This is a genomic window from Acinetobacter sp. SWAC5 (assembly GCF_003419885.1).
Lineage (GTDB): Bacteria > Pseudomonadota > Gammaproteobacteria > Pseudomonadales > Moraxellaceae > Acinetobacter > Acinetobacter cumulans.
In genome coordinates this window covers 1-57,671 of record NZ_QUWR01000008.1, presented here as the reverse complement: position 1 = coordinate 57,671, position 57,671 = coordinate 1, and the positions used below count along the sequence as shown (strand labels likewise).

Here is a 57,671-nt window from a genome sequence, read left to right as displayed (position 1 = left end):
ACCCAATATTTAGTTAATAAATACCCATATTTTGAACTGGTGATTCATAAAAAATATGATGCGATAAAGCAGTTATTCATTTTTATTTTTAATGGTATGAATCTTTTTTATACAAAATAATGCTGTTTTTAAGTTTTATTAAGCTAATTTAAATCTCAACTTATTGCTTATTGATCTAAATGACAAAAAAACATTCGTTTGATATTTATATTTTTAGTTATGAAAGCCTTTAAATGCCATACATAGCAACCTATTTTAAATATCCCAAAAACAACAGTTGACCTTGCTGACAAATTTTAGGATTTTTAAACTCAAATAAATTAAGCTGTTTTTGAAAGACTTGTACAATTATCACCCCACATAAATTCTTTGATTAAATTGGCGTGATCGACAGCATTTCCCCTTAAATTATGCCATTTATGGCATTCGCCTTAAGTCTATAGATCGCATTTTTTGCTAAAAAAATAATTTCTGCGACATTTTGCACCATGATGAACACCTCACAATTTGGCGAATTTGGCTCTTTTATGCACAATATTGGTGCGTTATGAAAAAATTGATGTATTTCAAGGCCAAACAATCATTTTTTACCGCCATCGTATTAAATTTGATATTTCACACAATTCGTCAACTCAGAATTCCTGTGCTGAGCTATGCCCATTCCAAATGAAGCATTCCATTTGGGTATCGTGCCCATTCATTTTTTTGCATTTAATCTTTGTCTGTAATTTTCTTATAATCATCTTATATTCTTTTCTCTCCCAGCCATTGCATCGCCATGCCTACGCTCAGTCTATCCCCACGTCAAATGGGCGCACTTTGTGCTATTTGTGCCGCTTTTTTATTTAGCACTAAAGCTATATTTATTAAGCAAGCTTATGCGTTATCCCCTTTGGTGGATGCCACCGTATTAATGGCACTCCGCATGGGCAGTGCTTTGCCCTTTTTCTTGATCATGTGTTGGTTTAGCCGTCGCTCTTACCAAGATCTAACAGCTCGTGATTGGGGCATGCTTATCCTTGCAGGTTTACTTGGCTACTATCTTGCGAGTTGGTTAGACTTCATGGGTCTGATGTACATTAGTGCTTCGCTGGAACGAATTATTTTGTTTTTATATCCTACCCTAACAGTTCTAGCATCTAGTGTTATTTATAAGCAAAAACTCAGCATCAAAACTTACCTTGCGATTCTATTAAGTTACGGTGGTACCGTACTCGTCATGCTACAAGAGCAAAGTAATGCGCCACAGGATGGTAATTTTTGGATTGGCGCGAGCTTTGTTTTTGCCAGTGCCGTGGCCTTTGCCTCTTATTTACTGCTTACCCCTAAAATGATAACCAAATTTGGCTCATGGCATTTTAATGCCTTAGCGTTAAGCATTGCCTGCCTAGGCACGCTCATTCATTATGTTTTATCGGTACCAGCACCAATACAACTCATTCAAAATCTGCCACCCGCAGTCTGGGGCTATGGGATTGCCATTGGGCTATTTGTGACTGTACTCCCAACGGTACTGATGATGCAAAGCATTGTTCGATTAGGTCCTGGCCACTCCGCCATGATTGCATCCATAGGTCCAATCTTAACGATTTTATTGGCCGTGGCCTTTTTAGATGAACACCTAAATTCTATACAGTGGCTGGGCTGTTTGCTCAATATCGTGGGTGTGCTGATGATTAGTCTATCCAAAAAATAACATCAATCATTCGCCTCATGACGGTGCACGTACGCTCTGCATATTAGGCTGTTGAATCATGATCAATCCCAGATTCAGTAAAGCGTTCTAAATGCATCAAGATGTGCTGAAAATGTGCGCCAGCCGATTGCTGGGATAATTGGTCATCTGGGTTACGTAATGGACATTGTTGTAAAGACAGGCAACCACAACCGATGCAAGAATCCAACTGCTGGCGTAACTGTAATAAATACATAATTTGCGCATCTAATTGCTGTTGCCAACGCTGTGACATCTGTTGCCAATCTGCTTTAGATGCCACTTGATGCTTTGGCAAAACCTCAAAAGCTTCATAAACCTGTTGTAGGCTAATTCCAACTTGCTGAGCAATTTTAATAATTGCAATACGGCGTAACATTGCACGTTGATAACGACGTTGATTTCCTGTGGTTCTTGTACTCCAAATAAGTTGTTTTTCTTCATAAAAGCGAACAGTAGGTACGCTGACACCACTACGCTCAGCAAGCTGACCAATACTCAGCCATTGCTGTTTAGATTCTTGCATATTTATTCTTGACCTCAAGTTAACTTGAGCTTTGATACTAGCAAGACTTTAAGCGCTAAGGAAATTGCGATGCAACAAAACCTGCACTCAGTCATCCACCTCATGAACCCAGATACTCTGTATAATCCCACTCCGTTTGCTTATAGCCACATTGCGCAAGTCAACATTCATGAGTTGAATCGTATTGTGCATATTGCAGGTCAAGGAGGCGAACAGCGCGACCAAACTTTGGCAACAGACTTTACAATACAGTTGGCGCAAGCCATGCATAATGTGCAATTGGCTTTAGAGGCTGCAAAGGCCACGCTATATGATATTGCGATGTTAAGAATTTGGGTCTGCCAATATGATCAACTCAAACATCAGCTGATTATTCAGCACCTAAAAGCACTATGGCAAGCACATGCATTGCCAGCCTGCACACTGATTCCCGTACCATGTTTGGCACTTCCTGACATGCAAATCGAAATTGAAGCCACCGCCTACTGCGCTTAACCACAAGTAAGGAAATCTATGAACCCCAACGTTGATATTAGCCAAAATAAAACCCTACTTTGGCTTATGGCAATTGCATGTGGTCTATGTGCGGGTGCCAATTATTATTGCCAACCGTTAATCGCCTCGATTCAACAAAGCTTTCAAGTAGCGCAATCACAAGTGGCGCTTACGGTCACTTTTGCCCAAGTGTCTTATGCCTTAGGGTTACTGTTTATTGTGCCTTTGGGGGATATTGTCAATAAAAGCAAATTTATTCCCTTGCTTATGTTTGGCGCAGCAGTAGGTCTAAGTATTTGTGCACTTTCGAATAGCTTAACGATGCTATGGATTGGCACCATTATTACTGGTTTATTTTCTGTGGCGGCACAAGTTCTTATTCCACTGGTCACCCTTGCGGTACGCCCTGAAAAAACAGGTGAAACTGTTGGCTTTCTAATGAGTGGCTTATTGGTGGGGATTTTACTATCGACCAGTTTGGCTGGGCTTTTATCTAATTTATGGCATTGGAATATTATCTATGTTGTAAGCGCTGTGCTCATGCTGGTACTTGCAGTGCTACTTAATCGTCAATTGCCTATGGTCAATACCAGTACACTTAGATATGCACAAATTTTTGCATCTATGGCACAGCTACTGCGCCAAGAGCGTCGCTTGGTCTACCGCTCCCTCATTGGTGGCTGTGCTTTTGCCTCAATGAGTATTTTATTTTCCACGATTGCCATGCTACTCACTGCACCGCCTTTTTCACTGCCTGATGTGTGGGTGGGAATCTTAACGCTGGTGGGCGTATTTGGCGCGCTCTCGACTCAGTGGATTGGAAAATGGGCCGACCGTGGACATAATTTAGTCCTCACTTGGATGGGCTGTGGCATATTGGCAATCAGTTGGGGACTGCTGTATTTAGGTGGCCAATCTCTAATGAGTTACGCTTTAGGCTATGCAGTCATTAACCTTGGCTTAGCTATGGTACACAGCTGTAACCAAAATGTGATTTTTAAACTTAACCCGAATGCACGCTCACGCATTAACTCTATTTATATGACACTGTACTTTATTGGTGGTGCGGGAGGATCGGCTTTAGGGGTATATGCATGGCACCATGGTGGCTGGCCAGCGGCTTGCCTAACAGGGTTTGGATTAGTATGTGGTGCATCGCTTATGGCCTTAATGGATCAACTTGGGCAAAAGCAACCAGCGACAACACACTAAGTTTTCACTGAAACCAAAGCATGGGCATAGCCTCTCGCTTTGGTTATATGCTCTCACCAGTCTAGGTCTGTCTTAGCTGACTTGCACCACTGGATAAAACGGTTTTCCCAAATCTAAACTTTGTGCATTTTCCAAAAGTACTAAAATAAATACAGGCAGTAATACCTCTAAAATACGGCAAGCATCCTTTAATTGTGAACGATTCACCGAACTGTTATAAGTTGCCCCGCCATGGACAATTTGATTACGCAAAGTATATAAGCGGTTAAACAGCACCATTAAAATATCGACCGAATCTTTATGCCCCAAAGCATTCAATACTTTTTGCTTTTCCGCAGCCAAGCCAGTTTTACAGGCCTCTAGGCTAATCTTTTCATTTTGATAGTCCCAAAAACCTTGGTAAATATATTGGTTATCAAGTAGCACTCGAATGGGCTGGCTATATTTCTCCCATAAAATATTATAGATCTTATCTTCTTGGTCTTTTTGGCAAATTAAATGTAAAAACTGTCTTAAGCTTTGCTTGTCCTGACTTATCAGCAAATCTTGTGCATAAATGGCATTGAACGAGACCCATAGCGCAATAAATTGTAAGTCCAACTCTTGGTCTAATTGCTGTGCTTTTTTTAGCCAACTGAGTCCACGATGTATCCGCAAATTAAATTGGTCACTATTTTCGGCTTTTTTGTCCTTAAAAATTTCTTCTAACATCATTGTCTAATCTCCCCCAAAAAATTGTTTATTATTATTCTTTTGCAAATTAAACAATTTATCCACAGAACTCAATCAACATGACTGAGTATTTCACATCTATTGTGTCCTGATTGTGTCAGCTTTCAGTGCCCTTCAATACTTCTCTAAATAGCCCTAATCCAATCCCCCTTACTTAGGCTTCACTTTTAAGAGATGGCTCAATTTTACAATTCAATTTAGCCCGACCCCATTCGCCAAAATTATTTAACAGATCTTCACAAATATAAGAAATCCCAGTCTTTTCGACAAAGCCTATACCTCCTATTAATTCACGCTAAATTTCGTCAACCTTTCAATTTATTAATCAAAATATATTTAACTTATTGATTTTCCATTCATCTTAAAAATTATTTTTTGCTTTAATTTTAATTCATAGTTTAGCTAGCATTAACAATAATCATAAAAATAAAAGCTTCATATCAATAATGAAAACTCGATTTAAACCTGTTGCACTGACCTTCCACGGCAGTAGTTTTAAAGTGACACATCCAAAGCAATTTGGTCTTTTAAATATTCCTTTACCTACTTCAGCTTTAGAGCAAGTTTTAGAATTTAGTTGGAAAATGACCTTTGGCAAACAAGGTCAACATCGTGCTTATCGCACAGGCGGTTCAGAAATTCGTACGGACTTAATGGTTTTTCGTGATGTCTATCGGGGCAAATTAGGCGAAGTTGCTTTTTACTATTACTGTCAGCAGCGCCCTCGTGTACAACAGCTGTCACATATTGATTTTAGCTGTAGTGGCAAGGGTATTTGGGACTGTGCAGATTTTATTGTGAATGATGAACATCATATTTCAATTAAGACCACCAAAGACTTTGGAAATCTGTTGTATTTAGAAGCCAAAGACTGGGAAATAGACCTACTTCAGCACAAAGCGATTTATAAGCCGAACCAACATGATCAGAGCAAGAATCGTGGAATCTATGATTATTTTTTTCTGTGCCGAGTAAAATCCAATATTGATGCGATCATTCATCAAATTAGCCAAGAGCCACAGCCTGCGACCCTAGATGATTTAAAACTCAAATTGTTTCGCATTTTAAAACTGCAAAAACCTAAATTAGACATTGCAGGCTACATCAGCAATAGTGATTTATATCAGGTCTTACAACAAGAGACTTTCTTGCTACAAGCAGGCACCTTTGTTGGCAAAAGTGCTAAGCCACAAGATGCCGAAAATTATTATGTCCAAAGTGGCTGTATGCGCCCACTTATGCCGTGGGGCTCTCGACCTATACAACGTAGTGCTTAGCAGTTTCTTGCTTAAATTTCACACGCCACAAAGTCTATTTAAAATTGTGCTAATATAGCGCCCAATTTTGAAACGTTGTTTCAATGGTGCATCACATGACTCAATGTGTGCAATCTAATTTCTCTCCTAATTTCCATCTTTGTTTGCCAAGGCCTGATGTTTGATGACCGTAATCAATTCTACTGAAAATAAACTCGCACCTCGAATCAGCGTGGCGCCAATGATGGATTGGACACCATAAAATAAATAAATATTAAAATACAAAAACTTAAATTTAATTAAAAATAATAAGGTGTAAAAATGGTGTAAAAAATCGCTTATTATAAGAAAGTTAGTAGAGTACAAATAAAAGAAAACTAGGTTGGGAAATAATAGCGAAAGTCCTACAAGCCACAACTTCTTTAGCTAATTGATCTTTAAAAATAGGTTAAATCTTCAATATCTACACATTTCAAAATGTGTAGCAAAGACAGGGAATTGATAACTTAAAATTGTCGCAACTGAAGCAGATTTAGGTGTCTTGTCTTATCTAAATTAATTTTGTAAGTTCTATGCAATAATTTTCTTAAATCAAGCTTTCTCCACATGTACAACAAATAGCATACTCAACGCTTATGACATTTCCTAGGCAACCAGGTTGAGTACAATCGCATCTTTCAACCAGATGAGTATCTCTACATACAAAGCAGAAAATCGTTTCTGAATCAGGCTCATTAGGCTCCAACACTGCATATTTAGGTTCTAAGGATTCATACTTATCACCTTCATATTTACATGCAGGACAGAAATACAAACGTCGTCTAGAATCGATATTAAAAAATTTCTTTATTTGCGTAGGTTGAAGGAAATTGAAAACTGTTAAAAATTCTTTTACTACTAAACCATCGACATGATCGTTATCAAAATAAAGGTGGGTTGCAGGAGCATTATGTAAGAAATCTCTTCTTGTCTGAATCCAATCCTCATCTGCATAAAGATGCTTATGTACTTCTAAAAGAATTACTACCACTTCTTCCGCAGTTACATTTAACTTACTACTAACAGTGTGCATTGCTATATTTCTTAATCTTCTAACTCTTTCGAACAAGTTAGCAAATTCAATACTTAAACTTTGATCGTAAACTGTATTATAAACTTTAATAAGATCTTGAGCATCAATCGCTCTAAAATCAGAGAAACTAACACCTGTTTCATCTGCAGCTCTAGGCCATTCTGATGGATTACCAGCAATCAATAGAAAAGGACTGATTGCCACAAGCTTAGCTTTCAATGCAAGCTCTATGCCCTGTTGAGCAATAATAAGAGAAGTTAATATTCTTTGACGTGCAGATTCCCAAAAAGCTTGTTCATCTTCCTTCTCAACAACGACGTAGCCTCGAACATCTTCAATAGTAAGTAAAAAAGAAATAGCAATGTCCCATGCAAAATCTAACTGGGCTTTTGCAGCAGAATCAAACTCATCACTATTTGGAATATCTTTAATCACGTTTTTACCTTGTGTTATAAATTTATAAACAAAGATTATGTTATGAGAATTTTCACAAAAAAAACTATCTCAATGGTTTAATTAATTTTTCGTCCCAAGATATTAGCTTAAAATTCAAACCACTAGTTACTTGATTAAAGTTACCCTCATCATTATCAAATGAGGCAGCAACAATACTCTGTAAATTTTGAGTTTCTGCAAGCTTCTTAAATAACATTCTTTGGCTATTAAGAGCCATTGAATGTTGGCCAGGTTCATCAAGTAATAAAATATTTAATATATTGGAATCATATTGTAAGCCTGTCTGCTGTAATCCCAACAAGAAACTCCAAATTAATCTTACAAAATCACTTGCGCTTGAATCTATCTTCGTACTGCTTTTTCGAATTTCCCTTAATTCCAAATGATTCAGCGTTGGTATTAGGTTATCAAAATTGATATGAATATCTGAGATTGATGCACTTTTGTATCCAAAATCATCTGCATTCTCTTTAAATTTCTTTTCAAAACACTTGATCTTTTCTTTATCTTTCACACTATAAACGTCTTTAGGCAAAGCATTTAAGCTTGACTGGTTCTTTATAAAATCGATTAACAAACCATTAAGATTAGTCTTAACCTTTTCTTCAACATCTTTTAAGCTTTGAAGTTCCCTAACCTCATTTTCAATATAAATTTGCTGACGCACATAAAGTTTAGAAATCTCACTTCCAGAAGTAATAGATTTTTTAATACTTCGTATCACTTCATTTTTTCTTTGAATTTCTTTTTTTACATTACTTAAACTAAGCTCTATTACCTCATTATTAGCACTTAAACCTATAATCTGATTTTGAAGCATTTTTTTCTGACTATTTAAATATTCAATCTGCCCCTTTAAATCCATTTGTGGACCTTTAATTGTCTCAGCAAATAAATTATCAACCACATTTTGAAAACACGTAGGGCACTTATCATTAGCTATCTGAATATCATATTCAGCACCCAACTGCCTTAATTTAAAAGCTGATTTATTTTTAATTAAATCATTTTCAATTTGTTCTAAAATCTCATTATAATCATTAATTGTAATTTTATTTCTATTTAATGAATTATTAATATGATCGAATTTAATAATTAGTAAATTCAACTCATCTTCAATATTTTCGATTTGATCAACTAACTCCACAGAGCTCACATTATTTTCAGAGTCTTCATTCCTTTTAGCTTCAAGATATTCCTTATCCAGAATAGATATACGTTGACTTATAGTTAGCTCATCTTGCAATAAAATTTCAATTTCATCCACATGAAATAAATTACTTGGCTTAGTTGGCAACCCTTTTACAAATCCATTTCTTTCCTTAACTTTTCCTGAAAGTTCTTTAACCTCAGCATCCCACTGACTTATTATCTTATTGCTTTCAGAAATATAAAAATTTTTAAGCTCATTAATATCAAATACCTCCAACCCCAATAAATACTCAATCACCCTAGTCTTAACATCACGAATTCCAAAAAATGGAATGTTTGCAATATAGTCAGTCCATCCTCTTTTCTGCTCAACCGCATGTGCCGCAAAAATTGTTTGGATGTATAGCTTAGTTAAACTTCCTGATGTATTTGGCACTTGAGGTAAATTCAAATCCAAGAAATTTTCTAAAAAACTATGAAATCCACTCTCATTTATTGCTGCTCCTGCATCGTGTAAATATGTAGGTACAGCTACACCTAATCGTTCTTTTTCAGTAATATACTTAGAGTTATAAATTTCAACCAACTTTGAGTTTTTAATATTATCTTTGATTGCTCGTCTAAAAGTTTTAACTTCACCATATTTATTTTCGACCTCTAAGAACACTTCAGAAGATAGTACTTTTATAGTTTTCTGTTTATATTCAAAATTTGAAGTCAGGCAATATGATAAGAATCCCTCGCCCTTTCCGCCCAATATTTCCTCACAACCCAAAGCATATAAAATAGTATTAAATAATGTGCTTTTGCCACTAGAATTTTGCGCTCTGACTATTGTTAGATGACGACTAAAATTCTCTTCAAAACCAAATACTCCGTACTCAGTTACTATATTTATTTTTAATCCAGCAATATACATTATTACTTCCACCCTTTTGTGGCTGAATCAACAATTTTCTCAGTAATTGATTTTTTTACAACTTGTAAAAAAGTTTTTTCTTCCTCAAATAGAGTTTCATCCTCTAAGATTCTCACACAATACTCGACACCTTTATTAGTTAATTTAAAGGAATCAACATTTTCATCGATTAGTTTTTCTGCTATTGCATATCTTAATGCAATAGTTAAAGCTGGATCAAAACCCCACGCATAAACATCTAGTTTATTATTTTTTATACTTAAAATTACTTTATCCTTTCGAACACGCTCTTTAATCAACCAATTAAATAGTTGTAGTCGTGTAAGGCTAGATTTAAACCCTCTAGATGATAAATATAAAATTAGGAGAATTTGCCCTATTTTGTATATTGGCCTATGCTCGACAAATACAGGAGCTGGTCTTTGTATAAACTTCATTTTCTTATCATTCATAGTCAAACTCACAAATTGCAATCCATCTTGCAATCATTCGTCTAGCTACTTCTTCTGCAGAAGTTGAATCAAAATTTGGACTCAAATCTTTCTCTATTCGTTCCACTAACATATTTTTTAATTTATCTAGTAGCTCTTCTGCAGTACCAGTCCAAGTTATGTTTTTCTCAATTACAATATATTCAAATTCTCTAATCAATCTTACAAGTCTGTAGTGTAATGTTGGTGCGCTATTTTCTATTTCTCTTAGATAAGCGTCGCATGATAAAAAGCTTTGTGTTGTTATAGCATTTAATTTTATAACCTTTCTATTGATTATTTCTTGATCTTTAAATGATTCTAACCGCACTCTATTTTTTCTATCAATATTTTTTTCATATTGTTCATCTGGCTCTAAAGTAGCTATAGGCTCAAAGTCAGTAAAGACTAAGGCCTCACCAACAGCCTGTTGGTGTTCCCTGATGTCGCGTGCATAATTATCGGCATCATAAAGTACTATTTTAAAATCAGAACCTATTATTGATAAGCCCCAGCTCTTTACTTCTTCTTCTTTTTTTCGAGCATGCTTAATTAATTCATTTTTATCGAATTCAGGCGTAACAAATATCCATACAGATAATTTAGTTTCACCAAGTCTTGCCTTCAGCTCCTCTTCATAGGTCTTCAATTTATTTAAATCAGTTGTAATCTTATCCCTTTGCTTTTCATAAAGTTCATGCTTATCATAATGCGTACTTGGACAATAACACTGGAACCCTTTTCCAGTTCTATTTGTAAATCCTTCTAAACCAAAATCACCAGGTGAAGCAGGAATTTTTTGATACAACTCATCTTCATATCTTCTTTTAAATATAATTTGACATAGCTCCTCCCAACTAGTGCCATCGAATGCCCCGTACTTAGTCTTAAACATTAATTATCCTTTGCGGTATTCGTAAATTACTCATCTTTTTGACTTCATCTAATTTACACAAATAAAGTAACGTATTTATTTACGAAGACATCTTCTTAATCAATTACTATCTACTTCTATTTAGTCCAAGCATTCGACAAAGTCTCCGCCTGCTTCATCACCAACTCAATAGCTTCAGCTGCTTTATCAGGTGGATACTTCCAACGCTGCAAAGTACGACGTACTAATATTTTCAGCTGAGCACGCACACTATCCCGAACCTGCCAATCGACCGTCGTTGATTTCCGTAGCTTCTCTGTAATCTCTCGTGCGATCTGTTTCAGCGTATCGTCTCCAAGCTCTCTGACCGCACTTTCATTGTTTGCCAAAGCATCATAGAAAGCGATTTCATCTGGATTTAACCCAAGTGAAGCTTCACGCTGCATCTCTGCCTGAAATTCTTTTGCCATTTGAATGAGTTCTTCAATGACCTGAGAAGTTTCAATCGCTCGGTTATTGTATTTCCTCAAGGTTTCCTGCAAACGGTCAGAGAAGCGTTTTTCCTGTACCACATTGTTTCGTGTCTTTGCCTTAATGCCATCATTGAGTAACTTTTCCAACAGTTCAACTGCCAAGTTACGGTATGGCATCTGCCTTACATCTTCTAAGAACTCATCTGAAAGCAAGCCAATGTTGGGTTTATCCAAACCACAAATTGCAAAGACATCTGTTACGCCATCAGCAATGACAGCATTATCCAGAATCTGTTTTAGCGTACTGTCCTTTTCAGCTTGCGACAGTTTACGATCCACAGAGGTATGCTTGCTAATGACCGCTTTAATGGCTGAGTAAAAGGCAATTTCTTTGTGCAGGTTCTTCACTTCATCCAAGGTGCTGCATAAAGAGAAGGCTTTATTGATTGCTAAGACTAAATCAAGAAAACGCTTTTTACCATCCTTTAAGCTCAGCACATAGTTGGCTGCGGTGATAATCAGTCGGTGTGCCTGAGTTTCATAAGCACTTAAATCCATGCCTACCTGTTCATTGGTTTTGGCAAACATTCCCCGTATCGCATCCATCTTTTCAGCAAGAACCGCATAGGCTTCTTCTGCACGTAAAGTCGGCTCACCTTTACCTTTGGCATCGGTATAGGTTTTTAAGGCTTGCTTCAATTCATTAGCAATGCCGATATAGTCAACAACTAGTCCACCCTGCTTATCTTTAAAGACACGGTTCACACGTGCAATGGCCTGCATGAGGTTGTGCCCCTTCATCGGTTTGTCGATATACATGGTATGCGTGCATGGTGCATCAAAACCTGTAAGCCACATATCGCGCACGATCACTAACTGCAAAGGATCATTCACATCTTTAAAGCGTTTCTCAAGACGTTTTTTGACTTGCTTGTTATAAATGTGTGGCTGTAACAATGGTTTATCTGAAGCTGAACCTGTCATCACAATTTTGATTTTGCCTTTTTCAGGATCAGGGTCATGCCAATCTGGACGTAAGGCAATAATCTCATTGTAAAGGTGGACACAGATTTCGCGGCTCATGGTCACAATCATGCCTTTACCCGCCGTGGCTTCGGTACGGGCTTCAAAGTGTGCGACTAAATCCGCAGCAATCTGTTTCAGCCGTGGTGTGGCACCCACCAGCTTTTCTAGTCGGCTCCATTCGCTCTTAGTCTTTTCTCGGTTACCAACATCTTCTTCATCTTCCACCACCTCATCGACTTGATCAGATAACTCTTCAATCTCAGTCTGATTAATATCTAGCTTTGCCAAGCGTGATTCGTAGTAGATTGGGACGGTTGCACCATCATCGACGGCATCCTGAATATCATAGATGGAAACATAATCACCAAAGACAGCTCGGGTGTCTTTATCCTCACTCGAAATAGGGGTTCCAGTAAAGCCAATAAAAGCAGCATTCTTTAAAGCATCTCGCATGTGCTTGGCATAGCCAAACTTGTACGTGCCATCATTACCTAGTTTTGCTTTCAAACCATATTGGCTACGATGTGCTTCATCTGACATCACCACAATATTGTGGCGTCCATTCAGTAATGGATGCTCACTCTCACCTTCCAGTAATGCAAACTTTTGCACTGTGGTAAAGATGATGCCACCTGACTCACGTTCAGCTAAAAACTTTCTCAGCTCATCACGGTTATTGGCTTGAACTGGCGTTTGTTTTAATAAATCTTGAGCATTGCTAAAGGTTTCAAACAACTGTCCATCTAAGTCATTACGGTCAGTGACGATTAACAAGGTTGGATTGTGCATGGCAGGCTGCTGTAATAGCTTGCCTGCATAGCAACACATAGAGATACTTTTACCTGAGCCTTGGGTATGCCAAACAACGCCTGCTTTCTTATCCCCATTCGGATTGGCTGCCGCAATGGTCGCTTGTACGGCTTCTCTAACCGCATGGAATTGATGGTAGCCTGCAATTTTCTTAATGATCTTTTCGCCATCTGTTTCAAACAGCACAAAGAATCGAATGTAATCTAGGAACAATTCTCGGTCAAAGAAGCCTCGAATCACCGTTTCTAGTTCCCATTCTAAAGCGGGTTTATCATCTTCATTCTTGATGGTACGCCACGGTAAAAAGCGTTCCTGATTTGCTGTCAGTGAACCGACACGTGCTGTTACGCCATCACTTACAACTAAAGCTTCATTAAAGATAAATAGATCTGAAATTTCTTCTTTATAGGTTTGCAGCTGGTTAAAGGCATCCCAGATATCCGCGTTTTCATCGGTTGGGTTTTTTAGCTCCAACACCGCAAAGGGAATACCGTTAATAAAGCAGATGATGTCAGGGCGTCGCGGCTGCTTCACACCTAGAATGGTAAATTGATTGACCGCAACAAATCGGTTTTGATGCACATGGTTGAAATCCACCATGAAGGCATGGTCGTGTACCCAATCATCTTGCTTCTTATATGTGACAGGTACGCCCTCCAACAACATACGATGAAAAGCACGGTTATTGGTGACGAGATCCAAACTTTCAGGCTTGCTCAGTTTTTGCCAAACCTGTTCAAAACAGCTTGCAGGCAAATGTGGATTTAAGCGTTCAAAAGCCGCCTGTAAATCAGCTTCGATTAAAATCTGTTTATAGTCCTTGCGTAAAGGGTTACTGCTCTCGGGTGCAATATCGATACCATGAACGACTTCCCAGCCATTTTCAGAAAACCAGTCTAAGCATAGGTTTTCGAGTTGTGTTTCGTTCATGATTTCCCCCTTTCATTTAAATTTTAAACTCGGCTCGCTCATTACTATTTATCTAAAATTTATCTTTTACATCCAGCCTAACAAGGCTTTAGCTTTTTTGAAAAAAGCTAAAGCCTTTGCACCGAGTTAGCAAGTCGCTTCTCTTTTCCACAAACAGTTGTATAAAATCTCTGTTCAACTCCATACAGTAAAAACTTCATATCTTCTTCGGATGATATTTCAAATTTTTTAGCAGATTTATCAAAGTTTAGATTTTCACAATATTCTTGGACATAATCAAAAATTGTGTCTTTTTCATCATTACTCATAGCCGTAAATGTAGCTAAAGCCAAAGCTATACGTTTTCTATTTTGTTTACCAACTTTTTGGGCATCATAACCATTCGATACTTTTATAAAACCTAAATCAATAAATTGTTGCACCTCCTCTTGGGTAGCTTCTTTATATAGCATATCTATTCCCTTAAAAATACTAGAAATAGTAGCTAAATTTCTAAAGATTAATCTATCTTCTTTTTTAAAATATATAGCATCAGGCAATTGGTTAATAACAACTCTATCGATATTATCTTCAATAACGAGCTCATCGCCTAAAGCAAGAAATGTCTTAGTCACATAAGATGATGGTGTAATTTTTTGAAAAAAATATTCGCTATCTTGAACTGAACAGAGATAGATTATATCTTTATACTTAGATTTTGGGATACTGTTATATTCTGAAGAAATAAACTGTTTTTCTAAAAAATCTAGGAAAAATTTTCGCTTACTAAAATTATCAACTTTAAACCAACTATCCCCATCAAGAAGATGATCAGAGGAATATTCAACCAAACTTACTTCACTAATATCAAACTCATATATTTTTTTATCAGAAAGCAGTTTGTAGAAAAACGGCTTCTTTCTTCCTCTTACACGAGCTACTAATTGATTCATTTATTACCCCTTTCAATATAGGTATAACTATTAATTCTATATGCCACATCAATTTCAACATCTTCTGGAGTTTTATAATCACACCTTGTAATTAAAAATATAGATGCTCCATGTTTTGTTTTTACATTATAGAAGTTAAAACCGAATAACAAAAACAATGGATTAAAATACAAAGCCTGTGATAAAAATGTAAACACAAACAGTATAATATAAACACATATTAGTGTTTCCAAGTTGTTTACACTAAGTGCAACAAAGAAATATCCTAAATAGCTAGGTAAAAAAATATTATTTGCATATTCAATTTCTTTTATTGGATAGCTTTTATTGACTCCATTTTCATCTAAATCACATTTAAAACTATCCTTACCCAGCTTAGAGCATAATACAATACTAAAAAATGTCATCAAGATTGGCAAAACAGCATATAAAGCATATGAAAAATATTCAGACACTCCTTGGCACAATACATACTTTTCTTTAATCAAAAAAATGATCAGCAATAATGATGTTGAATTCAAAGTGAGCAATAATCTAAATATAATGTTCATTTTCACTCAACCTTATCTTTCAAAGAAGATACATTAATTTCACCCGATAATAATTTTGGCAACAATGTATCTCTAATAATTTTTAAAATCTGATTTTCTTTTTCTATAACATTTTTTTTAAAATAAAATTTTTCAACTTTTCTGGAGTATAGTCTTCTTAAAGTTATTGATGGTATAACAACCTGAAAACTCATAATTGCTTTTTTATCACCTCTAGGCATTTTTGATCCTTTAGATGAAGCCATCATTTGATCAAAAAAACTGTCTTGGTAAATTAAATTGTATAAATATTCCTCACAACCTTCTTCTAAGACCTCAAAATTTAAGACATCATTAGAATGCCCTCCCTCAGAAGAAGAAAACCAAATTTTCTTAAAGTAAGGCCGAATATTAGAAACTAAAATATTTCCTTTTTTGAAAGCAGGTACACTATTCACTTTTGGCAATGAACTCGCTTTTTCAATTCCCTTCTTTTCAGATAACATATTTTCTGTGGAGATATAATTTTCAAGAGTTAGGTCATTTAATGAAATCTTATTAGAGGTATATTTAGCAATATCTTTAAATTGCTGTAATTCCCACCCCTTGGGCACTTCCCCCAATTCACTCTCTACCAACTCATCAGGAAACAGTGCAGCAGTCGCTTGTAACTCTGCAAAATCATCTTCAGCCATTTGCTCAAGTTCAGTTCCGCTTTTACCGCTAATCGCACACATCGTAGCAAGCTCAGGATCGTTCCCTTCTTGTTTTGCTGCAATTTTGGCACGGACAGGGTCAAAGTCGATAAACCAGCTTTTAAATAGGGCTTGGGCGATAGATTCTAGGGTTTGATTGATTTTGTTGTTCTGTTCAATTTTCATTGAAAAATTAAAATATATTTCTCCAACCATTTTTTGATATTCCAAATCTTCAGGAATATCTAAATATAGATTCCCAAAATCCCCTTTTTTAAAATGTGGAATTAATGAACCAACATGCATATTTGAAATTTTTTGCTGTACATTGTCCGATCGTAATAAAGCAAATAAATATTTAGGATCTATTTTTGTTCTATCAGCACGTATTGAAACCATATCTTGAGCTATGCAAAAATCAACAGGATCTTTAACCCATGCGACACGTCCAGGTGAACCTTTGCAAACAAAAATGATATCTTCAGGTTTGGGATGTCCTCTAAACCAATTCTTATAGGTTTCCACATTTACATATCGGACTTTTTCAAAAACAGGATATAGACTTTTGTTATTAATACAATTTGTTGCTATTAAAGGTAGACCTTGGTCTGCTGTAGGACAGGTCTTCCCTCGATTATCAACAATATTCGATAATAATTCTTTAAAAGAATATTGCTTAAATTTCACTTACCACTACCCCCAAATTCTTCCTTAACCACCCAATAGCCACGTGTTCCACCCACACGCTCAAGCCAGCCTGCATCTTTTAAGTTATTCAAATGCTTTTTCACTGCTGACTCATTAATAGCAAGTTGCTCTGCCATAGCACGATAGGAAACTTTCGGATTTTGTTGAATCAAAACTAAAATCTCTTTTTGACGATCTGTCAGCATAGTTTCTTGGATTGAGCTACCTATTGAGCCACCTATTGAGCCACCTAATTGCTCAATCGAAGGACGGTAAAACTCCCAATCCACAAAATCACCTTGTGCTTTCAATTGAGGTTCGGCATTACCTGCCTGCAAACATAGATCTTTAATACGGGCAATCCCACTACCCCACTGCTCGATATAACCCAGCTCTTTAAACACACGCGCCAAAACACGGTTACGGATCTCAGAACGACCTTGAGCCAAATCTTCTTCAGTCAGACCATTGGGCAAGCCACCTGGCGATACGATATTCAGAATGTCATCATAAATGCCAACCTTAATATCACGCCCTGCATTGCTATAATCACGGTGCAGCACTGCATTCACCAAGGCTTCACGAATAGCAGGAATGGGGATTTCATAACTTTCTGTACGCTGTAACCCTAAAATTTCTGCCCGTAGATGCAGATGATTTTTGATGAATTGCTCAGTTTGCTTCAACTGGCTAAACAAGTCGCCACGGTATTCTTTTTTATCCAAAAACACCGTCATGGTCGTGCCTTTAAAGCGGCTACATTTAATCTCAACCTGCTCATAAAGCCCCAACAAAATGAGTAACCCATGACTTGGGTAATCCTGTCCATTCTGCTGAATGATCAATTTGAGATTACGCATTTTCTGCAAAGAGAGCTCTTTACCCACCTCAGCAAAGGCTTGCTGTAAAGGCTGTAAATCGATGTTATCTAAACTGTATTGCGGATTCGGCTGCTCATCAAAAGTCTGGTTCAGACGCTGCAATTCGAGTTGCTGGATATACTCAGGCGATGCTACACGATTACTTGCACCCAAACGGATATAGGTTCCCTGTGCCTTGCCTTGTGGTTTGAGATAATAAGGCAATAACGAACCACGGCTGACTTCAATCACCAGCAACTCTATGCCTTGGATATTCTCGATATAGATATACGGCAGAATGTTTGGCATACACAATTCATTGATCATCGAAGTGATCTGATCTTGCAGCTCAAAAATATCATCTTGAATACCTACGAGTTGGCGATCATCACTCACCCCCACCACCAATTTACCACCACTGGTATTGGCAAAAGCAATCAGGGTCTTTGCGACCTGTTGCCCTTTCGGTAACTGCTCTTTAAATTCAAGGGTTTGACTTTCACCCTTCTGAATTTCTTGCAATAAAGGATGATCAGAACTCATAGCCCAAGCCCTTTAGGTTCTTTTTAATCTCACTTTCCAACACAGCACTTTCAGCAAATTGTTCTTTGAGCTGAGCAGTCAAACGCAGCATTTTCTCAGCGAATGGCTCGCCATCATCTTCCTGCTCGACTGCACCCACATAACGTCCTGGAGTCAATACATAGTCGTGCTTTTGTATATCTTTTAACTCAGCAGAGAAGCAGAAACCTTTCTCATCTTGATACGCTTCGCCTTCAAAATTTTCGCCTTGTTGCCAAGCATGTAAAGCATTGGTGATTTTAGCAATATCTGCATCGGTAAAGTCACGCAGTACGCGATCTCTCATATAGCCCAAATTACGGGCATCGATGAACAGAGTCTTGCCTTCACGGTTGGCTTTCTTTTTATCCAAGGATAAGCCGTTCTTTTTATCTTTGGTCAAGAACCAAATACAAGCTGGAATTTGCGTGTTGGTAAACAGTTGTCCCGGTAACGCGACAATACATTCCACCAGATCGGCTTCGATCAAGTTTTTACGAATCTCGCCTTCATTGTTGGTATTGGAACTCATCGAACCATTGGCAAGTAAAAGTGCCATACTGCCTGTTGGTGACAGATGGTGCAGCATGTGCTGCATCCAAGCAAAGTTGGCATTACCTTGTGGCGGTATACCATATTTCCAGCGCACATCACTTTCTAGAGAAGCATGCCACCAATCCTTGATGTTAAAAGGCGGATTGGCCATGACAAAGTCAGCACGCAAGTCTGGATGCTGATCCTCTAAAAAGCTGTCTGCATTCTTTTTACCAAAATTAAAATCAATCCCACGAATCGCCATGTTCATGGCGGCCAGTTTCCATGTGGTCGGGTTGCTTTCCTGCCCATAAATAGAAATATGCTTTTTCTGTTCGGAGGCTTTGTAATGCTTTTCCTGAGCATGTTGTTCAATAAACTTTTCACTGGATACAAAAAATCCGCCTGAACCCATTGCAGGGTCATACACACGACCTTTATAAGGCTGCAACATTTCAACAATTAAGGTGACGATACTTTTAGGCGTGTAGTACTGCCCACCTTGCTTCCCTTCAGCCAAGGCAAACTGTCCCAAAAAGTATTCGTAGACGTGCCCAAGGATATCTTTACTGTGCAGACTGAGTTGCTCACCGTTATATTCTGGATTAGTAAAACTAGTGTCAGAAAAAGTATTGATCAGATCAAGTAACTTGTCATTGTCCAGCTGGTACTGTCCAATACGATTCAGAATGCCCTTAAGTTTTGGATTGGCTTTTTCAATTTCATCAAAGGCATTGTCAATCAGCCAGGATACAGAGCGTAGTTTGACATCTTGCCCTTGTTCATCCTGCCAGATGATAGAACCAATCGCTTGTGCTGCTGCATTACGGATACTTAACCAACGTGCTGCTTTTGGCACCCAAAATACGTTTTTTTCTTGGTAGTAATCCAGTATTTCTAGTTCATCAGCAATAGCCTGTTGGTATTCTTCTTCGCTGTCGTACTGATCACGCGGCATGTAATAGATGTTGTGGTCGTCTTTTTGTGCAAACAATTCTTTGAGTTCAGATTGCCGTTCATCAAAAGCATCTGATACGTACTTTAAGAAAATCAGCCCTAAAACAATATGCTTATAGTTAGCAGCATCCAGACTACTGCGTAATTTATCGGCGGCTTTCCAAAGCTTGTCATCTAAGTCATTTAGAAATTTTTGTTCCAATGAATGCATTTTATTTCCTCAATCCAAGATCAACCGCTTTGGTTTTATACTTAATGTTAAACAATGTTGCTAAGTTAGCATATCTGCGACCTATTAAAAGTCATGCACTTACCAAAAAAAATAGAGATTAATTAAGGCTTGTCATTTTAACGGGATAACTTTAGCTAAAATAGTCCTTTAACAACTGCTACGTCTTATAATGTCGTAAAAAAAAAGAGCAACCTAGAAAGTTGCTCTTTTCCAACCAATCGATTAATTGACGGGTCTTACTGATCGCTGCAACCCTTGCTGAATACCCTGCACAAACCCTTCAGGCGAAGCTTGTTGCTCCACCGTACGGTTTTGTTCTTGTTCAGGGTAGTATTCCTCCAGCACCTCTAACCCTTCCTCTATATCCGTTTCAAACCGTGCATTGGCAAAACCCTTCCTTGCGGTAAAGTCTAATGATTCTATGAATACACCTAACTTTTTCAACTAACTACAAATGTGTTGCACTTGGGATTTGAATCTGCGACTTTAAAAAATATTCATCTTAAATTTTATACTTATTTTACGCAAAATTTACGATAATTTTATTATATATCAATAAATTAAACCATAACATACATTACTTCAATGACTACTAATTTAAAGTGTTATGAAAAAATTATACCATCTACTTTTTAGCCTTATACCGCTCTATTCAAGTTATGCTTTTGCTACTGGAGATGAAAGCTCTCCCGCTTTAAGCTTTTCAGGTAATGTATCATTGGCCAGCGACTACCGCTGGCGCGGCCAAACGCAAACCCAGAATGATCCGGCCTTGCAGGGAAACTTTGTTTTAAGCCATGCTTCAGGATTTTATCTTGCTGCATTTGCATCGAATGTTGATTTTGATGACGAAGTAAATTTAGAACTGGATCCCCAGATCGGCTATACAGCGCCAATCGCGCTAGGTTCAATCCATCCTGCAGTTGATCTAGGCATGCTGCGCTACAATTACATCGGCAACAGCGATTTAAATTATAATGAATACTATTTCAAAATGATCTTTAATGCGTTGCTGCATCAGAACGATAGCTTTACACCAAGCATAAGCTATACCTATAACTATGGCGGCAAAGCTACCAGTGACAGTATAGGTAAAGATATCTCAAATTGGTATTTTAATGTCTTATATGCTACACCGATTGCTCAAACTAATTTTGGCACAAATGTTAGCTTAGGTTATTCCAAAGCAAATCAGGACATTTATGGTTCTGAAGCAAAAGACCATTTTTTTGATTGGAAAATTGGTGCAACTTACCGCTATAAGCCAATGGGAATAAATGCAGAATTAGCAGCGGTTGGTAGTAATTTAAAAACCAAAGACTTTACAAGTCAAAATAAAAAAGGGGTAAAAACTGAAGCAGTATTCACCCTGACTAAATCTTTTTAAAAGTTAAATGCCAATAGTATCAGCAATTCTATTGGCATAATTATTTTACTTGAGTGATTTCAATATATGATCTATCTCACTTCGATTAAAACCTCTTTCTTTAAAAATAGTATGAATTATTTTTTTCATACTTTTTGACGCATACTGGTATTTCTTTACTAAAATGTCAGAATCAATTTCCTGTAAACTATACTTCAAATACAATTCTTCATTGAGCTTCTGATTTCTAGCATCATGTTCATTATTTATCGTGTTATACATTTTTAAGCAGTTAAATATCCCAATGTTGTTCGATCAAAGTAATTTGGCTGTACATATACTGATGCTCAGCACGTTTAACTGCACACCATAATTCCATAAATCTTTTGCCGAGATATTTTTGCAAAACAGTATTCCGGTGAAAAAATGTTAAAGCATCCAGCTGATTCGTACTTAAAAAGTGCGGCTGATGTTTATTTTTTATCTGAGTGGCTTGCTGTGGAATTTCCAGATTCTGTGTCAACCCATGCAGTGTGCCGATCAAAATCAGGGCTGCAGTTAAATAAGGATTGCAATCCGCACCTGCAACACGATATTCCAAGCGTTGATTTTCATTGTCCGAACATGGTATGCGAATGGCCACATTGCGGTTATTCACGCCCCAATTAGCTTCTAAGGGCACATGGTTTCCAGCTTTAAACCGGCGGAATGAGTTTACATTCGGGGCAAGCACGGCCATGGACGGCGGCAGCAAGACTATCAGCCCGCTGATCGCCTTTAATAATTGCCGTGACGGTAAAGGATTCTGCTTCATGCTGAAAATATTCTGCTGGTCTTGATTTAACAAACTCATGTGAAAGTGCATGCCGCTGCCCGCTTTATTCAGATCAGGCTTAGCCAAAAAGCTTGCATGTAACCCATGTTCTACAGCGACTTGCTTAATGGTGCGCTTTAGCATCATGATCTGATCGCATAGCTTCAAAATATCACCGCTATGCTGAATATTAATTTCGTATTGCCCGGAAGATGATTCCGAGACTAAGCCTGTAATCTGAATCCCCTGCAAAAGGGCAATCCGTTCAATTTCATCCAGAACGTCTTGATATTTATCTTGCGCATTCACATCAAAACATTGATTTAAATAAATCTGATTGGAGCCAGATTTTTCATTGCTGTCAAATAAATAAAACTCCAATTCTACGGCCATGCAAGGATAAAAGTTTTGATCATGCAGCGCTCTTAAACTTTTTTTTAAAATATTGCGCGGTTCAACTTCGCAATCTTGATGATTGTCATCTTTCATGGTTAGGAATAACTGTGCCTTGGACTCTGGATTTAAAGCGCAGGGCTGCAGGCTTCCCAATATAGGTTTACATAAATAATCCGGCTCACCGATCGATTTTCCTAAACCCGATTCTTCAATCACTTCTCCATCAAGACTCATGGCATAAATAGACATTGGGAAATAACAGCCTTGTGCAATATTTTTTAGACCGACAATATCTATGCGCTTGCCGCGGACATGACCATTCAGATCGTGCAGGCAAATCTCAACATGACGGGTATTGGGATAGCGCTGCAAATAGTTTTCGATTTCTTCTGAAAATAGAATATCTTCAATATCGCAGCATTGACGCGCAGATGGCATGGATTCAGGGACCGCTTCTTCGTCAGCTATATTATGTCTAGCCATGAGTAAATTACTCATTATTTTGTCCTGTTAAATATTAACAATGATCAAAATAAAACAAGTTCTACCGAATGTAACGTAAATAAACCGTAAAAAAGCACCCAACTAATATGATTATTTTTTAAACTATTAAAACCACGAAAAAGCTAATTTAAAATAAGTTAAAACATAAAAATAACAATAGACTCATGTAAAATAAATGGCATATTTAATATTAATAAATCTTCAAAAATCGCAAACCCACTCCCGGTTCAGTAATAATATATTTAGGCTGCACAGCATTATCATTTAACTTCACTCTTAATTTAGCTACCAGAATCCTTAAATAATGCGTATCTTCTTGGTGCGTTGGCCCCCACAGCTCTTTCAGTATTTGCGGCTGGGTAATCAATTGGCCTTTATTTTTCGCCAATAAATTCAGCAGCTGATATTCTTTGCGCGTTAAGGAGAGCAATTGTTGATTTAAAAAAACCTGCCGTTTGGAAAAATCGATTTTTAATACGCCATCATCAAAAATTGTCGTATAAACAGTACTATGCTGATGCTGCCTAAGCAGTACACGAATGCGCGCCATCAGCTCCTGAACACTAAACGGCTTGGTCACATAATCATTTGCGCCAGCATCCAGAAGCTTCACTTTTTCTTCTTCATTTGCCCGCACAGACAGCACTATCACTGGAACGTGCGACCATGTGCGAAGCTCAGACAAAACCTCATAACCATCCAAATCTGGCAAACCCAAATCGAGGATCACTAAATCCGCACCTTGCAAAGCTAGGAGTTCCAAGCCCTTTTGGCCATTTTCAGCCAAAAGCGTTTTATAGCCTTGCGCTCTGAGTGCTATATCCAAGAATTTTCGAATCTGATTTTCGTCATCAATAATCAAGACATTGGTCATGGAGCTGGCTGATTCATTCTGTTCTGGCATTTTCCCACCTAAAAGCTGCTAGATGCTTTAAGTAATTTGCTGAATAGGAAGCTGTATGCGGATACATGTTCCTTGATTGTTCTTGCCTGATGATGCCATGATTTTCCCCATATGCGCACCCACAATCGCTTTCACAATCGTCAAGCCCAATCCTGTACCATATTGCCCGCGGTCACCGCGCTGCATGGTATAAAACATGTCAAAAATGCGTTCCCGCTCACCTTCCGGGATACCCTGCCCCTTATCAGTTATGGCAATTTCGATCTCATTTTCATTCACCTGCTGCACCTCAATCATCACAGCTTTATTCTCTGGTGAAAATTTTGCGGCATTTTCCAGCACATTAAAAATGGCCTGTTCAATCAAGGCGGCATGTACAAATAAACTCAAAGATTCTTGAGGCGCACGCACTTCAACCAATGCATCTGGCATATAACGGTTTAAACGGCGCACTGCTGAACCGATCAGTTCATCAACTCCAATCCAGTCCCGCTTCAAGCTTAAGCCTTCATGGCCTAAACGGGTCATATCCAGTAGGTTTTGAATATAGCGGTCTAAACGCTCCCCCTCTAAATGAATCGCTTCCAGCAAGCTGTCCTGATCATTTTCATTCATGGAATGGCGGTAAGTGCTCAAAGTATCCGCTGCTCCAATCATCGACGCCAAAGGCGAGCGTAAATCGTGCGATACGGATGATAATAATGCCGAGCGCAATTTTTCCGTTTCAGAATTCACATTGGCTATTTCCAAAGCCTTGGTCAGCTGGGTGCGGAAAATCGCCTGCGCAAGATACTCTACCATGAGTTCAGCGAGCTGTTTTTGCTCCGTATTGATTACTGCTTGCACATCTTTAAGTTTCAACCCCACCACGCCTAAGCATTGCTTGGAAGCCAATAAGGGCAAAAACCACCACTCATTTTCCGTCAAGGTTTGGGTAAAGCGACCGGACGGTTGATGGTTTTTGAATGTCCAATCGGCTGAAATTTTTTCTTTATTACTCATGATAGTGGATGATGCTTGAGTTGCTGCAGTATCTGGGAAATACAGCCAGACATCTGCATTGAGATTTTTACTCAGGCTATGTTCAGCAATCTCCTTGATTTGTGCCAAATCTAATGCTGTGGACAGCTTCTGCCCTAAATCCTGCATAATGCTGTTATAACTGTTCGCCGTTTTGAGTGCAGTCACCTGCTCTTTCAAACGTGACGCTAATCGGCTCGAAATTAAAGCCGCGCCCAAAAATGCAATCACGGTGACAATCCCCTGATGTGCAGAAATTTGAAATGTAAATTGCGGGGAAATAAAGAAAAAATTATAAGCTAGAAAGAATAGGATGGCTGAAAAAGCTGCAGCCAGCATCCGTGTTTTTGATGCCACAAAAACCACAGCGGTGATAAAAATCACCGAAAGATCTTCAATCCCTAAATACTTTTCCCCTAAGCTTGCAATCACAATGCTGATGACCGTGGTGGCTAGTACGTACTGTATTTCTCTTAGCGACAAGAATGCCCTTTGAGTGAAAAAGGACAGATGCTTATTCTCTGCAATAATCGGCACAATACTGAGTTCAAAACTGGGCCGGTATTGCAACAACTGATCAATCAAATTGAGCCTTAAATTCAGAGAAAACTTTTGCGGAGCCGCTTGCGCTAAAACTAAGGTTGAAATGCCGCGGTCCATCACATAATCAAATAAAGTTTTAGCATGTTGCTGGCCGTGAAGGACTTCTGTCATTCCGCCCATTTGACGCGTTAAGTTTAAAGCCCGTTCTATTTCACGGCTTTGCGAGTTTTCCTGTTTATTCATGATTTGCGTATCATGAGAAAAAGCAACAACCGTCCAGTTTGCCACACGATGCTCGGCAATACGACATCCAGTCCGAACTAAAGCTTCAGAATGCCCTTTACCATCAATCATAATTAAGACATGATTTTTTAAGGGGATTTGAGCAAGCCCTTGAATGGCGAAATTTTCGCGTACATCATTATCAACATAATTGGCAACGGTTTGCATTGCCAGTTCACGCAGTGCCGTTAAGTTGGAGCTGTTGAAAAATCGCTGTAAGGCCTGTTCCGCCTGCTCAGGCACATAAACCTTCCCTTGGTTTAAGCGCTCCAACAGCTCATTCACAGGCAAATCAATTAAGCGGATATCTCTAATCCGTTCGAACACCCGGTCTGGCACGGTTTCAGTGACACGAATCCCAGTGATTTGATATACCACATCATTCAAACTTTCCAAATGCTGAATGTTCATGGTGGTAAAAACATCAATACCAGCATCTAATAATTCATTGATGTCTTGCCAGCGTTTTTCATGACGGCTGCCGGGCATATTAGTGTGGGCAAATTCATCCACCAAAACAATACTGGGCTTTTTATCCAAAACGGCATCTAGATTCATTTCCTCCAGATGCTGCCCTTGATATTCAATAGCCTTGCGCGGAATTATATCTAAACCAGAAATTAAATTTTCAGTTTCTCTACGGCCATGCGTTTCTACATAGCCAATGACGATATTAATACCCTGCAGCGCCAGTTCATGCGCACGAACCAGCATGGCAAAGGTCTTTCCCACGCCCGGAGCTGCGCCTAAAAAAATCGTCAGCCGCCCAGACTGATAACGCTGTGTATGTTGCAGCAAAACATCGGCTTTATTGGTTCGTGGATCAGTCATAGAAGTAATCTTTATTTATTGCTTTAAAAGATGTTTTTAAATTCATTTAAATGCGTCTAAAGTCAGCTTGGCTATTGCTGGGCAATATGGATGCCACCGTTGGGCGGAGGTATAGAACATCCCCTCGCCCAACAATCGTATATAACTTAATTCAGATTATTCAATAGCTTTCAATCACTATATTTTAATCATCAAGCCATTCATATCACTTCCCGCCCCGATCCAAAGCCAAATTCAATTCAAGCACATTGACACGTGCCTGCCCTAAAATCCCAAAAATCGGCTGAACCGTATGCGACTGAATCAGTTTTTCGACATTCTGTTCAGGCATATGCCGTGCATGGGCAATCCGCTTCACTTGAATCATGGCTGATTGCACGCTAATTTCAGGGTCGATGCCGCTGCCTGAAGCGGTGACCAGATCCGCAGGAATTTTAGATTTTTCAATCTGTTCCTTCGCTGCGATTCGATTCAGCCGTTCCTCTATGGCTTTCTGCAGTTCAGGATTGGTTCTCGCCATGTTGCTTCCGGCCATCGCCATAGGATCATAATTTGCGGCAGATGGACGCGGATGGAAATATTGAACTTGGACAAAAGGCTGTGCCACTAAGCGTGAACCGATCACTTGATTATTTTCGACAATCAAGCTGCCGTTGGCTTGTTTTGGAAAGAGCATTTGTCCTAAGCTGGTTGCAGCAGCACTATATACAAAGCCGCATAAGCCTAGAGCAATGATGGTCATTCCAAACGAAGCGCGCAGTTTCTCACCCCATGATGAGTCTGCCAATTGATGATTTTGCATATTCACTTTGTCATCCTCAAAAAATTTATAGGGCCAAGATTGGACTGATCAGCAGATCAATCGCTTTAATGGCAATAAACGGTAGCAGCACCCCGCCCACACCATAAATCAGCATGTTGCGGCGCAATAATTGGGTAGATGTCGAAGGTTTGAATTTCACACCGCGCAGTGCAATTGGAATCAGCAGAGGAATAATGATCGCATTAAAGATCAGCGCAGACAGGATGGCACTTTCAGAACTGCCTAGTTGCATGACATTTAACACATGCATTTGCGGAATTGCCGCGACGAATAATGCCGGCAAAATTGCAAAATACTTTGATACGTCATTCGCCAAGGAAAAGGTGGTTAATGCACCGCGAGTAATCAGCTGCTGTTTGCCTATTTCAACCACAGATAGCAATTTGGTTGGATCAGAATCTAAGTCCACCATATTGCCTGCTTCTTTGGCTGCTTGCGTTCCCGAGTTCATGGCTAAGCCAATATCTGCTTGGGCCAACGCCGGTGCATCATTAGTACCGTCACCGACCATCGCTACCAAATGTCCTTTGTTTTGCTCGGTTCGAATGCATGTGAGTTTATCTTCTGGTTTCGCTTCAGCGATATAATCATCCACACCAGCCTCTGCTGCGATGGCCGCTGCTGTGAGCGGATTATCTCCGGTCACCATCACAGTTTTAATGCCCATTTCACGTAAGCGCGCAAATTTTTCTTTAATGCCTTGCTTAATCACGTCTGATAGTTCAATGACACCCAACAAATTCTGGTCTTTAGCCACGACCAGCGGCGTTGCCCCTTTTGAAGCTATTTGTTCTACGCGCGCTTTCAATTCGGCATGATTTTCAAGGTTTTGCGAAGCGAATTTAAGAATGGCATCCATAGCGCCTTTACGCGCTTGATGACCATCCGCCAAGTTAAGGCCTGAAATGCGTGTGGACGCATTAAAAGCGATAAATTCAGCCTGTTCAGGCTCGGCCACTCTTTCACCTTGCTCTTTGGCCAAAGCAACCACCGATTTACCTTCTGGCGTTGGATCGGCCAAAGAAGTCAGTACCGCCGCTTGGCGAAGTTCAGACTCCGTCACTCCTGTTAAGGGATAAAAAGCAGTCGCCTGACGGTCACCGTAAGTAATAGTTCCGGTTTTATCGAGTAGTAAAACATCTATATCGCCTGCAACTTCAACCGCCTTGCCTGATTTGGCAATCACATTGGCTTTGAGCGCTCTGTTCATCCCTGCAATTCCAATAGCTGGCAATAAACCGCCGATGGTGGTTGGAATTAAGCAAACCAATAGCGCCACCAATAAAATCGGGCTGATTTCAATATGCAGGAAATGTCCAATCAACGGCAGGCTGACCACGACGATGATAAAAGTCACAGTCATCACGGTCAGTAAAATACCTAAAGCTATTTCATTCGGTGTTTTTTGACGGTTTGAGCCTTCGACCAAAGCAATCATTCGATCAAGGAAACTATTTCCCGCCTCTGCCGTCACTTGAACGATGATCCGGTCGGTTAAGACTTTGGTTCCCCCAATCACCCCTGATTTATCCGTGCCCGCTTCACGCAGTACCGGCGCAGATTCACCTGTTACAGCAGCTTCATTGATCGTAGCAAAGCCTTGAATGATCTCACCATCTGCGGGAATGAACTCCCCTGCACGCACTTCAATCAAGTCATGCATTTTCAATTCAGCCGCTGAAATCTGCACCCCATCCATATCATCTTTAGAATGGATCCGGCGCGCCGTCAAATTTTGACGCGCTTGACGCAGGGATGACGCCTGCCCGCGGCCTTTAGCTTCGGCAAGGGCTTCAGCATAATTGGCAAAGAGAACAGTCACAAATAAAATCAATGTCACCAATAAGCCAAAAACCAGACTGGCTTGCCCCAAAATTGTACTAACCAGTGTAATCAGCGTCCCAAGCCAAACGATGGCCATCACCGGATTTTTAATCACATGCTGCGGTAGCAGTTTAATAAAGGCATTTTTCCATGATTCAGCTTGAAATAAGGTTGAAGCGATAGTGTTTTGCTGTGTTTGAACAGTTTGTTTTGAATGATTCATTGTACTCACCCTTAACCTTGAACCAATAACAGATGATCAGCAATTGGCCCCAAGACCAGGACTGGCATAAATTGCAATAAGGTCAACATCACCACAATGGCGATTAAAGTCAGTGCGAATGTTGGCGTTTCGACTTTTAAACTGCCGCTGCTTTCAGGTGCTTGGCGTTTGGCAGCTAAACGTGTAGCGATGATTAAAGGAATAATTAATGTCGGGAAACGGCCGAGCAATAAAGCAATACCGCATGTGACATTCCACCACACGGTATTATCTGATAGCCCTTCAAAGCCTGAGCCATTGTTGGCAAATGCAGACACATATTCGTACAGCACTTGAGAAATGCCGTGGTATTGCGGATTACTGTTGCCCGTCAATTCAGGAAAAAATACAGTTATTGCGGTTAAACCAAGAATGACGATGGGTTGGATCAAAATCACAACAGCGAGCAGCTTGATTTCACCGGCTTCAATTTTGCGGCCAAACAATTCTGGGGTGCGGCCGGTCATTAAGCCTGCAATAAAGACTGCTAAAAACAGATAAATAATGAATTGCTGTAAACCACAGCCAATCCCGCCCCAAATGGCATTGATCAGCATATTGGACAATTGCACCATACCTGTGAGCGGTGCAGATGAATCATGCATCATATCCACTGAGCCGTTATTGACTTGGGTGGTGACCGCTGACCACAAAGCAGATGATGCCTCGCCAAAACGCACTTCTTTACCTTCCATGGCGGAAAGCAATGTCGAAGTCGATGAAAGGCTTTCTGACCAGATAGCGCTAGTCGCAGAAATGATCGACATCAGCAGCATTGAAGCAAAGACCAAGCCTGCGAATTTGGCGCGTTTGGTGAAAAAGCCCAGCATAAAAATCACCGAAACAGGGATCAGTAAAATCGCAAGCATTTCCAGAAAGTTTGACAATGGTGTAGGATTTTCCAAAGGTACACTGCTGTTCGGACCATACCAGCCACCACCATTACTGCCCAATTGCTTAATTGCTACCATGGGCGCAACAGGGCCTAAAGGTATTTTTTGCGTTGTTAATTCGCTGCTTTGGTCGATGACTTGAACTTCTGGGCCGCCTTGAAAAGTCGATGGTACGCCTTGGCTAGTGAGCAATAATGACCAAACCATGCATAAAGGAATCAGAAAGCGGAACGTCGGACGAATCACATCGGCCCAATAGTTGCCGATATTAATTTGTTGCACTTTATGCTTAAAGCTGGTCTGTTGATCGGTTTCAGAAAGTGCATTGGATTGTTTGTAGAACAGTGCTCGAACTGTAGCCACCACCATCGCCAGGCCCATCATCGGCGTGATGATCTGCAAGCCGACAATGCCGACCATTTGCGATAAATATGACAGTTGCGCCTGTCCTGAATAGTGCTGCTGGTTGGTATTGGTCAGAAACGAAATCATGGTATGCAGCGCCAAATCCCATGACATATTCGGTGCATGGTTTGGGTTCAACGGCAGGCTGGCTTGAACCATAAATAGAGTCCAAGTCACCAAACCGATCACTGCACAGCTCATGATAAAATTGAATGAATAGGTTTTGACATTCATCCCCCGTTTGGGATTGATTCCTAAAACCGCGTAAATGGGCTTTTCAATCCAATTGAATAGAGGATCAATTTTCATATCGCGGTTGTGCATAATTGCTGCGAGGTATTTACCCAAGGGATAAGCCAGAACAAAGACGATGGCTAAAAGCAAAGCAAACTCTAACATGGCATTTCACTCCTATGTTTCAGAGCTGAAATCTGCTTAAAGAAGTTGAAATAAGATATATTTTGATTGTTTTGTACAACGCAATTTTTTTGATGCTGTACCTGCTGATGCGCGTGAATGACCGCACTCATGTTTTTCATCCTAAGTATTGGGATATTCCACTATCTAGTATGAAAAATAAAACCGTAAAGTCTCTATCCATAACTTTGGATGCCGCGTAAAGAAAGCGTAAAAATTTGGCTCAGTGAATTTATAAATGCAGAAAAATATCTTAAAAGTGATGGCTATTATTATTCTGTGACTCACTTTATTTATGGATATAATTTCAGTACTTAAAGCCTTATTTTTAGGTTTTATAGAAGGTTTAACGGAGTTTTTACCCATTTCCAGTACTGGTCATTTAATTTTATTTGGCCATTTAATTGATTTTCATTCAGACTCAGGCCGTGTCTTTGAAGTTGTCATTCAACTGGGCGCAATCTTAGCCGTTTGTTGGCTCTACCGTAAAAAAATTATTAATCTACTACATGGTTTTATATCAGGTGATTACCATGCGAGACGTTTTGCGATAAATGTCTTCATTGCATTTATTCCTGCAGTAGTGATCGGAGTTATAGCTGTTGATTTTATTAAACAAGTTTTATTCAGTCCTTCGGTTGTTGCATCTGCACTGATTATTGGTGCACTGTTAATTTTTGCTGTAGAAGCTAAAAATTTTAAAGTCCAAACCATTGAGGCAACCAATATTGGATTCAAACAGGCCATTGTTATTGGTTTGGTTCAATGTCTTGCGATGATTCCGGGGACTTCACGGTCTGGTGCAACCATTATTGGGGGGATGTTGGCGGGTTTATCACGTAAAGCAGCTACTGAATTTTCTTTTTTCCTTGCCATACCAACAATGCTTGGTGCCGCTACTTATGACATATTTCGCAACGTTGATGTTTTAACTTCAGAAAATTTATTGAATATTTCCGTAGGCTTTGTAACCGCATTCATCGCAGCTTTGCTTGTGGTAAAAGCCATGGTTAAATTTGTAGAAAAACATACTTTAAAAGTTTTTGCTTGGTATCGTTTGGTATTAGGTTCAATCATCTTATTTATTTTTTAATACAAGCAAAAAAATAAATAAATTAAAGAGAACTCGCTGTTCTCTTTAAGTTTTTTTAATTTACAACCCGTACATTCTGCTGCAAGCTTTTCTGAATCTCTTGTACAACACCCTCTCCCTGATGGAACTTAGGCCCTGATTTAGATCCCTTTTTGGTTCTAGTTTGCAGGGGTTCAGATTCAATAAGTTCATCTATATCAAACTCCTTAACTACCTCCAAGCCTTCCTCCATGTCTACGTCCATCCTTCCATTCCCAAAACCCTTCCTTGCCGTAAAGTCCAAAGCCTCCTGATAAAACCCAGCCTGCTTACTCTGCTCATCCATTTGCTTCGCTTGCATAATGGCTTCATTCAAGCTAATCCCCTCCCTTAAAGTTAAATCCACGTAATACACTGGTTGACGATAACTCTGTGTCGTACTCTTGCCCCGCAATATCAACTGCAATGGGAGGCAAGACAACAAACCATTTGATGCCGCATGGTAATAACTCAGCCGTGCAGCCAAAGTTCGAATGCTGTTAAAACCCGTGGTTCTAAAGATAAAAGTTCCAAATTCATCCGATTCATCCAAGTTCACATGCAAACGCCCGTAGGGCTTGCAGCTCCCTCCTTGAGCCAATGGACATAAATCAGGGGATGGACAGGGATGTTGCTCCACGCCTTGATTGGTTAAACGTTGGCAGGTTTCTCCATTACCGACACAGACGGGACGACCGGTCTGTCGGTCAAATAAGGTGTATTCAGCGCGTAAGTTCAGATCAGGATCATTGAAGATCATTCTGACGGGGATTGAGCGTAGCTTTTGATTCGGAGCATTCGCTCGGAGCTGTTCATCCAGTGGATGCTTCACCCAGCCTTCTTTGCTTTGAATCTGGGAAGTAATGGTGAACTGATCATCTTTTTCAGGCAATCGCTTGCCATTCTTTTCGATCATCCGACCGATACTGATCCGTCCCAGGATTGGTGGAGTAATTGCTAAACCTTTAATCATATTGATATTCCTTAATGTATTACCTTACAAATTTGGGTCTATCTATGTAGGTCGGAACAAGGACCAAATAAGTTACCCAAAGAATGTAGAGCCAGATAAAGTGCTACAGAGATCGCGACCGATTTGCTCTCTACCGAAGGGTAGAGAGCGGGGAGCGATTTTTGTGAATTTTTGATTTGGTGCTGTAGATAGGGCTTAGTCGGTATAGATGTTAAATCGACGACTGCCCTGCTTTTGAAGTGGATAAAGCTCGATGAGTTCAGGCTGGTGCTGAAGCAATGCCTTGGTATTGAGGCTGATAGAATCCTTGGCTTTCTTCCAAACTACCGAGCCATTTGCAAAGACAGCCCTTTCCTTGTCTTGCATCATCATCTGAATTTCATGTTTAAGTTGGTCAAAGCGTTCCTGCTGATGCTGAATCTCTTCCTTCATTTTGATGAGCTGATCAAACATCAAATTGGCATTTTCATTTTGCGAAAGATCCTCTACGGTTAAAGGTACATGCGCTGGATAGAGTTGCTGAATCGCTTTGGCTGCGGATTCACTTGCATCCACGGATGGTGGTGTATCCTTTTCCACGCATTCCCAGAAATATCGTTCTGCTTGAACAATATGTTCAATCACGGATTCTGATCGTGTCACTTTGAAGATCTTGGTTTCATGCCCACAGATCAAGACACAAACATGCGCTGCCTGTTTACCAGTCACCGCCAGTTGATGTTGCACCTGACACAGCACATATAAAGGTACACCATCACGCCACAATTTTGCTCCATGCTCACCTGCTGTTTTGCATTCCAAAATTTGGACTTCATCACTGCCGACCACGCTGTAATCCAGATTGGCTAACATAAAGTATTTATCGGGATCAGGATGCTGAAGTACTGCATTGATCCGTCGCACCTTGCTATGGGTGTGCATGCTATAGAACTCTGCCACCAAAGGCTCCAGCTGCTTACCCCAATACAACGGTGCCACACCTGAACTTTCATCTTCAATAGATTGAGTCTGACGACCTGTTTTGATCAGCCAAAGCTCTAACATAGACATGTAGGGATTGAGACCACAGGCAGTCGCAGCATCACTACTGCCAATGCCTTGCTTACGCACTTCAAGCCAGTCCTGATATTCCATCCCTTTGGTATTAACCAATCGCTTGGCTGCTGTTGAGCGTTTGGTCGTGATAGTTGGATTGACTACGATCTTTGGTCCTACCGTCGTAGGCTGATGGGAAATAGATACAATTTGATTCATGGAATCATCCTTATAAATTCTGATCTCTGTAAAAGAAATGCATAAAAAAGCCATACCCGACACGAGGTCGGGTATGGCGATTTGTTTGCTGTTTTAATTGAAAGGGGTTACATGAGTGCTCTGATGAGCATTTGTTTGGGGTGACTTGATTTCGACATAAGTAAGTCAGTTCATTTCAGGCGATCAAAGCAAGTGCTTGCTCCAATCCTCTTTGTTTCACACCCGCACCTGCACCGAACCAAGCTGAATCTAGTCGATGATCGGTACTCATGGCACGTCGTTCATGATCCACAAATTCTGTGATCGAACAAAGTAATCCATAAGCTGTATCTTTAGCTGATGACAATTCAGCACCGCGTCCTTGTCCATTAAACATCTCTAAAGCTTTATTCATGGCACGACCATTGGGTTCAGGCTTTTTCTCCTGAGCTTGCTGCGCGACATTACGATAGAACTGAATAATGTTTTCTTCAGGATCGGAAATTGACATGGTGCTATTATTAAACACGGCATCAAAGTAAGCCTTAGCTTCCTGCTGACTCACCTTACGCTGCGTGAGCTGTTTCATCTCATACATGTGCTCATCCCATGCACGCACTGAAATACCTAATTGCTGTTTCACTTTCTCTGCGTCAAACTTGGTGCTATGTGGAACTTTCACTACACCAGCACTACTGCTTTGTCCACGTAGAGCAATCGCTAAAGTGTTGTTACAGACCACCCGGATACTGGTGAACTGTGCTGTCGTTGCCAAAGTGCCATCACACGCGGTAGCTAGCAGGATATAACCATTACTGACATCCTTAGCCTTTAATGCAGTGCTTTGGCCGGTACGTGCTAAAGCCCAGAACTTCTTCCCACCTTTCAAAACCCCTGCGGTTTCTAACTCAAAGCCAGATTGCTCTGTCAGATCCCGGTAGAACTCTAGGATCTCTTTAGGCTGAACTTCCTGATAACGCTGACTGACTACAGATAAAGGTGCATGGGTATCTGAGCGATACAACACTCGCTGCTCTTCAAAAGGCATGATGATGCTCTGACCACGTTCATTCTGTGCCATATAACTGACATTCGAGGATTCGATCCGCCAGTCCATCCCGGCTTGCTGTGCCCAGACTTCCAGTGGTTGATTCGGACTTAGCTGATTACCGAGACCATGCCAAGGGGTTTCGCCAACATAGGCGATTTGTTCGATTTGATGTGCCATCGTTCTTATCTCCTATGATGATTCAACGAAAGTTTTGCTGACATTGATTACAGTGATAGTAGGTCATGGTGATTGGCTTTTTAGGCTCATCAAACACGCTGCTGAATAGGCCACCAATCACTGCACCTGCAAGTCCACCAAGCAGTGGTGATACAGGCAGTGGCAAACCCTTTGAAATGGATGCACCGATGGTTGCGAACGAAGCTGATGCTGCTAGACCTGTAGACTCAGATCCACTCACCTGCTGATTAACCACTTGAATAACCTGATCCGAAAAACAATAAGGACAATTTAAACTCATAATATATACCTCTAGACATGACAAAGGCTCACCGATGGGTAAGCCTTGCAAAGTTAAAAAACTCGTTTTCATCTAGATAATGTATATCTGAGATTATTTTCATTTAGCGTCTATCATACTGCACTCTTAACTGACCTTTACCAAATACTCTTCGTCCTTCTGGCTTAACACGTAAGTATTGAAGAGTACGTTTGTGATGATCAGCAATGTATTGCATTGCTCTAATAAAATTTGCCACTTGAGTTGAATCGCGACGATGAATCACACCGATCCCTAGCTCATCTTTACTTCGAAGTTCCGCTACACGTTCACGGTTCCAACAATTATAGCCTTGACCAAAATCTCTAGTAATATCCTTCCATAACTCAATAATTTCATTCCCCCAATATGCTGCGCTTCCAGCACGGTAGGCATTATCATAGATGATTGCTAAGTGACAGTGAAAACCTTTACTTTTACCGCCTTGTTCCACTCCCCATATATACCCGACTACATGTTTAAATATGCCATCTTTATTTTGGATACGGTTAAGCAGTATATCTAAGTCCTTATAAATATCTTCAACTCTAATTCGACTAGAATATTCTTGCAAATAACCCAAGTCTACACGAGCAACTAATATTCGACTGCATTTATTAAGTATTGAACTACAATATTCCTGCACTTCAATTTTATTTTCATCTTTCTGTTTTTCAATGGTTTCATAATCTTTCTTGAAAAGCTCAAATAAATCTAAAAACCATTTTCTTATCTCTTTGTACCCAATTATCTTTAACTCGTCCATAAGTTCAAGATAACCAGAGTCTATTCTCTGTAAGTCATATCTCAGAATTACAAAGAATTTAAGATAACCTGTGTATTCATCATCGGGATCATAAATATCATTAAAGCCTAATAACAGATTAGTAAGCTGCGAATAGAATCCATACCATTTTGTACGTTCTCTTTTTAAACGTTTTAAAAATTTCTCAATCTCAAGTGTAAGTTTTTCCTGATTAATTAAAACTCTCATGTTTAAACCTATGTGTGTGACAGTTACATAAGAGATAGGGAATTCAGTATATATATACGTTTACTTTACAATAAAGTGTTACCTAATAAACGATTAGATTAATAACCAAAGCTTTAGGGAGTCCAAATTCCTCCTGTAGTACAGTACCTATTCTCCACATGAAAAACTTTTCCTCCCTGCTTTAAGCTTAAATTCATGCAGGCTCTAGTCTCAAAAAAGCTAGAATTAAGGAATAAAATGAATTTTAGACTATATCGTTTTAGTACCTAATTTTAGTTATAAAAAAATTAAATTAAAAACTTATATTGCCTAAACATTGTTTATTTATACCCCCCTTATCCCTTAGTAGAAAGCTTTTAAAAATATAGTGCAAAACAAGGGGAAATAGAGCGAAAAACTTAGTAGAAGGTATTGTTTTTATTGCCTAAAGTATGACGTAAGCTTTTTAGAAACAGGATACAAAATGCGCAATTCTGAACTAGACAATCTTAAATCATTCCTGACACAACTTCGAGATGAAGATCTTATCTGGGTACTGTATGTCTATCATCGCCCAAATATTGATAACAATCGCAGAATACGGGAGAGCAACGATGCTATAGAAAAAGACATCGCAAAACTGAACAGCCTAGATAAACTCAGGAACATAAGTAAATTTATAATTGATGAAATGAATAATAGTAGTGATGATGATATCTATTATTTTTTACGTGATTTAAAGGATTTTCAATCTAGAATCACAATACATTCTTTTGACTTTAATAAAATTAAAGATAATCAAAGATTCTTACAATTTGCATGCAAAGTCTTGAATGAAAAAGAAGGAGATCGCTTAATTTTAGATATAAAAAATCTATACTTCCAGCTCCTTTATCTGGCTTATACAATCCCTTTTTATTATGAAAATTCTAGATCAATTGAAAATATATATTATCGATTTGACAAAATATACACAAAATTCAACAGTCATTTTAAATCACCATGCTCTGATTTTTTTGTATGGGCTAAAAAGCATATTAATGAAAACTCAGAATTTAGGAGATACAGAAGAGATGCATCACATGTATCTGAATATGAGACTTTAATTAATTCAATATTTGATATTATCTATTATGAAGATGAAAATATTCACTATGCTCTAAGAAAAAAATTATCTAATGCGTGGTATCAAAAAAAGCACCGTGAGGAGAAAAAGGTGAAAAAACCTAACTATTACGCATTAACCAAAAGAGCTAGAGAAGCGTTGCTTACATTAGCTTTCAAGAATGGTGTGTCCGAAGAGCAAATGATCGAAAGACTCATCAATGAAACCTATGCCAAAGAATGCTGTTCAGTCGATGGAGAAAACCTATATTTGTAAAAATAATCTTTCCACCAGTCACACCCAATCTAGTCCATTATATAACTAAGATTGGGTTTGTGCGTGCAGACCTAATGAAAATAGGTATCTTAATAAAATTTTATTGATTTAAGCTCATATTCACTTTGCTTAAAGCACTTTTAAACGGCTTTGTTGCACAAAGATTTCATAACTATATGATTTAAAAAGTTTTGATTATTTTTTGATCCAAAGTTAAATTTATTTAAATCAGATACTTACATATTTATACAACAAAGCCTCGGTAGTGTAAAAATGACCCCCTAACGGCATTTAAAAACTGACCCCCTTGGTTAATATTGCGCTCGGTTATATGCCGAGCGAATTCTGTTCTGTGACACATGAGCAAGTTGCCGTTCAATGGGATCGGGATTAAACAAATTTAATTCGTTCACAACTGGACTGAATAGCGCTCTCAAACAGTGTTTGTTCATTCAACCTGTATAAATAAGCATGCTCTAATATTTTAAAGTTTAGCCTTAGCTGCTTGTAACTGCTTCTTGAAGAATGCATTAGAATTCGGATTATAGTAAAAATCATGAATAAAAACTCTTTCGTTCATTCCATACATTTTTTCTTCCACCAAGCACTCTATAGTTATACGTATAAGCCTGTAAATTTCATAGACACGATCATAGCAGTCAAATATAGTTTTTTCAGACACAGAGAAACCAAATTCAGCTAATTTTTTTCTTGCGAGCTTGGCACATGAGATATCCGAGTCCACAACATATTGAGGGGACTCTTTGAACAATGGTTTATCGAGATTATTACCTTTCTTAAGTATCAAATGCCATGCACCGATTAAGGCAATCCAATTAGCCGAACTATCTGAAAAAATGGGATTATGTCCTAATCGCTCTTCAATATTTATTAGGAACTTCTTCAGATCATTCTTAGTCTTTAGCTTATAAAATCCATCATATTCAATCCCCTTTAATGACTTGGCCTTACCCCTAGCCTTAATGGCAGCTGCTACTTTTTCATAATCTTCCAAATCATTTAAGTTAACAATCTGATCTTCGGAATAATACTCTGCAATTAAGTTATTTTTAAAAACTTCAAACTCTAGAAATAACATCGCCCTATAGAAAAGTTTATTTAAAAAACTCTCATTGATGACTTTATTCTTTTTTTGATATTTAGCTAGTGTTAAAAAATTAAAATCTAGAAATTTACTAAGCACCCCTATACTTATATTATCGTACTCAAAATATAGAACTTGACTAACAATTTTAAAAGCAGCAGCACCAGTAATTAACTGAATTGGATTTTGTATTAATATTTCATTTAAATCTTGCTTATAATGATCAATTTTAAAACCCACCGACTCTATTTGTTGAATTAGGTAGGCACGATATTTTTCTTGCATTTGAAAATAGATATCATTTTCAATTAATTCACCCTTTCCAAAAGCTAACTCAAAATCTACTCCTATCAATAACAAATGCTTGTAATGCTCCCTTATCAACATGCCCTCAGACCTACGATAAGCCAATGAATCAATAGTAGCTAATAACTTACTATATATACTTAACTTCTCTGTTGAGAAGCTCTGCATGGCTGCAACATCATGAAAATATAAATAATCTAATAGTCTGACTGTGCTGTTTTGAAAATCGTTAAGTTTTGGCATAAATGTGTATTCTTAAAAAAGTTCCCCTTATTTCAGAATTATTACCCATTTCATCTTATTTACAATTATTTCAGTTGATTTAGTTACCTAGACCTTAGCTCTATGTACTAAGAATTCGAAAAATTAACATTCTTTTAAAAGGTTCCCAAATGAGTACAGTAAAAATGAATTTATCAGACTATTTATTCATGCAATTTAAAACCATGACTCCCACTCTTGAACAAGTGGCAGCCATGTATTACCCCCATCTAAGTAAAGCAAAAATATTAGAAAAAGCGAGAAAAAAGGAATTTCCATTTATTTGCTACAAGATAGATGAAAGTCAAAAATCACCATACTTAGTTGATATTTTTGACTTAGCTTTTGTTTTAGACAAACGTTACAACGAACAAGCTAAAGAGTATGAAATTTTTACGAAGTCAGCTCTAACGAATTCTCAAAATTAAGGGTCTGTTTTCTTCGTTTAACCGATACATACCTTTCCAAACTCCCCCATGAATCGTGCAAACTAATTTGCTGTATCTGGGGGATAGTGAAACCTTGCTCAGCTAAACGGGTACACCCTTCATGTCTCAAATCATGGAATTTTAAATCATCTATTCCAAGCAACTTACAAGCTTTTCTAAATTCACCACCTATTGTTTTTGGACTAAGAGGTATCAGATATTCATCGCCATAGCCTCTTTTCAACATTCTAGCTCTAACTTCCTGCTCCGATAAAAGCTCAATAATTTTTTTACACTGAGGTAATACATTAAACTCCTTATGATTCCCTTTAGAGCCCGTTGGGTTTTTCAAATCACGTATTTTCCATGAGTTGTTATGCCTGTCAAAATCTATTAATTTCATTCGAGTGATTTCCGCTTCACGTCTACATGAGTAGATCGCAAACCAGATAATTAAATGCATTGGATAGCTATAGTTCGGATTACGCCATTTTTGTACAAAATATTTTGTAAGTGCCATCAGCTCATCATTGGTCGGGAGCCTATCTCTTTTCTGACTTGAAGAAATTTGGCGTGTTTTTCGTAATTGCGCTGTCGCTTTGTCAAAGGCATTTAGATCAATATCTATATCCCACATCACCGCTGCATGAGATAGCACCCCTCTAATATGTAACAACTCATGCTGGAGTGTACTAGATGCAACAGGGTCAAGTCCTAGATCTTCAATGCCCTTTTTGCGTAGGGCCACGTGTTCAGCAATATGAGTCGATTTAATTTTTGTGATAACATGCCGCGCGATTGGAAACTTCTGAATAAGTTTGAGTGAATATGTTTTAGTTCGTCCATACTCAGCTCCCACTTCCGCCAAATATTTCGAAATAGCGTTAGAAAGAGTTAGATCTATTACATCTTCTTGACCAAACAAAATTTCAGGATTTTCTTCTATTTCAGCTTCCCTTTTTGCTAACCAAATTGCTGCAACTTTCTTCGATCCAAATGTTTTACTTTCTTTATATATTGGTAAATCTTTTCGATTGATTCGAATTTCAGCACGATAGCGTATTGATCCATTGACTAACTTACGCTGCGTGATTGTACCCATTTTTACGCCTTATGATATTTTTACTTATTATGGCGTATTTATGGCGTAAATCAAATTTTAAAAAGAGCAAAAAAAGATGAAATAGATGCAAATAAATTCAACACAACACTGATTCAATAGGTTGATTTTCAATGAGTATTTTATCAAAACCAAGCAACACACAGAATCCTCGAATCAGTGTTGCACCGATGATGGATTGGACCACCAAAGATTATCGTTTCTTTGCACGTTTATTTAATCCAAATGTCATCCTCTATACAGAGATGGTGACCACTGGCGCGATTTTATTTGGTGGCGCGAACCGTCATTTAGACTTCAACAAAGAAGAACATCCGATTGTGCTCCAGCTGGGTGGTTCGAATCCTAAAGACCTAGCGACTTGTACTAAAATGGCACAAGACTGGGGCTATGACGAAGTGAACCTTAATGTAGGTTGCCCAAGCGATCGCGTACAAAACAATAAAATTGGTGCATGCCTCATGGCTGAGCCTGATTTAGTAGCAGAATGTATTGCAGAAATGCAAAATGCTGTAGATATTCCAGTGACGGTTAAGCATCGTATTGGTATTGATGACATGCAGTCGTATGAAGAAATGTTGCACTTTGTCGACACTGTTGCCAAAACTGGATGTAATAACTTTATTGTGCATGCACGTATTGCTTTACTCAAAGGCTTATCACCCAAAGAAAACCGTGATGTACCACCCTTACGCTATGAAGATGTCTACCGCTTAAAACAAGAGCGCCCGAATCTGTTAATTGAAATTAATGGTGGTATTAAGACCTTTGCCGAAACCGAAGAACATTTGAAGCATGTTGATGGGGTCATGATTGGACGTGAGGCCTACCATAATCCCTACCTTTTGGCAGAAATGGGCCAATTATGGAATTTGGAAGCACCTGACCGCTTTGAGATTATGCACAGCATGATGCCATATATTTCGCAGCGTATGGCTGAAGGCGCGCCTTTATCTATTATCACTCGTCATATTTTAGGCCTATTCCAAAACTTACCAGGCGCACGTAAATGGCGTCAGGCACTCAGTGGTGGTAATGCAAAAACACTCAAAGATGTTGAAACAGCATTGTTTAATATTCAAGATGCGATGAAGCGTACTGAAGAGTATGTGCGTGAACACCAAGCTTAAGTCAGTTCTACTTTAGCTCGAACCAATTAAAAAAAGCCCTCAATCATTGAGGGCTTTTTTGATTCAAGCTTTCAGCTTGTAATGCGAAGTTGAGTCAAGAAATGAAGGCTTAAAGCAACTCATCTGTTTCAGCTTCATGATGTAATGCATCATGAATAGCCTCAACCAACTGCTGTGCAATCTCTTGCTTGGAAGCTTTTTCTAAATCGCGCTTTTCCATTTGATACTGTTCTGCAAAAAACACAATCATGGCATTTTCATCAGAAGCAAAGCCAATATCTGGACGGGATACATCATTGCAAGCAATCATATCGAGCTTCTTGGCAACCAATTTACCGGCAGCATATTCTTCCACATTGCGCGTTTCAGCAGCAAAGCCCACCATAAATGGACGTTTATCCTGCTGGGCAATCGTCGCCACAATATCTGGGTTTTTAATCAGCGCAACATTTAACTCATCGCCTGCTTTCTTAATCTTATGCTCAGCCACTTCTGCCACACGGTAATCCGCCACTGCTGCAGTTGCAATAAAGACATCACACCCTTGATCCAACTGTTGCATGCTGTGATCGAGCATTTGTCTTGCTGATTGTACATTAATACGGCGTACACCATTGGGGGTGTCCAGACTCACAGGCCCAGCCAACAATGTTACTTTTGCACCAGCAGCATAACATGCCGCTGCCAAAGCAAAGCCCATTTTGCCAGTACTGTGATTGGAAATATAGCGCACAGGGTCAATCGCTTCACGGGTTGGACCTGCCGTAATCGTGACACGTTTTCCAGCCAACAAGCCAAATTTTTCCGCAATTGCACGTTGCGCACGGTGGAAGTATTCAGTCACTTGATTAGCTAGATCTTCGGGCTCAGGCATACGCCCCAAACCTACGTCACCACAGGCTTGTGAACCTGCGTCAGGCATAATCACATGCACGCCATCTTCAATGAGCGTATTTAAATTGCGCTGTGTTGCTTTGGCAGCCCACATTTGTTGATTCATGGCTGGAGCAACCCAGACAGGCGCTTTCGTCGCCAAGTAAAGCGTCGAAAGTAAATCATCCGCCAAACCCGCTGCAAATTTTGCCAAGCTATCACAACTGGCAGGAGCCACCAGCAATAAGTCCGCCCAACGCGCAAGCTCAATGTGCCCCATACCTGCTTCTGCTTCTGGATCGAGCAATGTTGTATGCACAGGATTACCCGAAAGCGCCTGAAATGTTAATGGCGTAATAAAGGCTTGTGCACCGGCGGTCATGACCACACGTACATTAAATCCAGCGTCTTTTAAACGACGAACCAAAATCGCACTTTTATAGGCAGCAATCCCACCCGTAACAGCCAAAACAATGTTTTTATTTGGAATGACACTCAAGTCGAAGCTCACAAACAGGCTTCCTATCTGTTGCAGTGGCGCTCACAATAGCATTAAATATGGACAGACCCAAGATTGCACTTGGAAAAACAACGACAACTCATAATAAAAAAGTCTAACAAAAATGAATTTCTCAATTAAACATTGGCCCAGTCAAGAACGGCCTCGTGAACGCTTACTCCAACAAGGTGCACAAAGCTTATCCGATGCTGAACTACTTGCGATTTTTTTACGCTCAGGCTCACAACAACATTCCGCCGTAGAATTGGCAAGGTTATTAATTCAACACTTTGGAAGCCTAGGCCCTATCCTCAATGCTTCTTTAAGTGATCTCAGTCAATTTCATGGCATCGGCGCAACCAAATATGCACAGCTCATGGCGGTCAAAGAACTTGGCAAACGCTACATTGGCCAGCAAATGAATCAGAGTGCACTGGCTTTAAATCACTCTACGCAGTTGATTGATTTTTTACGTTTTGAATTTTTATCCGAGACTCAAGAAGTTTTTGCAGTACTGTGTCTCGATGCACATTTAAGAAAAATAAACTTTAAAAAATTGTTTTTTGGCGCTGTTAATTCCTGTGAAATTTCGATCAATCAATTGTTACGCTATGCCATTTCACAACATGCAAGCGCGATCGTGATTGCACACAATCATCCCTTTGGCATGCCATCTCCATCTGAAGCTGATCGCGTGCTCACCGCACAAATTGATCAAGCTTGCCAACTCCTCGAAATCCAGTTAATTGACCACTGCATTATTGCGCAGGAGGGAAATTATTCTTTTGCTGAACACGGGCTCATCAATCATTAAAAACTGTCGTTTTCATATATTGACAAAGGTATGAGCAAAGATGAAGATCAGAGCAAATTTATGAAGATTCTAATCATATGATTGTTCGTGACCAAACCAGTGTATTTAAGCTGTTGTTCTCATGGCGAGGAACTATTTTACCTAAAGTTTTACCGCCATTGGGTGTGGTCATGTTGCTCTCAACCGTTATTGGTGGTCTGTCATATTTTAATATTTTTCACTTCCCAGAATTACCCTTGGTCGGCTTTACCTTAATTGGGGTTGTACTGTCTATTTTTTTGGGCTTTAAAAACTCTGCCTGCTATGACCGCTGGTGGGAAGCACGGCGTTTATGGGGCATTTTAATTGCCAATGCACGCCACTTTGACCGTGACTGTCGTATGCTCAGTCAGGGTCGCCGTGAACGTGTGATTCAACATGTGATTGTCTTTGCCAATGTTCTACGCGATCGCTTACGTCACGATACAGCCAACCCTACGGAACTCATCGAAACCAGTGGCATGAGCGCCCAAGCCATTAAACAATTGTATCAACAAGTCAATGCGCCACAGTACACGCTCAGTCTTATGCAATGGGAACTCATGCAAGCCCTAAAAGAAGGTGAAATTTCCGACATCATCTATGCACAAATGAACGATCATATTATGGAGCTCAGTACGGTACAAACAGGCTGTGATCGCATTGCGACGACCCCCTTGCCATTTGCCTATTCAGTATTACTTAACCGTACGGTCTATTTCTTTTGTTTTATGTTGCCTTTTAGCTTGGGCTCAACCTTAGGGCTAGTGACCCCTCTTTTGGTGGGTATTTTGGCGTATACATTTTTAGGTTTAGATGCCTTAAGTTCTGAAATAGAAGAACCTTTTGGTACACAAAGTAACGATTTACCCCTAGATTCAATGGTGCGTACCATTGAAATTGAATTGCTAGGTACCTTGGGTAAACCAACACCGCCACCCATTCAAGCCCACGACAACAACTTGCTTTAATTTTTACCAGCCATCCCTCTTCAAAATGGAGAGGGAAAAAAGCGTGTATTGCTCATTAAACGAAACTTTCCCAAATGCCTCTTTGCCCGTCATTAACACGTGGAATATTGCCAAGCTTAATCCATGGCATATTGCTCCCATGATAATCACTTCCGACAGAGACTTTTAAACCAAATTCAGCAATCATTCGATCGACCATTTGACGTGTGCCCAATGGATCTACTGCAGGTGGGAGCTCAACAGCATCACCACCAAATTTCGCAAAAATTTCGATTAAGTAGCGAATATTGGTTGCAGACAAATCATAGCGGGTTGGATGTGCCAATACAGCAAAACCACCACTGGCATGTATGACTTGAATAGTTTCTTCTAAACCTAAACCATCAAATTTTACATAGGCTTTTTTGCCTTCTTTAATATATTTGTCAAATGCTTGCTGTGCACGGCTGACATAGCCTTTTTCTACTAAGGTTTTAGCAATGTGTGTTCGCGTCACACGATCAGGCACATTGTCCACTTTGGCAATAACATCTGTATAAATATCTTCACCAATTAACGGGATCAGTAAGTCACAAATTTGTTTGGCACGTACGGCGCGTATGTGCTTTTGTTGTTCGAGTAATTCAAGTAAAGGCGCAGGATTTTGCATATTGAGTGCAACGACGTGTACACCATAGCTTTTTTTAGTGGCCGGGCGTGACCATTGGCTGGAAATTTCCACCCCAGAAATCAGTCGCATGCCGAACTCTTGCGCCACTTTTTCAGCTAAATTTAAGCCATCCATGGTATCGTGATCTGTCAGCGCTAGGGTATGAATGCCAATTTCATGCGCCGCTTGCACCAGTTGCTCTGGAGACAAAGTTCCATCAGAAATATTACTGTGTGTATGTAAATCTACGCCTAGCATCACTTATACTATGTCATTTATTTGATCAGATACCAGATACTCTAACATGAAAGCACTTTTAGACTTTGTGCCACTCATTATTTTCTTTTATTTATATAAAACTGTAGATCCAAAAGATACTCAGCATCCATTATTACAACTCTTCGGTTCTGCTGGAGGCATTGATAATAATAATATTTTAGTTGCAACTACAGGTTTAATGCTTTCAATGCTGGTGGTTTACGGCGCATTATTTTTTATTCAAAAGTTCCGCTTAGACAAGCAACAATGGATTGTTTTGTTTATGACCGTCATTTTTGGTGGCATTACTTTGGTACTGAGTGACGATTTCTATATTCGTTTAAAAGCGGTATTGTTGAATTTAGTCTTTGCAGGGGCGTTCTTACTGTCGCCTTGGTTTAGCAAAGACCGCAAGCCACTGATCGAACGTTTGTTTGGGCCTGTACTCGAACTGAGCGCATCAGGATGGAAAAAACTGAACTTTGCATGGGCCTGTATGTTTGTGGTGATGTCTTGCTTACATATTTTCTTTGCTTATTTATTTATGGGCGGAAAATATTGGGGTGAATTCACTGCATTTGGCGACATGATCGTGATGTTTTCCTTTATCATTATTCAGTTTATTGTATTGCGAAAATACTTTAAGACCTCTGAATAATACTTCTAGTTTAAAAATCGAGAAATCACATGCCATTATTTGTCGTTAGCTGTACAGATCGTGAAGGTACAGTCGAAAAACGCCTAGCGGTTCGCCCACAACATCTTGCGCGCTTAGAGCAATTAGATACTGAAGGCCGTTTGATTGTTGCAGGTGCAATGCCGAAAGACCCAAGCAATCCTCAAGCGGGCTTTTATGGTAGTACGATTATTGTCGATTTTGAAACGCGTGAAGCTCTCGATGCATGGCTCCAAGATGAACCATTCCTAAAGGAAGGCGTATATAGTCATATTGACGTTAAACCGTTCAATAAAGCCTTCCCTAAAGGATAAGTTCATGCGTGCCGTTTTTACCTGCATCATAGGCTGTTTTCTTTTTAGTTCCGTAAGCTGGGCAGTTGAACCTGCCCCTACGCCTACAGAGCCAGTCACAGCAACAGCTGCTGTACTCCCTGCCACTGTACCTCAAACTTTGCCAGCCAATAAACCTACAACTATGCGTGTGGCCTCCCAGCCCAATGCAATGATGGCTGCCGAAAATGCACCGCTGACTGCTGAGCAACAGATCAAAAATAAAGTTTCACAAGATGCTAAAATTAAGGCGCTGGTCAAAGATCAACACTCACGTTTACAGCAACTTGAAAAAGCAAACCTTGACGCTTTAGCACAAAACCAAGAGCTACAATTGAAAAATGATAGTTTAGGTGTACAAGTGCAAGTTCTACAAAGTGAGCGCAGTGCACAAATGTTTTTATACGGCGCTGTGACCATTGCAGTAGGCGTACTGCTTGGCTTCTTAATGGCGAGTTATATTCATACCAAACGTCGTCGCCAGTGGTAATTTAAGTTTTTATCTGTATCTGTAAAAGGCTCTCCTGCTTTGTCTCAAGCAATTCAAACGGCTGATCTTGATTGGCGTATGATCGATGGAATTGATGTTCCAATTTCTAAACAATTTGGCGATGCCTATTTCTCCCGAGATAATGGCCTGCTCGAAACACGACATGTGTTTTTAAATGGCAATGACCTCCCTGAACGGTTGGCACAGTTGCAAGACTTTGAATCTTTTCATGTCGGTGAAACAGGTTTTGGTACGGGCTTAAATATTTTGGCCTTGTGGCAATTATGGCAAAAGGTTCGCCCGCAAAACCACAGTCGCTTGCATGTGGTCTCTGTCGAAAAATTTCCGTTGTCTAAGCCAGACTTGATCCGCGCTTTGAATGCTTGGCCAGAATTACAGCCCCTCTCTGAGCAACTACTTGAGCAATATCCATTGCCCATCGCAGGCTGTCATCGACTGTCTTTTCCAGATGAACGCTTTATCCTAGATTTGTGGTTAGGCGATGCGCATGATGTTTTTCCTGTGATGGCAAAAACCAGTCAAATTCATGCCTGGTTTCTAGATGGCTTTGCTCCAGCATGCAACCCAGATATGTGGGAGGAGCACGTTTTAAGTCATATTGTTCGCCTTTCAGGCTATGGCACAACTTTCTCGTCATTTAGTGTAGCAGGCGTATTAAAACGTGGCCTCAAACAACACGGTATTCGTATTAGTCGCCCACGCGGATTTCGGCATAAACGTGAAATGCTCAAAGCCATTTGGCTAGAGGAAGATAAAGACCTTCCCTCTACAGATGACCTCATTATTTGTGCCGAGCCACCCACACAACCGATCACACAGCCACAGCAGCATAAGCAGCGTCATATTGCGATTGTAGGCGCTGGAATTGCAGGATTAAGCTGTGCTTGGGCACTCGCACAGCGTGGCCATTCAGTTACGCTATTCGATCAAGCAGAGCCCTTAGCAGGAGGTTCTGGTAATCCCCTTGCGCTCTTAAATCCCAAGCTCTGTCCAATCGAGCAAAGTGCGGAGCATCTGATGACGCTCACCTGGCAACACGCCATGCGCCATTATCCAAAATTTAAGGCTTTTCGTGCGCTAGACATCCATCAAATTGCACTCAAAAAGCCCGAAGAATTATTAGGCTTGATCGACCAGTACCCAACAGGGCTATTAACCGAGGATCAAGCATCTACGGCACAAGCAGAGTCACCATCATTACAAAGTGAATTTTCCAGTCTGTGCTTAAATGAAGCAGGTGCCGTTTCACCGCATCAGCTACGTGATCAGATCTTAGCATCGCCTCTAATTCAATTTCAGCAAGCACAGATTACACAGATTGAGCACTTAAGTACGGGTGTTGAATTATTCAGTCATACACAGTCTGTTGGGCAGTTTGATCACGTAGTGGTCTGTGCGGCTCGTCAAAGTATGCAACTGATTGAGGACTATCCACAGCTAAAACCAATACGTGGCCAAGTCAGCTGGCTCAGTCAACCAGACTCTGCGTTGAGTACGCAACATGCGTATAGCTATGGCGGTTATTGTATGCAACTCGATGCAACGCAATTTATTCTCGGTGCATCGTTTTATCCAAATAGAGAAGATAGCGAAGTGCTATTAGTAGATCATGTGCATAACTACAATCTTATCCACAGTGTCTTTCCTCACTACGCCGAGCAACTCCCAGCTGTAGAAACATGGCAAGGTCGCGCATCCGTTCGTGCACAAAGCTTGGATTATTTCCCTGTCCTTGGGTCAGTGAAAGCAGAGACAGAACTTTATACCTTTGCTGGATTGGGTTCTAAAGGTTTCTTATATGCTCCACTGTGTAGTGAAGTCTTGGTAGCGCAAGTCTTGTCTGAACCTTGCCCTATTCCTATGAGTTTATTGCAAAAACTCAGTGCACAACGTTTTAAAAAGAAAGTCAAAGCTAAAAAAGCATACTTTAAGCCTGATCAAACCATAAAACCGATTGAATGAAGCGTCATCGCTCCAATTTATAGACATAAAAAAAGCGCCCTTCGGCGCTTTTTTCTGAGGCGGATTAAGCGCCTTCAATCAGTGGTAAACCTGCTGCTCGAGCGGCACGAGTGCCTCCCATTAATACAACATATTCACGACCACTGTCTAAACCCTCTAAAAGCTCAGCAGCTCGAGGTGCTTTACTACCACCACCACATAAAATGTAGATTGGCTGATCCGTTGACACCTGAGTCAAACTATCTGCAGACAAATCAGTGATTGGCTGATTCACAGCACCTTTTAGGTGTGCCTCAGTAAATGCACTTGCGTCACGGACATCCCAGATAATCGCATTTTCTGGGAACTCAAATGTTGTAATTTCTTGTTTACGGATCATTGCGCACTCCTTTGATGTAAACAACACTTGGCAAATGAAGAAAACATCCCTAGCATCTCAGATATTCTTTCCCTTTGTAAAGGTCTAAACTATGCCTTCTTTCGATATTGTTTCAGAATTAGAAGTTTTTGAAGTAAATCATGCAGTTCAAAACACGCAAAAAGAAATTGCGACACGTTTTGACTTCCGCGGTCAGGACGTTTCAATCGAACTGAACGAAAAAAACAAAGAAATTAAAATCAGCACTGAAAGCGACTTCCAATGTGAACAAGTCTATACCATGCTAGAAAACCATTTCTTTAAACGTAAAGTCGATATTCAAGCACTTGACCCACAAAAAATGACCGCTTCTGGCAAAAACGTGATTCAAGTGATCAAACTCAAAGATGGCCTTGACTCTGATACCGCAAAAAAAATTAATAAAGCCATTAAAGAAAGTGGCGTGAAAGTGCAATCTTCTATTCAGGGCGATAAAATCCGTGTAACTGATAAAAAACGCGATACCTTGCAACAAGTGATGGCGTTCTTGAAAGAACAGCAGTTCGGTGTGCCTTTACAGTTCAATAACTTTAAAGATTAAGGCAGGACACCTGCCAAGCAGAGGAATCATGGCGCAAGGCAATCGTTTATCTAAGCTGGTCAGTTCAACATCGAAATTTCCACAAAGCATTCGCACTGCGCTATGGTCCAAAGCATTTGGCAAAATCGTCCCAATGGTCGGTTCTGCCAAAATTCGTTATTTAGAAGTCAGCCCTTCCCGCGTTACGGTCAGCATCGCAAATCACAAAGCGATGCAAAACCATATTGGTCAGCTACATGCTTGTGCTATGGCACTCATCGCAGAGACTGCAACTGGCTTCGTGACTGCAATGAATGTACCGGACAGCGCCATTGTACTCATTAAATCATTTAAAGTTGATTTCCAACGTCCTAGTAAAGGCGCAATGCAAGCAACCGCTATTTTGACTGAACAACAACAACAGCTCATGCGCACCACAGACCGTGGCGAAACCTTAGTTCAAGTCACCGTCACCGATGAATCTGGCGAAGCACCCATTCAATGCGAAATGCTTTGGGCATGGGTAGAAAAGTCCTACCTGAAAAAGAAATAATTGTAAATAAAACTTACTTTTAAGTAAGTCTATTACTTACCGAATTAAGACTAAATCTTTACCAAAGGGTGCTATTTCTATAGCACTTCCTTGCTCATGATGGAGTTATATTTATAACGAGAGCAAAATTAAATGAAACCCTTTTTAATCACCAGCGCGCTACTTTTCACTAGCATTGCTGTAACCGCACAAGCAAAAGCACCTGCAGACAAAACGCCAACTCAGACACCAACTACCGTTATTACTGCACAAGCTCAGCAAGCCGAACGCAACAAGAAACTGGTGACCGATTTTTATAATGGTGTCTTTCAAAAGCATCAGGTAAAAGCTTACTCAGATCAATATATTGGAACTGAATATATTCAACACAACCCTCATGTACCCAATGGTAAAGCGCCGTTTGTAAACTACTTCACCCAATATTTCAAAGAAAATCCTCTCGCAAAAAGCGTAATTAAACGTGTTGCTGCCGAAGGTGACCTTGTCTATTTACATGTGCATTCACAGCAAAATCCACAAGATAGAGGTGTTGCTGTCGTTGATATTTTTAGAGTTGAAAATGGAAAAATTGTCGAACATTGGGATGTTAAGCAAGATGTTCCAGCTGAAAGTGCCAATCAAAACACGATGTTTTAAGCTTCAACAAAATAAAAAACCCAGCATATATGCTGGGTTTTTTAAACACTCAAACTGCTTTTAGCGTCTTATTCTGCTTTCGTTTGTGATGCTTCAAATAACTGTTTTGCTTCTGCAGGAATTTGGCGTTTTGCACCTTTGACATCCACAGCAACAAAAGTATAGACCCCTTCCGTCACACGAATCGGATCACGTGAGCTGTCATGGCTGTCCCAAACCTCGATTTGCATTTGAATTGAAGTATTTCCCACTTTCAAAATTTTGGTATAGCAACTGATAACATCACCCACTTTTACCGGTACTAAAAATGTCATCTGGTTAATGGAAATTGTTGCACAGCGACCTTTACTAAAACGCTCTGCGTGAATCGCACCTGCCAAGTCCATTTGTGACACGATCCAACCACCAAACACATCACCGCTCCAGTTGGTATCTGCTGGCATTGCAATTGTTTGTAGTGAGAGCGTACCTTCCGGTTTTACATGAGTTTCTGACACTTTAACTCCAAGCCCCATTATGAATGGGCAGTCAATTGTTGATCGAGCCACTGCTGCAATTCACTTGAACGCAGCGCTCCACTTATTCTAGCAAGTTCGTTGGTTTTATTCATCAAAACTAAGGTTGGAATGCTCCGTACATTAAAAGCACTGCTTAAACGTGGGTTTTCTTCGGTATTAATTTTGGCAAAAATTACATGCGGATATTGCTTTGCAACTTGAGCAAAATGCGGTGCCATCATCTTACATGGCCCACACCACTCTGCCCATAAATCAATGAAAATCGGTAAGTCGCTATGACTAATGAACTGACTAAAATTCTGTTCATTCAGCTCAATAGGTGCCAGTGGTACCAAGGCTTCATGGCATTGGCCACATGCAGGTTGTTCTGCCAATTTTTCCTCGGGCACACGATTTTTTGCCAAACAATGCGGGCACACAATAATCATTAACTTACTCCTACATGCTGATTTAAAAAATCTAACTGCTTTGCCACTGCTTTTTCAAACCATGCGCCATGATAAATATCAAAATGAGCCATATCCCATTCATAATAATCAACATAAGGTGCAATATTCGTGGCTGCTTCACGGCTAGACTCAATTGGAATCAGACTATCATTCTTCGAGGCGATATACAGTACAGGAACAGCAATTTTGCGTAAATTTTGAATGGGCCGATAACGCATCAGATTAAAAAATGCTCGTGCAGGCACCTGCCCACTCCAATAATAATCAGGGTGAATAATCGATTGATATCCTGCGTATGCATCTTTGGTTTGCACAAAACATAATCCAGATGGATCTGTTACCGCCAAAGTCCTTGGCGATAATCCCACCTTCGCACCCATATAATCTTGACTGGAGATTTTGAGTGCTTTTGGCAATAAGTTTAAGGGAAAATTTTTAGCACTTTCTGCACCATCAACAAATGGATTTTGTGCAATGACCGCTTGAATATTTTTATTTTCCGAAGCTAATTCAAGTGCATAACCCGCACTCAATGAAATGCCCCACAAGACAATTTTACGAGAGTTAATCGATTTACGTTGCGACACATGCATCAACATTGTACGCCAATCGCTTAACTGCTCTTGAATGCTCACTAGCTCTCGAGGTCGACCCGTACTCCCCCCCCAATAGCGGTAATCAAACAAAACCACCGCATAGCCTGCCTGTGCAAAACGCTTAGCAAACTGTACTAATTTAAATTGTCTTAAACACGCAAAACCATGTGCCATGATAATGACACCCGGTGGAACATCTGTTTTAGGCCGATAAAAATCTGCTGCAATCACTTCCTGTCCGCTTTTCACATACAGCGGTTCAACGGTATAAGCGTGCATACACACTCCATGCAAAAATTGAACTGTTATTCTTTATAAAAATTTTAATACGCCACGCTCATATTCTCGCTTAATGCTATCATAAAGCATATTTCTATTTTTAAAATTTTGGAGTGACACTATGAGCGAAAATGTTGGTTTTGCAGGTCAAATTAGTCCTGAACATGTAACGCAAATTGTTGAAAAAGGATTTAAATCGATTATTAATAACCGTCCAGATATGGAAGGTGGTCCAGAGCAACCAACAAGTGCACAAATTGAAGAAGTTGCAAGTGGTGCAGGCTTAGACTATGTTTATCAACCTGTAGTCGCTGGTCAAATCACTGAGCTTGATGTACGTGCATTTGCCAATCATTTTAACCAATTGCCAAAACCTGTCCTCATGTTCTGCCGTACAGGCAATCGCTCAAACAACCTATTTCAACTAGCAAAACAAATGGACTTGCTTGATGATTAAGTCGATTTATGCAAGTTTACTTTGTTTATGCTTGAGCATGCTTAGCCCAGCATTTGCAGAATTGCCACAAAGCACAGCCCTGACACCCCAAGTCAGTGTTGCTGGACAAATGAACTTAGATAAATTTTCTGCCTTGCTCAAACAAGGCTTTAAATCTGTAATAGTGAATCGTCCAGACCAAGAAAATGGCAATCTGGTAAGTGTAAGTCAATTACGTGAAGTTGCTGAAAAAGCACATGTCAGCGTGATTTACCAACCTGTAGATAGCGGTAAAATTTCTCAAACAGATATTCAAGAATTTGCTAAGTATTATAATGAGCTGACTAAACCGATTTTATTAGTATGCCGTAGTGGGACACGTTCAACGGCACTCTTTAATCAAGCAAAAGCACAAGGACTCTTGAATGAATAAAATATGGATGCTGGCAATCATCACTGCACTTTTACTATCGGGCTGTAATTCTATGCAGATTAGACCCACTGTTGGGGTAAGTGTTGGAAGCTCTATTTAATTATTATTCATAAAAAACAGCGCCGAAGCGCTGTTTTTTTTATAACTTTAAATCGCCAAAAATTCTGAGTATTAAATTATTTATAAGACTTATTCTATCAAAATTAATAAAATAAACTATTGAACTTTTTAAACTTAGCTTAGTATTTCATACTAGTTATGCAGATATATCACTTAAATTAAAGTCAAATACACATTTAAAATGTCGCTACACTCTCAAAATAGGAAAGGCCTATCCATGTATGATCTAATTATTATAGGTGCAGGCACTGCAGGCATTTCTGCCTATAAAGAAGCCATAAAATATACCGATAACTTATTAATTATTAATGATGGTCCTTGGGATACGACCTGCGCGCGCGTTGGCTGTATGCCAAGTAAAGTTCTCATTGCATCTGCAAATCGGGTGCATGAAATACAAAATCTGGAAGGATTAGGTTTAAGTGCCACAGTAAAAATTGATACTTCGCAAGTGATGCAACATGTACAACAACTTCGAGACCGTTTTACTCGTGCAACTCTAAAAGATGTTGAATCTTGGCCTTCAGAACACAAAATGTCAGGTCGCGCCGAATTTATTAATGCCAATACTATTCAAGTCAATCATCAAGAATATCAAGCCAAAAATTTTATTTTAGCCGTTGGAAGCACGCCAAACATAGATGCAAAATTAAAACAACGACTTGGGGATCGTTTAATCACGACTGATCAAATCTTCGAATTAAAGCAACTCCCACAAAGTATAGCCGTAATCGGCAGTGGCGTTATTGCCTTAGAGCTGGCTCAAGCGATGCATCGTCTAGGTGTCAAAACTAAAATCTTTGCACGTAGCCGTAAAATTGGCACATTGGTGAGCAAAAATCTACAACAAGTAGCTCAAAATGAATTGCTCAAAGAATTAAATCTAAACTTCGAAATTTTGCCTAGTGACTACACTCGGACCGAACACGGTATTGAAATAATATATCAACAGAATGATACAAAACAGCTTATAACGGTTGATTACGTGCTATCTGCTACTGGTCGTCAATCACGCCTAAATACATTGCATCTTGAGAAAATTAGCAGCATTTTTAGTGATCCTAAAAAAATACCAGTCAATCCCAATACAAAACAACTTTCTAACTATCCAATCTATATTGTAGGTGATGCTTTTACCAATACTCCAATCCAACATGAGGCTGCGCACGAAGGAAAATTAGTTGTTCAAAATATATTAAGTAACAAGCAAGTTTCTAATATTAAAACATTAACACCGTTGGGCATTGTCTTCAGCTCACCAGAAATGGCATCAGTTGGGCAAAATAGTCTGCAACTTGAAGAACATAAAGTTAGCTTTATTACAGGTGTTATTGACTATGCCAAGCAAGGGCGAGCAATCGTTAATGCTAAAAACCAAGGTGCAGTTGAGATTTATATAGATAAGGATTCCCGCAAAGTATTAGGAGCTGAATTGTTTTGTCATGAAGCAGAACATCTCGCACACATACTTGCATGGATGATTGATGAATCACTTACAGTGGATGACTTACTCGATAAGCCGTATTACCACCCAACAATAGAAGAAGGCCTGAGAACGGCTTTGAAACATGCGAGAAGACAATTAAATAATGATTAAGGGTTAGCTAATTATTTAGTTTGTTATTGAGAGTAGCTGTTGCTTACACATTAGTGCTTTAATGCAACAGCTCCCATGCCAATCAATATTGTCAAAAAAACAATAATTATTATTTGGCTTATTATGGCAACGAGAGCACTATTTTTAAATGTATCAATACTAAGCACATATTTAAAAACAATTGATGCCAGCAAAATAGAGAATATGAACAATATGAATTGATTATCTATCGTTTTCTTTTATAACCTGTAATTGCAGAATTCAAAAATAAAGAAAAAAATGCTTAAAAAATTTGCTCTCAATGCACCTAATTTTTCAGCCGTTATTTTTACTACGTGATATACGATAAATAAGAAAATCAGGAAAATTGCAAATATCATATTATTGTCTTTATTTTTATAAGTACTTAATAAGTATATAAAAATATTTACTGATCTTCAATCAATTGCCCCCTATATTTTCTTTCAAGCCTGTTTCTAAATAAGCTTTAGCCTTATTTAAAATATTTTTTATGCATAAAAAAACACCCCCAACGATTTAGTTGGGGGTGTTTCGAATAATGAGCTGGCGATGACTTACTCTCACATGGGTAACCC

Annotated in this window: 54 protein-coding genes and 1 pseudogene; 21 read left to right on the top strand and 34 right to left on the bottom strand. The window is 39.5% G+C overall.

The window, feature by feature from the left end:
- Nucleotides 1–778: 778 nt before the first annotated feature.
- Nucleotides 779–1,696, top strand: a complete 918-nt coding sequence (locus DYI81_RS07550; protein WP_117007189.1) for a DMT family transporter — start codon at nt 779–781, stop codon at nt 1,694–1,696.
- Nucleotides 1,697–1,739: 43 nt separating this feature from the next.
- Here the strand turns inward: DYI81_RS07550 and soxR are convergent, their stop codons facing one another.
- Entirely contained in the window at nt 1,740–2,240 is a 501-nt protein-coding gene (gene soxR / locus DYI81_RS07545) for a redox-sensitive transcriptional activator SoxR (protein WP_117007188.1), read from the bottom strand.
- A 69-nt stretch (nt 2,241–2,309) separates the two neighbouring features.
- On the opposite strand from soxR, the gene DYI81_RS07540 reads away from it, so the two are divergent.
- Nucleotides 2,310–2,735: a Rid family hydrolase gene (locus tag DYI81_RS07540; RefSeq protein WP_117007187.1), complete on the top strand. Its 426-nt coding sequence runs from the start codon at nt 2,310–2,312 to the stop codon at nt 2,733–2,735.
- Between the two features lie 18 nt (nt 2,736–2,753).
- A complete protein-coding gene (locus DYI81_RS07535; protein ID WP_106984601.1) occupies nt 2,754–3,947 on the top strand; it encodes an MFS transporter in 1,194 nt (397 codons plus the stop codon).
- 72 nt (nt 3,948–4,019) lie between these two features.
- Here the strand turns inward: DYI81_RS07535 and DYI81_RS07530 are convergent, their stop codons facing one another.
- Nucleotides 4,020–4,661 (bottom strand): HEPN domain-containing protein, encoded by a 642-nt coding sequence (locus tag DYI81_RS07530; RefSeq protein ID WP_106984600.1) that lies wholly within the window; start codon nt 4,659–4,661, stop codon nt 4,020–4,022.
- 464 nt (nt 4,662–5,125) lie between these two features.
- On the opposite strand from DYI81_RS07530, the gene DYI81_RS07525 reads away from it, so the two are divergent.
- The gene (locus DYI81_RS07525; RefSeq protein WP_106984599.1) at nt 5,126–5,956 is read left to right on the top strand and encodes a hypothetical protein; all 831 of its coding nucleotides are present in this window, start codon (nt 5,126–5,128) and stop codon (nt 5,954–5,956) included.
- Between the two features lie 565 nt (nt 5,957–6,521).
- Here DYI81_RS07525 and DYI81_RS07520 read toward each other — a convergent pair.
- The 11 genes from DYI81_RS07520 to DYI81_RS18230 all read right to left on the bottom strand — a co-directional run bounded on the left by DYI81_RS07520 (nt 6,522) and on the right by DYI81_RS18230 (nt 20,450).
- Nucleotides 6,522–7,442: a hypothetical protein gene (locus DYI81_RS07520; protein ID WP_117007186.1), complete on the bottom strand. Its 921-nt coding sequence runs from the start codon at nt 7,440–7,442 to the stop codon at nt 6,522–6,524.
- Nucleotides 7,443–7,506: 64 nt separating this feature from the next.
- Nucleotides 7,507–9,534: a hypothetical protein gene (locus DYI81_RS07515; protein WP_117007185.1), complete on the bottom strand. Its 2,028-nt coding sequence runs from the start codon at nt 9,532–9,534 to the stop codon at nt 7,507–7,509.
- A gap of 2 nt (nt 9,535–9,536) precedes the next feature.
- Nucleotides 9,537–9,986, bottom strand: coding sequence for a hypothetical protein (locus tag DYI81_RS07510; RefSeq protein WP_117007184.1), 450 nt, complete (start codon nt 9,984–9,986; stop codon nt 9,537–9,539).
- Nucleotides 9,979–10,899 carry a hypothetical protein gene (locus DYI81_RS07505; RefSeq protein ID WP_117007183.1) on the bottom strand — a complete coding sequence of 307 codons (921 nt, stop codon included), beginning with the start codon at nt 10,897–10,899 and terminating at the stop codon, nt 9,979–9,981. Before DYI81_RS07505 ends, DYI81_RS07510 begins: the two co-directional genes overlap by 8 nt.
- Before the next feature lie 116 nt (nt 10,900–11,015).
- Nucleotides 11,016–14,117 carry a type I restriction endonuclease subunit R gene (locus tag DYI81_RS07500; RefSeq protein WP_117007182.1) on the bottom strand — a complete coding sequence of 1,034 codons (3,102 nt, stop codon included), beginning with the start codon at nt 14,115–14,117 and terminating at the stop codon, nt 11,016–11,018.
- A gap of 107 nt (nt 14,118–14,224) precedes the next feature.
- A complete protein-coding gene (locus DYI81_RS07495; protein WP_117007181.1) occupies nt 14,225–15,049 on the bottom strand; it encodes an ATP F0F1 synthase synthase in 825 nt (274 codons plus the stop codon).
- Nucleotides 15,046–15,600, bottom strand: a complete 555-nt coding sequence (locus tag DYI81_RS07490; RefSeq protein WP_117007180.1) for a hypothetical protein — start codon at nt 15,598–15,600, stop codon at nt 15,046–15,048. The genes DYI81_RS07495 and DYI81_RS07490 overlap by 4 nt, the downstream gene beginning before the upstream one ends.
- Nucleotides 15,601–15,602: 2 nt before the next feature.
- A complete protein-coding gene (locus DYI81_RS18095) occupies nt 15,603–16,961 on the bottom strand; it encodes a restriction endonuclease subunit S (RefSeq protein ID WP_117007179.1) in 1,359 nt (452 codons plus the stop codon).
- The gene (locus DYI81_RS07480) at nt 16,958–18,364 is read right to left on the bottom strand and encodes a helix-turn-helix domain-containing protein (protein WP_117007178.1); all 1,407 of its coding nucleotides are present in this window, start codon (nt 18,362–18,364) and stop codon (nt 16,958–16,960) included. Before DYI81_RS07480 ends, DYI81_RS18095 begins: the two co-directional genes overlap by 4 nt.
- On the bottom strand, nt 18,354–20,084 hold the full coding sequence (locus DYI81_RS07475; protein ID WP_106984592.1) for a class I SAM-dependent DNA methyltransferase: 1,731 nt from the start codon (nt 20,082–20,084) through the stop codon (nt 18,354–18,356). The genes DYI81_RS07480 and DYI81_RS07475 overlap by 11 nt, the downstream gene beginning before the upstream one ends.
- 243 nt (nt 20,085–20,327) lie before the next feature.
- A complete protein-coding gene (locus DYI81_RS18230; RefSeq protein WP_264754354.1) occupies nt 20,328–20,450 on the bottom strand; it encodes a hypothetical protein in 123 nt (40 codons plus the stop codon).
- A gap of 262 nt (nt 20,451–20,712) precedes the next feature.
- Between DYI81_RS18230 and DYI81_RS07465 the strand changes: the two genes are divergently transcribed.
- Nucleotides 20,713–21,492, top strand: coding sequence for a TorF family putative porin (locus tag DYI81_RS07465; RefSeq protein ID WP_106984591.1), 780 nt, complete (start codon nt 20,713–20,715; stop codon nt 21,490–21,492).
- 45 nt (nt 21,493–21,537) lie between these two features.
- On the opposite strand, the gene DYI81_RS18270 is transcribed toward DYI81_RS07465, so the two are convergent.
- The 7 genes from DYI81_RS18270 to kdpA all read right to left on the bottom strand — a co-directional run bounded on the left by DYI81_RS18270 (nt 21,538) and on the right by kdpA (nt 31,371).
- On the bottom strand, nt 21,538–21,753 hold the full coding sequence (locus tag DYI81_RS18270) for a hypothetical protein (RefSeq protein WP_106984590.1): 216 nt from the start codon (nt 21,751–21,753) through the stop codon (nt 21,538–21,540).
- A gap of 10 nt (nt 21,754–21,763) precedes the next feature.
- Nucleotides 21,764–23,179, bottom strand: a complete 1,416-nt coding sequence (locus tag DYI81_RS07455; RefSeq protein ID WP_004679616.1) for a glutamine synthetase family protein — start codon at nt 23,177–23,179, stop codon at nt 21,764–21,766.
- A 196-nt stretch (nt 23,180–23,375) separates the two neighbouring features.
- A complete protein-coding gene (locus DYI81_RS07450) occupies nt 23,376–24,089 on the bottom strand; it encodes a response regulator (RefSeq protein ID WP_010115588.1) in 714 nt (237 codons plus the stop codon).
- Nucleotides 24,090–24,116: 27 nt separating this feature from the next.
- Complete coding sequence (locus tag DYI81_RS07445) at nt 24,117–26,765, bottom strand: sensor histidine kinase KdpD (protein WP_106984588.1); 2,649 nt, start codon at nt 26,763–26,765, stop codon at nt 24,117–24,119.
- A 205-nt stretch (nt 26,766–26,970) separates the two neighbouring features.
- The gene (kdpC, locus tag DYI81_RS07440) at nt 26,971–27,567 is read right to left on the bottom strand and encodes a potassium-transporting ATPase subunit KdpC (protein ID WP_227865915.1); all 597 of its coding nucleotides are present in this window, start codon (nt 27,565–27,567) and stop codon (nt 26,971–26,973) included.
- Nucleotides 27,568–27,592: 25 nt separating this feature from the next.
- Nucleotides 27,593–29,635 carry a potassium-transporting ATPase subunit KdpB gene (gene kdpB, locus DYI81_RS07435; protein WP_106984586.1) on the bottom strand — a complete coding sequence of 681 codons (2,043 nt, stop codon included), beginning with the start codon at nt 29,633–29,635 and terminating at the stop codon, nt 27,593–27,595.
- Between the two features lie 11 nt (nt 29,636–29,646).
- Entirely contained in the window at nt 29,647–31,371 is a 1,725-nt protein-coding gene (kdpA, locus tag DYI81_RS07430) for a potassium-transporting ATPase subunit KdpA (protein WP_114237753.1), read from the bottom strand.
- A 313-nt stretch (nt 31,372–31,684) separates the two neighbouring features.
- On the opposite strand from kdpA, the gene DYI81_RS07425 reads away from it, so the two are divergent.
- Nucleotides 31,685–32,482 carry an undecaprenyl-diphosphate phosphatase gene (locus tag DYI81_RS07425; protein WP_004281622.1) on the top strand — a complete coding sequence of 266 codons (798 nt, stop codon included), beginning with the start codon at nt 31,685–31,687 and terminating at the stop codon, nt 32,480–32,482.
- 55 nt (nt 32,483–32,537) lie between these two features.
- Here DYI81_RS07425 and DYI81_RS07420 read toward each other — a convergent pair whose 3' ends face one another.
- The 5 genes from DYI81_RS07420 to DYI81_RS07395 all read right to left on the bottom strand — a co-directional run bounded on the left by DYI81_RS07420 (nt 32,538) and on the right by DYI81_RS07395 (nt 37,247).
- Nucleotides 32,538–33,473 (bottom strand): hydrolase or metal-binding protein, encoded by a 936-nt coding sequence (locus tag DYI81_RS07420; protein ID WP_106984584.1) that lies wholly within the window; start codon nt 33,471–33,473, stop codon nt 32,538–32,540.
- 195 nt (nt 33,474–33,668) lie between these two features.
- Complete coding sequence (locus DYI81_RS07410; protein ID WP_117007176.1) at nt 33,669–34,727, bottom strand: lambda-exonuclease family protein; 1,059 nt, start codon at nt 34,725–34,727, stop codon at nt 33,669–33,671.
- A 175-nt stretch (nt 34,728–34,902) separates the two neighbouring features.
- A complete protein-coding gene (locus DYI81_RS07405; RefSeq protein WP_117007175.1) occupies nt 34,903–35,934 on the bottom strand; it encodes a DUF932 domain-containing protein in 1,032 nt (343 codons plus the stop codon).
- A 22-nt stretch (nt 35,935–35,956) separates the two neighbouring features.
- A complete protein-coding gene (locus DYI81_RS07400; RefSeq protein WP_117007232.1) occupies nt 35,957–36,235 on the bottom strand; it encodes a hypothetical protein in 279 nt (92 codons plus the stop codon).
- Between the two features lie 103 nt (nt 36,236–36,338).
- A complete protein-coding gene (locus tag DYI81_RS07395; RefSeq protein ID WP_117007174.1) occupies nt 36,339–37,247 on the bottom strand; it encodes an inovirus-type Gp2 protein in 909 nt (302 codons plus the stop codon).
- Between the two features lie 463 nt (nt 37,248–37,710).
- On the opposite strand from DYI81_RS07395, the gene DYI81_RS07390 reads away from it, so the two are divergent.
- Nucleotides 37,711–38,607, top strand: a complete 897-nt coding sequence (locus tag DYI81_RS07390; protein ID WP_106984578.1) for a hypothetical protein — start codon at nt 37,711–37,713, stop codon at nt 38,605–38,607.
- Between the two features lie 311 nt (nt 38,608–38,918).
- Here DYI81_RS07390 and DYI81_RS18090 read toward each other — a convergent pair.
- Nucleotides 38,919–39,041, bottom strand: a pseudogene (locus DYI81_RS18090) (integrase); the annotation flags it as partial.
- Between the two features lie 50 nt (nt 39,042–39,091).
- Nucleotides 39,092–40,261, bottom strand: a complete 1,170-nt coding sequence (locus tag DYI81_RS07380) for a hypothetical protein (protein ID WP_228198708.1) — start codon at nt 40,259–40,261, stop codon at nt 39,092–39,094.
- Between the two features lie 149 nt (nt 40,262–40,410).
- Here DYI81_RS07380 and DYI81_RS07375 point away from each other — a divergent pair, with 149 nt between their 5' ends.
- Entirely contained in the window at nt 40,411–40,707 is a 297-nt protein-coding gene (locus tag DYI81_RS07375; RefSeq protein ID WP_029574588.1) for a pyocin activator PrtN family protein, read from the top strand.
- Here DYI81_RS07375 and DYI81_RS07370 read toward each other — a convergent pair.
- Entirely contained in the window at nt 40,673–41,809 is a 1,137-nt protein-coding gene (locus DYI81_RS07370) for a tyrosine-type recombinase/integrase (RefSeq protein ID WP_010115612.1), read from the bottom strand. The two genes, DYI81_RS07375 and DYI81_RS07370, sit on opposite strands and share 35 nt — an antisense overlap.
- A 131-nt stretch (nt 41,810–41,940) precedes the next feature.
- Here DYI81_RS07370 and dusA point away from each other — a divergent pair, with 131 nt between their 5' ends.
- Nucleotides 41,941–42,957 (top strand): tRNA dihydrouridine(20/20a) synthase DusA, encoded by a 1,017-nt coding sequence (dusA, locus tag DYI81_RS07365; RefSeq protein ID WP_106984577.1) that lies wholly within the window; start codon nt 41,941–41,943, stop codon nt 42,955–42,957.
- 109 nt (nt 42,958–43,066) lie between these two features.
- Here the strand turns inward: dusA and coaBC are convergent, their stop codons facing one another.
- Entirely contained in the window at nt 43,067–44,341 is a 1,275-nt protein-coding gene (gene coaBC, locus DYI81_RS07360) for a bifunctional phosphopantothenoylcysteine decarboxylase/phosphopantothenate--cysteine ligase CoaBC (protein WP_117007173.1), read from the bottom strand.
- Nucleotides 44,342–44,453: 112 nt separating this feature from the next.
- On the opposite strand from coaBC, the gene radC reads away from it, so the two are divergent.
- Together radC and DYI81_RS07350 are read left to right on the top strand one after the other, a co-directional pair.
- On the top strand, nt 44,454–45,143 hold the full coding sequence (gene radC, locus DYI81_RS07355) for a DNA repair protein RadC (protein ID WP_117007172.1): 690 nt from the start codon (nt 44,454–44,456) through the stop codon (nt 45,141–45,143).
- Between the two features lie 77 nt (nt 45,144–45,220).
- A complete protein-coding gene (locus DYI81_RS07350; RefSeq protein WP_106984574.1) occupies nt 45,221–46,132 on the top strand; it encodes a bestrophin family protein in 912 nt (303 codons plus the stop codon).
- Between the two features lie 55 nt (nt 46,133–46,187).
- Here the strand turns inward: DYI81_RS07350 and DYI81_RS07345 are convergent, their stop codons facing one another.
- Nucleotides 46,188–47,039, bottom strand: coding sequence for a PHP domain-containing protein (locus DYI81_RS07345; protein ID WP_106984573.1), 852 nt, complete (start codon nt 47,037–47,039; stop codon nt 46,188–46,190).
- A gap of 46 nt (nt 47,040–47,085) precedes the next feature.
- Here DYI81_RS07345 and DYI81_RS07340 point away from each other — a divergent pair, with 46 nt between their 5' ends.
- The 4 genes from DYI81_RS07340 to mnmC are packed head-to-tail and all read left to right on the top strand — an operon-like array spanning nt 47,086 to nt 50,520.
- Nucleotides 47,086–47,697 (top strand): septation protein IspZ, encoded by a 612-nt coding sequence (locus tag DYI81_RS07340; RefSeq protein WP_106984572.1) that lies wholly within the window; start codon nt 47,086–47,088, stop codon nt 47,695–47,697.
- Nucleotides 47,698–47,726: 29 nt separating this feature from the next.
- The gene (locus tag DYI81_RS07335; protein ID WP_106984571.1) at nt 47,727–48,029 is read left to right on the top strand and encodes a YciI family protein; all 303 of its coding nucleotides are present in this window, start codon (nt 47,727–47,729) and stop codon (nt 48,027–48,029) included.
- Between the two features lie 4 nt (nt 48,030–48,033).
- The gene (locus DYI81_RS07330) at nt 48,034–48,537 is read left to right on the top strand and encodes a hypothetical protein (RefSeq protein WP_117007171.1); all 504 of its coding nucleotides are present in this window, start codon (nt 48,034–48,036) and stop codon (nt 48,535–48,537) included.
- Nucleotides 48,538–48,576: 39 nt separating this feature from the next.
- The gene (gene mnmC, locus DYI81_RS07325) at nt 48,577–50,520 is read left to right on the top strand and encodes an FAD-dependent 5-carboxymethylaminomethyl-2-thiouridine(34) oxidoreductase MnmC (RefSeq protein ID WP_106984569.1); all 1,944 of its coding nucleotides are present in this window, start codon (nt 48,577–48,579) and stop codon (nt 50,518–50,520) included.
- 64 nt (nt 50,521–50,584) lie between these two features.
- Here mnmC and DYI81_RS07320 read toward each other — a convergent pair whose 3' ends face one another.
- Entirely contained in the window at nt 50,585–50,899 is a 315-nt protein-coding gene (locus tag DYI81_RS07320) for a rhodanese-like domain-containing protein (RefSeq protein ID WP_106984568.1), read from the bottom strand.
- A gap of 91 nt (nt 50,900–50,990) precedes the next feature.
- On the opposite strand from DYI81_RS07320, the gene DYI81_RS07315 reads away from it, so the two are divergent.
- The 3 genes from DYI81_RS07315 (at nt 50,991) to DYI81_RS07305 (ending at nt 52,647) form a co-directional block, all read left to right on the top strand.
- A complete protein-coding gene (locus DYI81_RS07315; protein WP_106984567.1) occupies nt 50,991–51,479 on the top strand; it encodes a YajQ family cyclic di-GMP-binding protein in 489 nt (162 codons plus the stop codon).
- 28 nt (nt 51,480–51,507) lie between these two features.
- Nucleotides 51,508–52,011 carry a DUF4442 domain-containing protein gene (locus DYI81_RS07310; RefSeq protein WP_106984566.1) on the top strand — a complete coding sequence of 168 codons (504 nt, stop codon included), beginning with the start codon at nt 51,508–51,510 and terminating at the stop codon, nt 52,009–52,011.
- A 132-nt stretch (nt 52,012–52,143) separates the two neighbouring features.
- Complete coding sequence (locus tag DYI81_RS07305; RefSeq protein ID WP_117007170.1) at nt 52,144–52,647, top strand: nuclear transport factor 2 family protein; 504 nt, start codon at nt 52,144–52,146, stop codon at nt 52,645–52,647.
- A 68-nt stretch (nt 52,648–52,715) separates the two neighbouring features.
- Here the strand turns inward: DYI81_RS07305 and DYI81_RS07300 are convergent, their stop codons facing one another.
- Genes DYI81_RS07300 through DYI81_RS07290 form a run of 3 tightly spaced genes read right to left on the bottom strand, consistent with a single transcriptional unit; the run spans nt 52,716 to nt 54,489 of the window.
- Complete coding sequence (locus DYI81_RS07300; protein ID WP_106984646.1) at nt 52,716–53,144, bottom strand: acyl-CoA thioesterase; 429 nt, start codon at nt 53,142–53,144, stop codon at nt 52,716–52,718.
- A 17-nt stretch (nt 53,145–53,161) separates the two neighbouring features.
- The gene (gene trxC, locus DYI81_RS07295; RefSeq protein ID WP_106984564.1) at nt 53,162–53,593 is read right to left on the bottom strand and encodes a thioredoxin TrxC; all 432 of its coding nucleotides are present in this window, start codon (nt 53,591–53,593) and stop codon (nt 53,162–53,164) included.
- Nucleotides 53,593–54,489: an alpha/beta fold hydrolase gene (locus tag DYI81_RS07290; RefSeq protein WP_117007169.1), complete on the bottom strand. Its 897-nt coding sequence runs from the start codon at nt 54,487–54,489 to the stop codon at nt 53,593–53,595. The genes trxC and DYI81_RS07290 overlap by 1 nt, the downstream gene beginning before the upstream one ends.
- 121 nt (nt 54,490–54,610) lie before the next feature.
- Between DYI81_RS07290 and DYI81_RS07285 the strand changes: the two genes are divergently transcribed.
- The 3 genes from DYI81_RS07285 to DYI81_RS07275 all read left to right on the top strand — a co-directional run bounded on the left by DYI81_RS07285 (nt 54,611) and on the right by DYI81_RS07275 (nt 57,075).
- Entirely contained in the window at nt 54,611–54,946 is a 336-nt protein-coding gene (locus DYI81_RS07285) for a TIGR01244 family sulfur transferase (RefSeq protein ID WP_117007168.1), read from the top strand.
- On the top strand, nt 54,939–55,358 hold the full coding sequence (locus DYI81_RS07280) for a sulfur transferase domain-containing protein (protein WP_117007167.1): 420 nt from the start codon (nt 54,939–54,941) through the stop codon (nt 55,356–55,358). Before DYI81_RS07285 ends, DYI81_RS07280 begins: the two co-directional genes overlap by 8 nt.
- A gap of 337 nt (nt 55,359–55,695) precedes the next feature.
- The gene (locus tag DYI81_RS07275) at nt 55,696–57,075 is read left to right on the top strand and encodes a dihydrolipoyl dehydrogenase (RefSeq protein ID WP_117007166.1); all 1,380 of its coding nucleotides are present in this window, start codon (nt 55,696–55,698) and stop codon (nt 57,073–57,075) included.
- Nucleotides 57,076–57,671: the final 596 nt, after the last annotated feature.

Coding starts and splice junctions, on each gene's coding strand:
- DYI81_RS07425 (WP_004281622.1), top strand. CDS start 31,685: ATGGATATAATTTCAGTACTTAAAGCCTTATTTTTAGGTTTTATAGAA.
- DYI81_RS07285 (WP_117007168.1), top strand. CDS start 54,611: ATGAGCGAAAATGTTGGTTTTGCAGGTCAAATTAGTCCTGAACATGTA.
- DYI81_RS07400 (WP_117007232.1), bottom strand. CDS start 36,235: ATGAGTTTAAATTGTCCTTATTGTTTTTCGGATCAGGTTATTCAAGTG.
- DYI81_RS07550 (WP_117007189.1), top strand. CDS start 779: ATGCCTACGCTCAGTCTATCCCCACGTCAAATGGGCGCACTTTGTGCT.
- DYI81_RS07310 (WP_106984566.1), top strand. CDS start 51,508: ATGGCGCAAGGCAATCGTTTATCTAAGCTGGTCAGTTCAACATCGAAA.
- DYI81_RS07340 (WP_106984572.1), top strand. CDS start 47,086: ATGAAAGCACTTTTAGACTTTGTGCCACTCATTATTTTCTTTTATTTA.
- DYI81_RS07305 (WP_117007170.1), top strand. CDS start 52,144: ATGAAACCCTTTTTAATCACCAGCGCGCTACTTTTCACTAGCATTGCT.
- DYI81_RS07410 (WP_117007176.1), bottom strand. CDS start 34,727: ATGAATCAAATTGTATCTATTTCCCATCAGCCTACGACGGTAGGACCA.
- DYI81_RS18270 (WP_106984590.1), bottom strand. CDS start 21,753: ATGTATAACACGATAAATAATGAACATGATGCTAGAAATCAGAAGCTC.
- DYI81_RS07280 (WP_117007167.1), top strand. CDS start 54,939: ATGATTAAGTCGATTTATGCAAGTTTACTTTGTTTATGCTTGAGCATG.
- DYI81_RS07450 (WP_010115588.1), bottom strand. CDS start 24,089: ATGCCAGAACAGAATGAATCAGCCAGCTCCATGACCAATGTCTTGATT.
- dusA (WP_106984577.1), top strand. CDS start 41,941: ATGAGTATTTTATCAAAACCAAGCAACACACAGAATCCTCGAATCAGT.
- DYI81_RS07540 (WP_117007187.1), top strand. CDS start 2,310: ATGCAACAAAACCTGCACTCAGTCATCCACCTCATGAACCCAGATACT.
- DYI81_RS07510 (WP_117007184.1), bottom strand. CDS start 9,986: ATGAATGATAAGAAAATGAAGTTTATACAAAGACCAGCTCCTGTATTT.
- DYI81_RS07315 (WP_106984567.1), top strand. CDS start 50,991: ATGCCTTCTTTCGATATTGTTTCAGAATTAGAAGTTTTTGAAGTAAAT.
- trxC (WP_106984564.1), bottom strand. CDS start 53,593: ATGATTATTGTGTGCCCGCATTGTTTGGCAAAAAATCGTGTGCCCGAG.
- DYI81_RS07330 (WP_117007171.1), top strand. CDS start 48,034: ATGCGTGCCGTTTTTACCTGCATCATAGGCTGTTTTCTTTTTAGTTCC.
- DYI81_RS07445 (WP_106984588.1), bottom strand. CDS start 26,765: ATGACTGATCCACGAACCAATAAAGCCGATGTTTTGCTGCAACATACA.
- DYI81_RS07395 (WP_117007174.1), bottom strand. CDS start 37,247: ATGAGAGTTTTAATTAATCAGGAAAAACTTACACTTGAGATTGAGAAA.
- DYI81_RS07290 (WP_117007169.1), bottom strand. CDS start 54,489: ATGCACGCTTATACCGTTGAACCGCTGTATGTGAAAAGCGGACAGGAA.
- DYI81_RS07375 (WP_029574588.1), top strand. CDS start 40,411: ATGAGTACAGTAAAAATGAATTTATCAGACTATTTATTCATGCAATTT.
- DYI81_RS07490 (WP_117007180.1), bottom strand. CDS start 15,600: ATGAACATTATATTTAGATTATTGCTCACTTTGAATTCAACATCATTA.
- DYI81_RS07515 (WP_117007185.1), bottom strand. CDS start 9,534: ATGTATATTGCTGGATTAAAAATAAATATAGTAACTGAGTACGGAGTA.
- DYI81_RS07370 (WP_010115612.1), bottom strand. CDS start 41,809: ATGGGTACAATCACGCAGCGTAAGTTAGTCAATGGATCAATACGCTAT.
- DYI81_RS07505 (WP_117007183.1), bottom strand. CDS start 10,899: ATGTTTAAGACTAAGTACGGGGCATTCGATGGCACTAGTTGGGAGGAG.
- DYI81_RS07275 (WP_117007166.1), top strand. CDS start 55,696: ATGTATGATCTAATTATTATAGGTGCAGGCACTGCAGGCATTTCTGCC.
- DYI81_RS07405 (WP_117007175.1), bottom strand. CDS start 35,934: ATGGCACATCAAATCGAACAAATCGCCTATGTTGGCGAAACCCCTTGG.
- DYI81_RS07480 (WP_117007178.1), bottom strand. CDS start 18,364: ATGAGTTCTGATCATCCTTTATTGCAAGAAATTCAGAAGGGTGAAAGT.
- soxR (WP_117007188.1), bottom strand. CDS start 2,240: ATGCAAGAATCTAAACAGCAATGGCTGAGTATTGGTCAGCTTGCTGAG.
- DYI81_RS07500 (WP_117007182.1), bottom strand. CDS start 14,117: ATGAACGAAACACAACTCGAAAACCTATGCTTAGACTGGTTTTCTGAA.
- DYI81_RS07535 (WP_106984601.1), top strand. CDS start 2,754: ATGAACCCCAACGTTGATATTAGCCAAAATAAAACCCTACTTTGGCTT.
- kdpA (WP_114237753.1), bottom strand. CDS start 31,371: ATGTTAGAGTTTGCTTTGCTTTTAGCCATCGTCTTTGTTCTGGCTTAT.
- DYI81_RS07320 (WP_106984568.1), bottom strand. CDS start 50,899: ATGATCCGTAAACAAGAAATTACAACATTTGAGTTCCCAGAAAATGCG.
- DYI81_RS07420 (WP_106984584.1), bottom strand. CDS start 33,473: ATGATTAAAGGTTTAGCAATTACTCCACCAATCCTGGGACGGATCAGT.
- DYI81_RS07335 (WP_106984571.1), top strand. CDS start 47,727: ATGCCATTATTTGTCGTTAGCTGTACAGATCGTGAAGGTACAGTCGAA.
- DYI81_RS07530 (WP_106984600.1), bottom strand. CDS start 4,661: ATGATGTTAGAAGAAATTTTTAAGGACAAAAAAGCCGAAAATAGTGAC.
- DYI81_RS07380 (WP_228198708.1), bottom strand. CDS start 40,261: ATGCCAAAACTTAACGATTTTCAAAACAGCACAGTCAGACTATTAGAT.
- DYI81_RS07390 (WP_106984578.1), top strand. CDS start 37,711: ATGCGCAATTCTGAACTAGACAATCTTAAATCATTCCTGACACAACTT.
- kdpB (WP_106984586.1), bottom strand. CDS start 29,635: ATGAATCATTCAAAACAAACTGTTCAAACACAGCAAAACACTATCGCT.
- DYI81_RS07465 (WP_106984591.1), top strand. CDS start 20,713: ATGAAAAAATTATACCATCTACTTTTTAGCCTTATACCGCTCTATTCA.
- DYI81_RS07495 (WP_117007181.1), bottom strand. CDS start 15,049: ATGAATCAATTAGTAGCTCGTGTAAGAGGAAGAAAGAAGCCGTTTTTC.
- radC (WP_117007172.1), top strand. CDS start 44,454: ATGAATTTCTCAATTAAACATTGGCCCAGTCAAGAACGGCCTCGTGAA.
- DYI81_RS07525 (WP_106984599.1), top strand. CDS start 5,126: ATGAAAACTCGATTTAAACCTGTTGCACTGACCTTCCACGGCAGTAGT.
- DYI81_RS07475 (WP_106984592.1), bottom strand. CDS start 20,084: ATGCATTCATTGGAACAAAAATTTCTAAATGACTTAGATGACAAGCTT.
- DYI81_RS07350 (WP_106984574.1), top strand. CDS start 45,221: ATGATTGTTCGTGACCAAACCAGTGTATTTAAGCTGTTGTTCTCATGG.
- DYI81_RS07455 (WP_004679616.1), bottom strand. CDS start 23,179: ATGAGTAATTTACTCATGGCTAGACATAATATAGCTGACGAAGAAGCG.
- DYI81_RS07345 (WP_106984573.1), bottom strand. CDS start 47,039: ATGCTAGGCGTAGATTTACATACACACAGTAATATTTCTGATGGAACT.
- kdpC (WP_227865915.1), bottom strand. CDS start 27,567: ATGCAAAATCATCAATTGGCAGACTCATCATGGGGTGAGAAACTGCGC.